Source organism: Marinoscillum sp. (assembly GCF_040222955.1).
Lineage (GTDB): Bacteria > Bacteroidota > Bacteroidia > Cytophagales > Cyclobacteriaceae > Marinoscillum.
The window spans coordinates 114,825-171,575 of the sequence record NZ_JAVKCA010000013.1 but is presented as its reverse complement, the minus strand read 5'-3'; the positions used below and the strand labels follow the sequence as shown (position 1 = coordinate 171,575).

Annotated in this window: 61 protein-coding genes (2 of these 61 running past the window's edge); 44 read left to right on the top strand and 17 right to left on the bottom strand. The window is 47.7% G+C overall.

Annotated features, from left to right (window positions below; translation table 11 throughout):
* Window positions 1-3,567, bottom strand: the 5' portion of a protein-coding gene (locus tag RIH33_RS13205; protein WP_406651283.1) for an Ig-like domain-containing protein. It extends 1,053 nt beyond the left edge of the window; the window shows 3,567 of its 4,620 coding nt (coding positions 1-3,567); the start codon lies at window positions 3,565-3,567; its stop codon lies beyond the left edge, outside the window.
* A 125-nt stretch (window positions 3,568-3,692) separates the two neighbouring features.
* Window positions 3,693-4,595: a hypothetical protein gene (locus RIH33_RS13200; RefSeq protein ID WP_406651282.1), complete on the bottom strand. Its 903-nt coding sequence runs from the start codon at window positions 4,593-4,595 to the stop codon at window positions 3,693-3,695.
* A 444-nt stretch (window positions 4,596-5,039) separates the two neighbouring features.
* Between RIH33_RS13200 and RIH33_RS13195 the strand changes: the two genes are divergently transcribed.
* Entirely contained in the window at window positions 5,040-6,896 is a 1,857-nt protein-coding gene (locus tag RIH33_RS13195; protein WP_406651281.1) for a hypothetical protein, read from the top strand.
* 70 nt (window positions 6,897-6,966) lie between these two features.
* Here the strand turns inward: RIH33_RS13195 and RIH33_RS13190 are convergent, their stop codons facing one another.
* The 3 genes from RIH33_RS13190 to RIH33_RS13180 form a co-directional block, all read right to left on the bottom strand.
* The gene (locus RIH33_RS13190; RefSeq protein ID WP_406651280.1) at window positions 6,967-10,290 is read right to left on the bottom strand and encodes a BspA family leucine-rich repeat surface protein; all 3,324 of its coding nucleotides are present in this window, start codon (window positions 10,288-10,290) and stop codon (window positions 6,967-6,969) included.
* A gap of 754 nt (window positions 10,291-11,044) precedes the next feature.
* A complete protein-coding gene (locus RIH33_RS13185; protein ID WP_406651278.1) occupies window positions 11,045-11,608 on the bottom strand; it encodes a hypothetical protein in 564 nt (187 codons plus the stop codon).
* Entirely contained in the window at window positions 11,605-12,426 is an 822-nt protein-coding gene (locus RIH33_RS13180; RefSeq protein ID WP_406651277.1) for a helix-turn-helix transcriptional regulator, read from the bottom strand. The genes RIH33_RS13185 and RIH33_RS13180 overlap by 4 nt, the downstream gene beginning before the upstream one ends.
* Window positions 12,427-12,510: 84 nt before the next feature.
* Here RIH33_RS13180 and RIH33_RS13175 point away from each other — a divergent pair, with 84 nt between their 5' ends.
* The 23 genes from RIH33_RS13175 (at window position 12,511) to RIH33_RS13065 (ending at window position 25,428) form a co-directional block, all read left to right on the top strand.
* Window positions 12,511-12,783: a hypothetical protein gene (locus RIH33_RS13175; protein WP_406651276.1), complete on the top strand. Its 273-nt coding sequence runs from the start codon at window positions 12,511-12,513 to the stop codon at window positions 12,781-12,783.
* A gap of 89 nt (window positions 12,784-12,872) precedes the next feature.
* Window positions 12,873-13,103 (top strand): hypothetical protein, encoded by a 231-nt coding sequence (locus RIH33_RS13170; protein ID WP_406651275.1) that lies wholly within the window; start codon window positions 12,873-12,875, stop codon window positions 13,101-13,103.
* On the top strand, window positions 13,100-15,430 hold the full coding sequence (locus RIH33_RS13165) for a transposase family protein (protein ID WP_406651274.1): 2,331 nt from the start codon (window positions 13,100-13,102) through the stop codon (window positions 15,428-15,430). Before RIH33_RS13170 ends, RIH33_RS13165 begins: the two co-directional genes overlap by 4 nt.
* Before the next feature lie 19 nt (window positions 15,431-15,449).
* Window positions 15,450-16,385, top strand: coding sequence for an AAA family ATPase (locus RIH33_RS13160; protein WP_406651273.1), 936 nt, complete (start codon window positions 15,450-15,452; stop codon window positions 16,383-16,385).
* Window positions 16,386-16,398: 13 nt separating this feature from the next.
* Window positions 16,399-17,043, top strand: coding sequence for a hypothetical protein (locus RIH33_RS13155; RefSeq protein ID WP_406651271.1), 645 nt, complete (start codon window positions 16,399-16,401; stop codon window positions 17,041-17,043).
* 88 nt (window positions 17,044-17,131) lie between these two features.
* Window positions 17,132-17,599 (top strand): hypothetical protein, encoded by a 468-nt coding sequence (locus RIH33_RS13150; protein WP_406651269.1) that lies wholly within the window; start codon window positions 17,132-17,134, stop codon window positions 17,597-17,599.
* A complete protein-coding gene (locus tag RIH33_RS13145) occupies window positions 17,596-17,814 on the top strand; it encodes a hypothetical protein (protein WP_406651268.1) in 219 nt (72 codons plus the stop codon). Before RIH33_RS13150 ends, RIH33_RS13145 begins: the two co-directional genes overlap by 4 nt.
* Window positions 17,802-18,194, top strand: coding sequence for a hypothetical protein (locus tag RIH33_RS13140; RefSeq protein WP_406651267.1), 393 nt, complete (start codon window positions 17,802-17,804; stop codon window positions 18,192-18,194). The genes RIH33_RS13145 and RIH33_RS13140 overlap by 13 nt, the downstream gene beginning before the upstream one ends.
* Window positions 18,195-18,205: 11 nt before the next feature.
* Entirely contained in the window at window positions 18,206-18,406 is a 201-nt protein-coding gene (locus RIH33_RS13135) for a hypothetical protein (RefSeq protein WP_406651266.1), read from the top strand.
* Window positions 18,396-19,049, top strand: coding sequence for a hypothetical protein (locus tag RIH33_RS13130; RefSeq protein ID WP_406651265.1), 654 nt, complete (start codon window positions 18,396-18,398; stop codon window positions 19,047-19,049). The genes RIH33_RS13135 and RIH33_RS13130 overlap by 11 nt, the downstream gene beginning before the upstream one ends.
* Window positions 19,046-19,528, top strand: a complete 483-nt coding sequence (locus RIH33_RS13125; RefSeq protein WP_406651264.1) for a hypothetical protein — start codon at window positions 19,046-19,048, stop codon at window positions 19,526-19,528. The genes RIH33_RS13130 and RIH33_RS13125 overlap by 4 nt, the downstream gene beginning before the upstream one ends.
* The gene (locus tag RIH33_RS13120; RefSeq protein ID WP_406651263.1) at window positions 19,528-19,965 is read left to right on the top strand and encodes a hypothetical protein; all 438 of its coding nucleotides are present in this window, start codon (window positions 19,528-19,530) and stop codon (window positions 19,963-19,965) included. The genes RIH33_RS13125 and RIH33_RS13120 overlap by 1 nt, the downstream gene beginning before the upstream one ends.
* Window positions 19,962-20,252, top strand: coding sequence for a hypothetical protein (locus tag RIH33_RS13115; protein ID WP_406651261.1), 291 nt, complete (start codon window positions 19,962-19,964; stop codon window positions 20,250-20,252). Before RIH33_RS13120 ends, RIH33_RS13115 begins: the two co-directional genes overlap by 4 nt.
* 409 nt (window positions 20,253-20,661) lie before the next feature.
* A complete protein-coding gene (locus RIH33_RS13110; RefSeq protein WP_406651259.1) occupies window positions 20,662-21,189 on the top strand; it encodes a host-nuclease inhibitor Gam family protein in 528 nt (175 codons plus the stop codon).
* On the top strand, window positions 21,186-21,605 hold the full coding sequence (locus RIH33_RS13105; protein ID WP_406651257.1) for a hypothetical protein: 420 nt from the start codon (window positions 21,186-21,188) through the stop codon (window positions 21,603-21,605). The genes RIH33_RS13110 and RIH33_RS13105 overlap by 4 nt, the downstream gene beginning before the upstream one ends.
* On the top strand, window positions 21,602-21,961 hold the full coding sequence (locus tag RIH33_RS13100; protein ID WP_406651256.1) for a hypothetical protein: 360 nt from the start codon (window positions 21,602-21,604) through the stop codon (window positions 21,959-21,961). Before RIH33_RS13105 ends, RIH33_RS13100 begins: the two co-directional genes overlap by 4 nt.
* Entirely contained in the window at window positions 21,924-22,403 is a 480-nt protein-coding gene (locus RIH33_RS13095; protein ID WP_406651255.1) for a hypothetical protein, read from the top strand. The genes RIH33_RS13100 and RIH33_RS13095 overlap by 38 nt, the downstream gene beginning before the upstream one ends.
* On the top strand, window positions 22,396-22,662 hold the full coding sequence (locus tag RIH33_RS13090; RefSeq protein ID WP_406651254.1) for a hypothetical protein: 267 nt from the start codon (window positions 22,396-22,398) through the stop codon (window positions 22,660-22,662). The genes RIH33_RS13095 and RIH33_RS13090 overlap by 8 nt, the downstream gene beginning before the upstream one ends.
* A gap of 12 nt (window positions 22,663-22,674) precedes the next feature.
* Window positions 22,675-23,301, top strand: coding sequence for a hypothetical protein (locus RIH33_RS13085; RefSeq protein ID WP_406651253.1), 627 nt, complete (start codon window positions 22,675-22,677; stop codon window positions 23,299-23,301).
* Window positions 23,294-23,803, top strand: coding sequence for a hypothetical protein (locus tag RIH33_RS13080; protein ID WP_406651252.1), 510 nt, complete (start codon window positions 23,294-23,296; stop codon window positions 23,801-23,803). Before RIH33_RS13085 ends, RIH33_RS13080 begins: the two co-directional genes overlap by 8 nt.
* 203 nt (window positions 23,804-24,006) lie before the next feature.
* Window positions 24,007-24,912, top strand: a complete 906-nt coding sequence (locus RIH33_RS13075) for a DNA cytosine methyltransferase (protein ID WP_406651250.1) — start codon at window positions 24,007-24,009, stop codon at window positions 24,910-24,912.
* Entirely contained in the window at window positions 24,905-25,066 is a 162-nt protein-coding gene (locus RIH33_RS13070) for a hypothetical protein (RefSeq protein ID WP_406651249.1), read from the top strand. Before RIH33_RS13075 ends, RIH33_RS13070 begins: the two co-directional genes overlap by 8 nt.
* 134 nt (window positions 25,067-25,200) lie before the next feature.
* On the top strand, window positions 25,201-25,428 hold the full coding sequence (locus tag RIH33_RS13065) for a hypothetical protein (protein WP_406651247.1): 228 nt from the start codon (window positions 25,201-25,203) through the stop codon (window positions 25,426-25,428).
* A 27-nt stretch (window positions 25,429-25,455) separates the two neighbouring features.
* Here RIH33_RS13065 and RIH33_RS13060 read toward each other — a convergent pair whose 3' ends face one another.
* From RIH33_RS13060 to RIH33_RS13035, 6 genes are all read right to left on the bottom strand, one after another.
* Complete coding sequence (locus RIH33_RS13060; protein ID WP_406651246.1) at window positions 25,456-25,881, bottom strand: hypothetical protein; 426 nt, start codon at window positions 25,879-25,881, stop codon at window positions 25,456-25,458.
* Between the two features lie 50 nt (window positions 25,882-25,931).
* Window positions 25,932-26,459, bottom strand: a complete 528-nt coding sequence (locus RIH33_RS13055; RefSeq protein WP_406651245.1) for a phage virion morphogenesis protein — start codon at window positions 26,457-26,459, stop codon at window positions 25,932-25,934.
* Between the two features lie 8 nt (window positions 26,460-26,467).
* Complete coding sequence (locus RIH33_RS13050; protein WP_406651244.1) at window positions 26,468-28,624, bottom strand: DUF935 family protein; 2,157 nt, start codon at window positions 28,622-28,624, stop codon at window positions 26,468-26,470.
* A 119-nt stretch (window positions 28,625-28,743) separates the two neighbouring features.
* Complete coding sequence (locus tag RIH33_RS13045) at window positions 28,744-29,364, bottom strand: hypothetical protein (protein ID WP_406651243.1); 621 nt, start codon at window positions 29,362-29,364, stop codon at window positions 28,744-28,746.
* A gap of 3 nt (window positions 29,365-29,367) precedes the next feature.
* Window positions 29,368-30,897, bottom strand: a complete 1,530-nt coding sequence (locus RIH33_RS13040; protein ID WP_406651242.1) for a hypothetical protein — start codon at window positions 30,895-30,897, stop codon at window positions 29,368-29,370.
* Window positions 30,897-31,334, bottom strand: coding sequence for a hypothetical protein (locus RIH33_RS13035; RefSeq protein WP_406651241.1), 438 nt, complete (start codon window positions 31,332-31,334; stop codon window positions 30,897-30,899). Before RIH33_RS13035 ends, RIH33_RS13040 begins: the two co-directional genes overlap by 1 nt.
* 142 nt (window positions 31,335-31,476) lie before the next feature.
* Here RIH33_RS13035 and RIH33_RS13030 point away from each other — a divergent pair, with 142 nt between their 5' ends.
* The 15 genes from RIH33_RS13030 to RIH33_RS12960 all read left to right on the top strand — a co-directional run bounded on the left by RIH33_RS13030 (window position 31,477) and on the right by RIH33_RS12960 (window position 46,071).
* The gene (locus tag RIH33_RS13030; protein WP_406651240.1) at window positions 31,477-32,655 is read left to right on the top strand and encodes a Clp protease ClpP; all 1,179 of its coding nucleotides are present in this window, start codon (window positions 31,477-31,479) and stop codon (window positions 32,653-32,655) included.
* Between the two features lie 102 nt (window positions 32,656-32,757).
* Complete coding sequence (locus tag RIH33_RS13025) at window positions 32,758-33,873, top strand: hypothetical protein (protein WP_406651239.1); 1,116 nt, start codon at window positions 32,758-32,760, stop codon at window positions 33,871-33,873.
* Window positions 33,874-33,937: 64 nt separating this feature from the next.
* On the top strand, window positions 33,938-34,537 hold the full coding sequence (locus RIH33_RS13020; protein WP_406651238.1) for a hypothetical protein: 600 nt from the start codon (window positions 33,938-33,940) through the stop codon (window positions 34,535-34,537).
* Between the two features lie 76 nt (window positions 34,538-34,613).
* Window positions 34,614-34,943 (top strand): hypothetical protein, encoded by a 330-nt coding sequence (locus RIH33_RS13015; RefSeq protein WP_406651237.1) that lies wholly within the window; start codon window positions 34,614-34,616, stop codon window positions 34,941-34,943.
* 2 nt (window positions 34,944-34,945) lie between these two features.
* Entirely contained in the window at window positions 34,946-35,347 is a 402-nt protein-coding gene (locus RIH33_RS13010; RefSeq protein WP_406651236.1) for a hypothetical protein, read from the top strand.
* Between the two features lie 92 nt (window positions 35,348-35,439).
* Complete coding sequence (locus tag RIH33_RS13005) at window positions 35,440-35,922, top strand: hypothetical protein (protein WP_406651234.1); 483 nt, start codon at window positions 35,440-35,442, stop codon at window positions 35,920-35,922.
* 3 nt (window positions 35,923-35,925) lie between these two features.
* Window positions 35,926-36,309: a hypothetical protein gene (locus RIH33_RS13000; RefSeq protein WP_406651233.1), complete on the top strand. Its 384-nt coding sequence runs from the start codon at window positions 35,926-35,928 to the stop codon at window positions 36,307-36,309.
* A gap of 158 nt (window positions 36,310-36,467) precedes the next feature.
* The gene (locus RIH33_RS12995) at window positions 36,468-37,085 is read left to right on the top strand and encodes a hypothetical protein (RefSeq protein WP_406651232.1); all 618 of its coding nucleotides are present in this window, start codon (window positions 36,468-36,470) and stop codon (window positions 37,083-37,085) included.
* A 133-nt stretch (window positions 37,086-37,218) separates the two neighbouring features.
* Window positions 37,219-39,462 carry a hypothetical protein gene (locus RIH33_RS12990; RefSeq protein WP_406651231.1) on the top strand — a complete coding sequence of 748 codons (2,244 nt, stop codon included), beginning with the start codon at window positions 37,219-37,221 and terminating at the stop codon, window positions 39,460-39,462.
* A complete protein-coding gene (locus RIH33_RS12985; RefSeq protein ID WP_406651230.1) occupies window positions 39,459-41,567 on the top strand; it encodes a hypothetical protein in 2,109 nt (702 codons plus the stop codon). Before RIH33_RS12990 ends, RIH33_RS12985 begins: the two co-directional genes overlap by 4 nt.
* Before the next feature lie 10 nt (window positions 41,568-41,577).
* On the top strand, window positions 41,578-42,120 hold the full coding sequence (locus RIH33_RS12980) for a hypothetical protein (RefSeq protein WP_406651228.1): 543 nt from the start codon (window positions 41,578-41,580) through the stop codon (window positions 42,118-42,120).
* Window positions 42,121-42,122: 2 nt separating this feature from the next.
* The gene (locus tag RIH33_RS12975; RefSeq protein WP_406651226.1) at window positions 42,123-43,394 is read left to right on the top strand and encodes a hypothetical protein; all 1,272 of its coding nucleotides are present in this window, start codon (window positions 42,123-42,125) and stop codon (window positions 43,392-43,394) included.
* Window positions 43,394-44,548 carry a hypothetical protein gene (locus RIH33_RS12970; RefSeq protein ID WP_406651225.1) on the top strand — a complete coding sequence of 385 codons (1,155 nt, stop codon included), beginning with the start codon at window positions 43,394-43,396 and terminating at the stop codon, window positions 44,546-44,548. Before RIH33_RS12975 ends, RIH33_RS12970 begins: the two co-directional genes overlap by 1 nt.
* Window positions 44,549-44,581: 33 nt before the next feature.
* A complete protein-coding gene (locus RIH33_RS12965) occupies window positions 44,582-45,193 on the top strand; it encodes a hypothetical protein (protein ID WP_406651224.1) in 612 nt (203 codons plus the stop codon).
* Window positions 45,194-45,279: 86 nt separating this feature from the next.
* Complete coding sequence (locus tag RIH33_RS12960; protein ID WP_406651223.1) at window positions 45,280-46,071, top strand: DNA adenine methylase; 792 nt, start codon at window positions 45,280-45,282, stop codon at window positions 46,069-46,071.
* Window positions 46,072-46,375: 304 nt separating this feature from the next.
* On the opposite strand, the gene murF is transcribed toward RIH33_RS12960, so the two are convergent.
* Window positions 46,376-47,650: a UDP-N-acetylmuramoyl-tripeptide--D-alanyl-D-alanine ligase gene (gene murF, locus RIH33_RS12955; RefSeq protein ID WP_406651221.1), complete on the bottom strand. Its 1,275-nt coding sequence runs from the start codon at window positions 47,648-47,650 to the stop codon at window positions 46,376-46,378.
* A gap of 24 nt (window positions 47,651-47,674) precedes the next feature.
* On the opposite strand from murF, the gene RIH33_RS12950 reads away from it, so the two are divergent.
* A complete protein-coding gene (locus RIH33_RS12950; protein ID WP_406651220.1) occupies window positions 47,675-48,064 on the top strand; it encodes a hypothetical protein in 390 nt (129 codons plus the stop codon).
* Here the strand turns inward: RIH33_RS12950 and RIH33_RS12945 are convergent.
* From RIH33_RS12945 to RIH33_RS12930, 4 genes are read right to left on the bottom strand one after another with little or no spacing between them, the layout of a single operon-like run.
* Entirely contained in the window at window positions 48,053-48,844 is a 792-nt protein-coding gene (locus RIH33_RS12945) for an amidohydrolase (RefSeq protein ID WP_406651219.1), read from the bottom strand. The two genes, RIH33_RS12950 and RIH33_RS12945, sit on opposite strands and share 12 nt — an antisense overlap.
* A complete protein-coding gene (gene def, locus RIH33_RS12940; RefSeq protein ID WP_406651218.1) occupies window positions 48,841-49,392 on the bottom strand; it encodes a peptide deformylase in 552 nt (183 codons plus the stop codon). The genes RIH33_RS12945 and def overlap by 4 nt, the downstream gene beginning before the upstream one ends.
* Complete coding sequence (gene ruvX, locus RIH33_RS12935) at window positions 49,389-49,802, bottom strand: Holliday junction resolvase RuvX (RefSeq protein WP_406651216.1); 414 nt, start codon at window positions 49,800-49,802, stop codon at window positions 49,389-49,391. The genes def and ruvX overlap by 4 nt, the downstream gene beginning before the upstream one ends.
* A complete protein-coding gene (locus tag RIH33_RS12930) occupies window positions 49,802-50,518 on the bottom strand; it encodes an iron-sulfur cluster repair di-iron protein (protein ID WP_406651214.1) in 717 nt (238 codons plus the stop codon). Before RIH33_RS12930 ends, ruvX begins: the two co-directional genes overlap by 1 nt.
* Window positions 50,519-50,649: 131 nt before the next feature.
* Here RIH33_RS12930 and RIH33_RS12925 point away from each other — a divergent pair, with 131 nt between their 5' ends.
* From RIH33_RS12925 to RIH33_RS12915, 3 genes are all read left to right on the top strand, one after another.
* The gene (locus RIH33_RS12925; protein WP_406651213.1) at window positions 50,650-52,278 is read left to right on the top strand and encodes a S41 family peptidase; all 1,629 of its coding nucleotides are present in this window, start codon (window positions 50,650-50,652) and stop codon (window positions 52,276-52,278) included.
* Window positions 52,279-52,290: 12 nt separating this feature from the next.
* The gene (locus RIH33_RS12920) at window positions 52,291-53,451 is read left to right on the top strand and encodes a homogentisate 1,2-dioxygenase (protein ID WP_406651211.1); all 1,161 of its coding nucleotides are present in this window, start codon (window positions 52,291-52,293) and stop codon (window positions 53,449-53,451) included.
* An 87-nt stretch (window positions 53,452-53,538) separates the two neighbouring features.
* On the top strand, window positions 53,539-54,645 hold the full coding sequence (locus RIH33_RS12915; RefSeq protein ID WP_406651210.1) for an MBL fold metallo-hydrolase: 1,107 nt from the start codon (window positions 53,539-53,541) through the stop codon (window positions 54,643-54,645).
* Here the strand turns inward: RIH33_RS12915 and RIH33_RS12910 are convergent, their stop codons facing one another.
* The gene (locus RIH33_RS12910; RefSeq protein WP_406651209.1) at window positions 54,646-56,496 is read right to left on the bottom strand and encodes a glycosyltransferase; all 1,851 of its coding nucleotides are present in this window, start codon (window positions 56,494-56,496) and stop codon (window positions 54,646-54,648) included. It lies immediately after the preceding gene.
* A gap of 160 nt (window positions 56,497-56,656) precedes the next feature.
* On the opposite strand from RIH33_RS12910, the gene RIH33_RS12905 reads away from it, so the two are divergent.
* Window positions 56,657-56,751 carry the 5' portion of a hypothetical protein gene (locus tag RIH33_RS12905; RefSeq protein ID WP_406651208.1) on the top strand. The gene runs 40 nt beyond the window's last position, so 95 of the gene's 135 nt are visible here — the first part of the coding sequence; it begins with the start codon at window positions 56,657-56,659; the stop codon falls past the right edge of the window.

Genomic DNA, 56,751 nt, shown 5'->3' with positions numbered 1-56,751 from the left:
CGGAATATTATCCGGCGCCTCGCCGGTGGTGAATGTGATGTTCTGAGACTCAGTCAGTGGCTGACCATCGGCACTCGCTACCTGCCAGGTGCCTCCTTTGAACTCCTTAAACGACGAAGACACTGTGAGCGTGAGTTGGGTTTTGGAAGGCAGAATATCCGAGGGTTTTAAAACAGCCGTCATTTTATCTTCTGACCATTGGATATCCGCAGCAATCACCGTCCCGCCTTGCTTGAGCTCTACTTTGTCGGCAGTGATTTTGAAGCGAACCTGCTCCCCTCCATCATTCAATTTAAACTCTTTATCAATCTCGTAGTTAAAAACTACCTGCGGAAGCGTGAACACATCCACATCCGTGGATCCACTACCGGGATTGAGCTGTGCAATGACCTGCATGCCCTCCACGGCCGAATCCGAGTCACGTTCCTGACGCTGCATGTCGCACTGATTGCCAATCTCCACCTCAAACTTGCATTCTCCTTTCACCAATCCACCGAGCACACTGAAACGACCGCCCACAATTCCTTTCATCCAAACGGGATTGGGGAGCTGCGCCTGCATTACCACGGCTGCTGCTATGCTGAGAATGTCTATTTTTTTGGACTTCCCGAATACCTTGACTTTGATGCCTATCAGTCCATCAAAATAGGCATAAGCCTGCCCATTGGCATACCAGCCATTCACCCCAATCTGGCCGGATCCCGAGCAGGTGGTATTGCCATAGTCCTTGAGCATCACATCAAAGCCCACGCCTACTTTGAAGTGGCCATAAAAAATCAGAAAGGTCTTGTCTCCCGTATCAATGCCGAAACTGGCACCAAACCCTATCCCGGCGCCATCAGCCAGCTGGTTGAGATTTTGCATATAATCCAGGTCCATGCCCCCAAGAATACTTGACACCTCGGCTGGTGGGGGTGGCGAATCCGGAATGACTGACCCCATGACGAAATACGCATCGGCCCGCATCAGGCCAAGAAATTCCATGGCAAAGCGGTTTTCCCGCTCTGGCCGCCCAATATAAATGTACCACTGCCCCGGTTCGAAATGCATTACGGCATTACCACCTCCTGTGATGAGTCCGGCAGCCACATTCACATCCAGCATCAGATTGGCATGCAGAGAGTTGTTATCAAAGTTCAACTCCATGTTGAGTTCCCCATAGATAGCCGCCCCGTTTCGGGAGTCCCCAAAAATCTGTTTCGCTATCTGGTTGTTGCCGCTGATCTCCTGCTTGTCTTTGGCCTTTTCGGCCAAAGCTTTCACTTTGTCCTGCAAACCGGCAATATCGAGCCCAGCCGGATTGGAGAGCAGGGTGGCATTCCCTATGAACCGGATGTACTTCAGTCCACCACTGCTTCGGAAGGCCATTTCGTAAGTAGCTTCTCCCGCAAAAACGGTCTCCTTCGCTCCCATGACACCCACAATGGCCTTCAGCCCCAAGCCCATGCTCTGATTGGGCACATAGGTCATTCCTGAAGTGGTAGTTCCCAACTGTGAGCCGACCCTTTTGGAATCGATGCTCATATGATAATAGGCCCCGCCGCCAAACCGATTGATGAAAAAGCCCGGGAAAACAGGCGCTGTGGTCCCCAGAGTGGCCATGGCATCTACATACCAATACTTATAACCGTCCACATTCCCGAAAATGGCATTGGCGGTAAGGCCTATGCTGCCGAACGTGGCATCTACATACCCACTGATCCCATTGCCATAGACCTGGTCTTCCCTGAAGAAATTGAGCTTGCCCTCAAATTTGAAAGTGCCTTTATCAATATTGATTCCGAGTTGTGAGATCTCGATCCGGTCATACTTGTAGGAAAGATCCGATCCCCGCTCCACGGCTTTTGAAATTACCCTGAACCCGCCCGTAGCTCCAAAGGCCCCGCCCTCGTTGCCAGTGAGCTGAAGGGTCATGTCCACCCCCAAAAAGAGCTCATTGCTGTTTTGTCCACCGTAGATGTTGTTGATGGTAAACCCAAATCCACCGATTCCCGATTCGGAACCCAGGGAAAAGGATCCAATGGTCACGTAAGGTTTCACCGATTGCACCTGCAGGTCCTGAAAGGTGACCTGGGCCATTTTGAGGTTTTTCTTTTCATTGTCAGAAGGCGCCCCGTCCTCCCCATTCATTCCAATGTTGATGTCCATTTTGCCATTGAGGTTGGCACGGGGCAGAAACTTGCCATTTTTGACTTCAATCTCTACATAAGAAGAGGACTCCAGGGTCACCTCGGCAGCTTTCCACAGGTCAAAATTCAGCTCATTGGGATTGCTGACATTGAAGAGATAATTGCCCCCGGGGCGCATCATAGCCGTGTAAGCAAACAAGCGGGAATCCACAGAAGTACCGCCCTCTTTGCTGTTGATGGGAATATCTATTTTCCCTCTAAACCCTGCGGATTTAAGCTCATTGGAAACAATGCTCACCTCAAACGCTTCGAGCGAAAAATTCCAGTTGCCCAACTTCCCCCGATCAATGGGGATCAGGTTTTCGGCTGCCAGCCCGCCACTGAAACCCTCATCATCAATGACCAGGTCATAGCCCGCAAAGCTTACCCGGGAGGGGGTTCCTGTTTGGTCCGGTGTATTGAACTCAGGGGGCAGATTGATCCGCATGGTACGTATGTATACCCCACGCCAGAGATTTGAATTACCCGATAGAAAAACAGGGGACTCCTGCACATAGTCAACGGGGAAATTGACTCCCGGAACATTGCGGGTATCGCTCCAATCCAGTAAAGCGCCCTCCACTTCGAAGGAAACCCCATTGACTCCCTTCACCCTGAATGGAGGGATAGACACTTCTACCAACAGATCGTTCCAGTCCCCTACACTGGTGGTAAAGTCTACGGAAACATTTTCGTTTTCGAGGAGCTGCCCATTTTCATCTTCTCTTTGTAAAAGGTCTCTGGAAAACAGCAGGCTGGCATCTATGCTAAACTGCCTGAATCCGTTGCAATCAAACTCCACAAAAGTCTTTTCGCCATGGATGATAAATTGCGTTTTGGCTTCTTCTTTGGTGAATGGATAATCCCCCACCAATTGGAGTATTCCTCCATCTACAATTCCTCCTTCCTTGGAAAACTTAATACCCACCCCGCGGAAGTGAATGTTACCCAACCGGGGTGCCTCAAACATCATGGAAGCATACAGTAAAGAGTGCGATGGGTATGCCTGCACACTATCGATCAGGATGGTGTAGGAAAGTGCCCCGATATCGCTTTTGATGCCCACCGGCAAATCCATCAGGGCGTGCTCATCCAGAAACTTGATGAATTTGTTTTGGGTAAGCACCTTATTATAAGTGGCCTCTATTTCCGCCCGAATCTGCTCATCTTCGCTGCTCACCTGCTCATAGAGGTGCTCAGAGAAAAAGGCTGGCCCTGACATTTCTGCTGCGGCAAGGTCAGCAAAAGGGTCGACTGAGGTGAAGGATCTTTTTTGGTGTATTTTGTACACCTGTTCGTTGGGAGTTTCTTTTGTCTCAGCTGTGTTGATGGCACAGACCGCTCTTACAAAATAGCCACACAGGGCTACAACTAGGAATGTCCTTCTGGGAAAGGTCATGGTTGGCTGGGTCTTAACGTTAAACTTGCGCTTAACTAATCTGCCAATTAAAGCAAACTAACCAAACGATGCAAGCGTGAAGTGGCATATTATTCGAAAAAAAATCTCAGTTTTGAACCCTCTCATCACAAAAACCCCCAGATTATCATATACTCGACGGCCTTTCCGATCACTTCCTGTCGGGGCATTTCGCGATTATACTTAATAAGGGTTGGCACTTCTCCGGTCTCAAACAAAAACAACACAATGTCTCTCTTGGTAAAATCAATCTCCCCGGCAGGGAAAAACTCGAGCTCTTTACCATCCCTGACCACAGGGTTTTTAAGCTTCTTATAAATCACCACCAGGTCTTTGGTGGGTTCATATACCACCGAATATGGATTATTGGTCTCGTGAACCACCTTCCCTACCACCAAAGGCTTGGAACCGGAATAAATCCTCCCTAAGCCTTCCACATCCTGCGTGACCAGCGATACCTTTTCAGCCGGGTTTTTGCTCACCAAGGGCACCAGTGCATGCGGCCGGGAACGGTCTCGCTCAATGCTATTGTCCTCCAGGCTTTCCCGCATGAAAGCAACCTCTTCTAAGATGGCGAGGGTATCCTCATTCAGCCGCAGGCTGATGTCTTTCTCATACAGGCCTTCCAGATCCTCAGGGTTTATCCCGCTCTCCGAAATTTGCAGGCCCTGATCTACCACCTCATTGCGAATCACAGAAATCTTACTCCCCCAATCCGTATCCCGGGCCAGGGTAAAAGTTTTGTTGAACTCAGGGAAGGTAAGGATGGTCCAGCGCACCTCCTCCAACATGGGGTAGGAGGTCTTGAAACCTCTGGTCACAATCTCACAAAACACCTCTCCCTCTAAAGTTTCCAGGGCCATATCAGCCCCACGTACCCAATTCAATGTACCGGTTACCCGGGCCACGGGCACTTTATCTTTCAGCAATACCTCCTTCTTGATTTTGTAAGTCTGACCAAAAAGTGCCGTGGTGAAGGACATCAGACATGCGAACAGTAAGGACCTCATCGCTTGATGATTTTGTGGTCCACGAATGTATCAAAGCAGCCTTTCAGTACGGATTTTGGGTGTGGCACATAGCAACAGCTACCTCCGGGGGAGAAATGGTTGGTTGGTTCCATAGGTTAGGTTCATTAGGCACAAACTGCACGCCACCCTCTTGCTAATAAAGAGCTCCGAAAAGCCCTGATAGTGAGTCGGATAAAGGTGGCACACAGCTAACTTATCAGCTAAGAAATGAAAAATATTTTTATCCACAAAAAAAAATCAACAAACTTGGGCAAACATAAAGAGGCAAATAGGCTGTCGGGTTGAAACTGTTCATAAGCGGCTAGAGGTTCTGGCTTCATACTGGTTCTTCAAATCCAAAATTTATTGCCACGTGAAGTGTGGACTTTTTAAAAAAATATTTTATTTAGGGGCTTGTTCCAATGACAACCAACTGTTACGATCATGAAAGAATCACTCGCCAACTGTCTTCACCATTCCACCTTAACACTGGTAGCTTTTATATTTCTGCTTGTTTGCTGTGAAGAGAAAGATGAAACCCCGGCAAAGGAACCAGAAAAACCAGATACTACAGAGATTGAAGAACCGGAGAAAGTGGCCCTACACGAATTAGGTTTGATTTTCAAGGGGAGCGGCTCAGAAAATCTAAATCAATTTGACCTGCCACTCATCAAATTCAATTATCCTATTGACTCAGTATTTCAGAAAGTAACTTCTAAGGGAATAGCGCTGCATAAAATTTCAATTGTACAGTTTGATGTTTTATTGGGTGGAATAGCTATTCCCTTCGACACATTGATAAATAAGTCGTCAGACTCTCTTTTCATTATACCTAAACAACTAACTAACAATAAGGTGTATTGGGAAATTAACCTGGAAATCATGGTTCAAAAACTCATTGAGAATGAATGGCAAGAGGTCTTTAGCAGAATTACCAAAGACCGAGAGGTTATAAATTTATCTATTAGGTCATTGCCTCTGAGCCTCGAAATGTTTCCTGCGGTAGATTCTGCGCTCTTTGCCCCCAATACTCCACTCACTCCTTTCAATCCTGACTTACGGATTCAATTGAGAAAGAATACTTTCAAGGACACCAACACTCAGGAAAAAGTCTCCAAGAAATTAAGAACTGATTTTTTGATTAGCATTAAGGAAGATGGCGAACCCTTTGAATTTGATTGGGAAGTTGATTCTGTATCCAATCAGCTGACAATAACCCCAAAGTCTTATTTGTGTGACTGTCTCTATGAAATAGAAACTGCCTTTTCTTATTCGTTTTACTCTGGTAAGAAAGATATCTGGTGGCCTGCTGAAGAACTGACGGAGAGCTACTCTATTACGTTTATATCTAATGAATTTGAAAGTACGACGCTACAAGAAGACAACATAGCCTATACCTATCCCATCGACAGACAATACTTCTTTCTTCCTAAAGAGTACCCTTACGGATACCTTCAGCTACATCACGAGCAACCTGGCCTTTTGAGGTCAATTGACAATGATGATTGGCAATTGAAGTTTAGATTGAGTACGCTAGACGGATCCTTCTCGGAAATACAGGACATGAGGTATCATAACGGTTACTTTGAGTATGACATGAATGAAAATCTGAAACCAGAAACCATTTATAAGGGCGAATACTTTGAGGTCTCCAGTTCAGGAACGGAAGTGTCTCTTTATAACTTTCATTTCCGAACAAGCATACACGATACATTTATAGAGAAAATACTAGCAAATAAGCCCAGCAGCGTGTGGTTTACTAACCCTTATGAGGGGGGGCATCGGGTTGGAAATAATCTTTATATTAAAACAGAGGCCTTTGATCTGGCTGAAATAAAAGGAACAGCTAAAAGTGACCCGATGCTGATTTTAACAAATGAATTTGACTACAATACTGATTTTAAAGAAAAGTTCTACCCACTGATATATGAAGCTGTGGAGAAAGGATTCTTTACGATTGATGATAATACTGAACATGGAGTCCCTCCAGTCAACTCTGCCTTTTGGTGGCAGTACCCCTACGGCCTGAAACTAAAAGATGAACAAATACAGGCCAATGAAGCATTAAATTTTGAAGGCATTGAAGGTACTGTTTCTATTCTTGCCCATGTGTACTTTGCGAAACACTATCGTGAGTTGCTACAAAAAGCGGCGGCTCATCCTGATCAGGAGAATGAATTTGTTCAAAGGATTATGGACGGTTCTTCAGGTCTCAGAAATAAAAATTATCCATACTCAATATCCTACGTGCTCCCTGGAAACAAACAAAGCCATAGGTGGATGAAACTACCAAATCAATAGCTACTACTTTGGAGATTTTAGTTTTTAATTGATGCCCCCTAACGGCAGATAAGGGGCATCAAGTTCGCTACTATTGCTTAATGAATCTAATGTACTCCTTGCTTTGATTTGACAACAGACATATTACATACACCCCTTTTTTTAAATCCGATACATCTATCAAATGATTCCCCTCTGACAATGTCTGACTCGACAGTTTTGCTCCATTCAAAGAGAAAATTTCTAATACAGCCTCCCCATTCAGATGAATGGAAAACTCATTCTCAACCGGGTTGGGAAAAACCTCAGTCGGAATCTTTCCAGGTATCGAAAGTGGTACACCAAAAACAACAATTTCAAAGCTATCTGTCACAGACAGGCCTCCCAAGTCAGTAGACACCACCTCAACGGAATGAGTCACATCGCTGGCAGATTTGTTGAAAGGACTTTTAATTCGGAGTTTATTATCTACTATTTCGAAAAAATCCGAGGCTTTTGACAAAACATATATAAACTCATCATCCAAATCTTCATCCTGAGTATCAAGAGTCCCCACTTCTGTTCCAATTTCCGCATTGCCATCCAGTAGAACATGCGTCTCAAGTGAAATCGCCAGAGGGGGCTCATTTCTGTTGAGCAACTTAATCTCGAATGTCTTCTGACAGGCCAGTCCCACCTGATCCACAGCCTCCAATAGTACCTCAAAAGTTGACTGCTCTTCAAAATCAGGATTGAGAATACTCAATTCGTTACCCTTAATTTCAAATCGATGACTATATGAAGAACCCACCTGAGTTCTAATGGTGAATAGATGGGTATCATCGGTGTCCTCATCAGAAACAGAAATAACACCAACAAAAACCGCAGTGTCATTATCTTCCATCACCTCCAAATTTGAAAGGCTCATATCAAATGGTGGTTCCGGCGTGTCCTCAATGCTTATTTCAAACGACTGACGAAACGAAAGACCACCCAAATCGACTACCTCAATATATACCCTGTAAATTTGTTGGACTTCAAAATTGGGGTTTACTATGTTCAGCACATTTCCAACCACCTCAAAATGATCATTATCAGCATCATTCTCACCATCCCCTGAGACCAACTGAAAGGTAAATTCATCGGAAACATCCTCGTCAATCACAGTAAAACTCCCCACCTGAACAACCTCTGTATTTGACTCAGTAACCAAAGAATCTGATAGTGAAATCATCGTTGGCGCATCATTCATATCTTCTACATAAATATGAAAAAGCTCCTGATAAATCCCCCCTCTATCATCCCTTACCTGTATGGTAATAGAATATGTGTCTTGCACTTCATAATTCAGTGTCTGATTGGCAAAAAGGGAATCGTTGGAGATAAGAAAAGTATCCTTCGCAGTGCTCCTGATTAATGTATACTCGGGTTCTCCCCAGGCATTCGTATCAACTGAAGACAGCACTCCAATCAAAGTGGCTGTCGAGTTATTCTCTTCAATGGTATTTTCAGATAGCAAAACATCCGAAGGGGATACATTAGGCTCAAAATAAACCTCAAAGTCATTGGCGTATTCGGTAGGAGAAAAACCATGACGTCCCAATCCGAAGTACCCAAAGTCACCCACTGTGTAAGCTATGGGATCAGTCCGGTTAGCCCCAAGCTCAAAATAATCTCCGAGATTCTCTACCTCATTGGTTCGGGGATCATACTTAATGAGGTTGCTCTTACTTCCATAAGCAATGTACCCCTGTCCATAAAGAGAAAAGGCCGCAGCATCATTGACACTTAAGTTGAGCCCATCTGCAAATATTTTCTCTGTCCACGTTTCTGTAGCAGGATCAAACTCCTGGATATCCGATAGCTGAGACTGGAAGCCATCAAAGTAATATCCCCCTCCGACATAAGCCTTATCCCCTATCACAAACGAAAACGCGCCCTGGCGCTTATCACTCCCCCAGTCCGGGAGCTCTGTCCATACATTGGTGGCCGGGTCGTACTTCCAGAAATCAGATTGCTCACCCTGATTGTTCTTGCCTGTGCCCACGTAACCCTGCCGACCCATGGAAAAGGCCACGGAATTGGTTCGGGCACCACCTCCAAAATCGGCTATCGGGGTCCACAAATCCTGAGCAGGACTGTAGCTATAAAAGTCTGACAAATAATTACCGTCCTCATCTATACCCAACCCCACATAAGCCAAAGAATCAATCACAAAAGCAACGGCCGAGGCTCGTGCCGCACCGGGGAAATCTGCGACTGAGTCCAACCCGGATGAAATATTGAGCCAGTCCCCAAAATAAATGGAGTCATTTCTTCCCAAACCCAAAAATGCCTCTCCCCCAATTTGTAGTGCAACCGAACCACTTCTTCCTCCGAAATCGTCAAAATCACAACGCTTACTATCACCTTCTATAGTCCATCCATAAGTATCAATGAGGCTTTGGCGGGCATCTACTCCCAGACAATAACTAAGCCCATGAGGTCCCATGGTGATGTCACGCTGAAGAGTCGGCAAGCCGGACCACTTAATCAGCAATCGATCATACTTCTGAGTCGAAAAAGCTGTCTGATAGAACATGTCCGACATATCGGTCACATTGGATACGTCCCATCCACTTATATCCTGATTGAAGGAATTTGCAAACCAAAACATATAGGACATATTATCCACGTTAGAAACATCCCAGTTCCCTATGTTCTGATTGAATGCCCGAGCTCCATTAAACATACTTTGCATCTTGGTCACACTAGAGACATCCCAATTACTAATATCTTGATTAAAGTGAGTTGCTCCACTGAACATTCCAGTCATTCTAGTAACATTAGAAACATCCCAATTACTGATGTCCTGATTAAATGAACTCGCTCGATCAAACATGTTGCTCATATCAAGAGCACTCGAAACATCCCAATGGCCAATTGGGTCATTGAAAGCAGTAGCCCCTTCGAACATGAGTCTAAAATCCTGCACATTGGTCAAATCAGGAGCGTCAGTAGCTGGAATCCTCACGTTAACACAACCCATAAAACAGGTGACCATGGCGCCCCAACGGATGGTCCCCCATTGCTCTACGGTCAGCAATTTCTCAGCATCTGCATTTTTTGCGATGGGGAAATATAATTTGGGAAAATCTCCGGATATTTCTACTCTGTAGATGCCCGCAGTTGGAAAATCGATGGTTACATCTTCTGTAAGTCCTGTCAACGTGCCATTGATGCTGGCGTCACTCACGTCCTCCCAGTAAATATCAAAATTATAGGTGTAGATAGGAGTAAAGTGAGCAGGATTGGTCCGAATAGTGATCTGATTATCCTCCGAGGCTCCCGGATTATCGGTCTTCCAGGTGGTGATAAACGGACGATCCTGGGCCTGCAGACCCAGACTTATCATCAGTCCGAACAGGATCAAGGTGGCAGTGAATACCTTTTTCATAGTTTACTTTGTTTTGAATGGTCGGAAAATTCTAACCCGGTCAAGGAAATGAATCATGCCGGGGGTTCATTTTGGAAAATGGAGTTGGGAGAAATAATGCCAATTTGTGCTCACACAGAATAAAACTGTGCCAGCCCACTAAGATGCGCGGATACCAGCATCAGCCTTCGCGCAACGCTAAACAGCCTTTCAGTACGGATTTTGGGAGCGGCACATAGCAACAGCTACCTCCGGGGGAGAAATGGTTGGTTGGTTTCATAGGTTAGGTTCATTAGGCACAAACTGCACGCCGCCTCCTGCTAAATAAAGAGCTCCGAAAAGCCCTGATAGTGAGTCGGATAAAGGTGGCACACAGCTAACTTATCAGCTAAGAAATATAGGGGGTAAATAGAAAGGTACATATTATAAAATTGCGCGGATTTCTCATTTTGCGGCTTTCCTGCAAGTATAGGCCGTTTTTAGGCCATCACACAAAAAAGCGCCGAAAATTCAAATGTGAATATTGAGTAATTACACTATAATCTTATGGACGAAAATTGCTCCCTGTTTAACTAATATGTAATCGGGGCGTTGAAAGTGCGCTAAAAGCGGCTGAATTGGTTAAACTGGCGTTTAACACTTGTTGAACTGAAGGGCTACTAATTAAAATTTTGGGCTGGTACCAGTGCTGTGGGTGGCATGCACATTTGAATTTTGAGAGCGGGTTAGTAGTACACTTAGTAGTACATTTTAGTAGTACACGAATATCAGAAAATCAAAGCTGTTTGCCTATTAATGAGAAGTGGCGTTTTAATATGTCCTGACTCTTTAAATTAAGCTCAAAGTCCTTGTAATATTTATTGCCATACACCCTTATCTTGGTTATATCATGATTCATAATGTGGCTATAATTTTCCTCAATTTTTGACTGGAAATTGCTCTTATCCTCACCCTCATCTCTGCTCAGTAATAAGTATGAGGCCGTAGGTGAATCATCGCAATCGGTATCACTTAACTGATGAATCTCAATCTTAGACTTATCTTCAAAAAGAATGATAGCTTTTCCATCATACTTAGATAGGCATCCTACATCGCTCATGAGATACAAAGTAATTGTATGTAAAGTGATGCTATCCTTAATTAAACAGGAGGTATTAACCAATAGAGATTTATCGACATCAACAAAGTCACTTGGCTTGATGGTCTTCCCTCTCCAAGGACTTGTTATAATCTTCCTAGAACCTGTGAAGTCGTCTATTTCGTCAAGTTGAATTGACTGAGAAAAACATGCAATTTGAGCCAATATCAGCGAGATGGTGATGAGGGATACATTTCTCATTTTGATAAGTGGTTTAGTTTATGTTTTAGTATAGCTACATCCGCCTGCAAATCTAATACGGATTTGTAAACATCACTTGGAGGGGGAATATGGCGGCTAATTGACGCCTTAAACTCCCATACCTCCATTATATTTTCCAGATGTAGCAATATGTCTGCATACTCTCCAGACTTATTGTCACTTTGACAAATCAACACCTTAGACTCACTTGAAAGTCTGTTGATACAACGCTTAACAATGACCCCTTCATCGCAAATAATCACATAAACACGGGTGTCCTTGATCTGAAATGGATGCTCTACCCTCTCGGAAATAATCCAATCCCCTGGAGTAAGACCTGATCTGGTTTGAAATTGATACATGCTGTCTCCTTGAACTTCAAATGCTCTAAAAGTGCCGTTATTAAATCCTGGAAGTCTATATACCGGAAGTTCTGACAGATACTCAGGATCTCCATATCCTGACAGATACCCGGCCCGTGCTTTGACGTTTACGAAAGCAATATTTTCATTACCCTGAGGATCTACTGTTATTATGTATGGGTATGGACTCTCCGGTTCATTTACTGTATTGACTCTTTCCTGAAAGCTGTATCGGCTATCTATAATCATTTCGCCTTCACCTTTCAGGAGCCACACCGGGTTTAAGTCTGAATACTTTTCGATAATTATCGAAATCCATTTAGACTGAATGTCTTTATTGTCCTTGATAGCACGACCAATAGCACCATTGGAGGCCCCAATAGCCATTTCAAAGGATCTAACACTAATACCCTTTTCATCCAAGTATTTCGCTATTCTATCGATAATAATCGACATTGTTTCGATAATTCTTTAAGATCAGTTTGCAGATATAGATAATTATCTATACAATTGCACACATACAAGCATACAAAAAATCAAATGTACATAAAGGATAGGAAATATAGCGATGAGCAGATAGCCACTGTATACAGGCACCTCAAGTACAGTGAGAAAAAGCTAGTAACTGAGCGTCTTGGATGCCATCGAAACCACGTGTATCGGGTTTTCAAAGGTGACTACTACGATGAAAAGGTCATAAATGAGTGCCTGAAGGTGATAGCTGAGCGGGTAGAATATCAGGCCAGTGTGTCAGGAGTGCTCGAAAAAGCTCTCGGGTCTATCAATGACCTTAAAATGATTGCAAGTCTTTAGAAAGTTTTTATGTCGCGCTACAATCTAACAATCTCCACGGGGATCTATCAAAGATCCCCAAAGGATTTCTCCACTAACCTACAAACCTCATGAAACACTGGATGCACTACCTGTACGATGGCGGAAGATGGGCCAGAATGATAGGCTCTGATATGGATGACCTGACCATGAAGCGCGACAGACTACTGATGGAGCTGTCGGCCATCAATGAGCGCATTGATGAAGAGGAAACGAAGGTGATGAACGAAGTGCTGAGGGAATGGACGATAGAGGAGATAGATGAAGCGAAGGCACGGGCAATAAAAGAGGATAAGCTATGAGGATAGACTCTGACGGCACTCTATGGATGCACTGGAAGGATCTGATGTCCTACGGATACACCCATAACACCTTAAATGTCGGTACAACCAGATACCGCGCCGGTGCATCCACCTCCTACGAAAACAAGCCTGACCCTGAGAACGGCCAGCTTAACCTCATCAAATACGACTCAATCCCCAACCGCGAAGAGAAGCTCCCAACGAAACAAGAGCTTATATCCGGCTACCAATCTGACCGGCTGGCCGGGATGGTGATAGAAGATCCTCTAGCCCTGAGCTATTACGCCGATTACGGGCTGGACACAGCGCGAGTGGCGCAATACACCGAACAGGCCGCATGGATGATGCTCTCGGCCCCTATGAACCGCTCACAGGCGCGTTTGCTTGGGTATAACAGTGTAGATGACTTCTACAATGATGTGATCAAATACACGAATAAGCATGAGATACTTGTCATTGCTAATCTGGCCTCCTTCAAACGGAAGCTCAAGCCCTTCAACCAACTAGCCAAAGCCGAACCCAACCTTTTTAACCCAGACTCCAAGGAGTACTTCCTGAAACAAGACACCAGATCAGAGCTATATGAAGCCGCTCTGAACCACCTCATATCAAAGAAACTAGGCAAGCGAAACGCCGCTAAGCTGGTGATCAACGAAGATGCACCACGGACTAAAGATCAGGCTCAGCTGTGCCAGGACTACATAGTAGAAAAGGCAGCGGAGGGCATCAAAACGGGTGGTAAAATGAGCGAAACACAAGTGTATGGCCAGTATATGGGCCGTGCCACCCGCGAGTTTAGCAAATGGAAAACCGCCGTGGATCTATGGGCCAAAGATCAGGACGAAACTACCCGCCAGATCATTGCGGCGTTTTGGAAGAATCAAAGTGGTGACCATATAAGTGAAGTAACCGGGCTTGCCGTGAAGGACATCAGGCCGGTGCTCTATCACATCCGCGAGGAGATCAAAACCGGATGGAATGACAAGTGCCTGTTCACCCTGGAAACGATCCAGAACCTACTGAAACGAACCGAAGTGCAAAAGGAGATCTATCCCCTTCGGCACGGCAAAAAGGAGGCCCACAACAAACACTCGCGCATCATCACCCGCCGCCCGGCATCATTTGCCAACGCCAAATGGGTGATAGACGGTACACCCTGGCACCGGTATTATGTCCATGACGGATACACCTACCATCGCCTGAATGTATTTGTGGTGCTGGACGCGCACAGCTGGGCCGTGATAGGCTTCTATGTGAGCAAATCGGAGAATGTGGATCAGGTGATAGGCGCACTAAGATCCGCCTGTATGATTACCGGGTTTATCCCCTACGAGCTTCAGAGTGATAACTCCAGCGCCATCAAATCTTACCGCTCACAATATGCCATCAACCAACTGGCCAAATGGAACATCCCCGCGCGCGTAGGCAACGCCAGAGCGAAGATGATCGAGCCATTCTTTGCCCACTTTAATGAGCACGTGGGCAAATTCAGAGAAGGCTACTCCGGTAACCCATTCGCCAAGGACATTGACCGACGGCCAAACCTGGACATGCTTCACCAGCTACGCAAAACCGGAGGGCTATCCACCGAGCGGGACGTGATCAGGGAGCTAAAAGAAGACTTCAATACGTGGAATAACCACCTGTTTAACGGTGCAAAACCGATAGAAAAGTACAAGCAATCCACCGACGAGACTGCTCACCTTCAGCGCAAATTCAATGAAGCCATTGACCGGGAGGCCTTCTGGTACATCCCCGGAGAGGCCAAAAAGATCAAAGAGACTGGCCAAAAGCTATTTGTACCTAAGGAAGTGCGATTTGACGGTGACGGCCTCAAGTTCAAACGCGAGGAGGATGAAAAGCCTACCGTATTTGACCTCCCCTCTGGCGAACTATCTGACCGGTACATGGGCGAACGCTTCACCATGAGGGTACACCCTGACAACTATAACGAGGAGGGCCGAAGCGAGAACAGAATAGCCTACCTGTACCAAAACAATAAGCTGGTAATGCACAATGGAGAGCCGCTGGTGGCCGTGCCGAAGAAAACCTTCGCCAATGCCCTGGTGGACAGGCTCCCCAACGAAGGCACGGAATGGGCTGAGGAAATGCAGCTGGAGGAGGACAGGAAAAGTACCGCAAACAACCGGTACCAGGAGCGCATAGAGCGCCTGAAAAAGGCCAATCTACTGGGTGATCCGGTGACGGCTCAGACTGTGGAGGAGGGAAAAGAACGGGCTACCCTGGCAAAAAACCGGATGTATGAAGGACTGCTGGAAGGGCCTCAGGAGGCCGAAGGCAAAAGCATCTATGACCTAAAAGAGTAACTGATAAACTATAATAAATATGCTAACGAACAAACAAAAGAAAGAAGTAAGCAAGGCCGCAAATATGTGGGTGGCCAAATCAAAGGATCGCTCACAGGCGAAGCTGAGTGATGCCGTGGGTATCAATAAGGCCTACATGAGTAACATCTGCAAGGAGGTGTTTCAGATCAACCACGCGGAACGAGCGCCCAGCCCGATCAGCGATAAGGTGTTTTACCGGATAGCGGCTGAGATCGGCCTCCAGCTGGAGTTTCGGCCACACTTCAACAGTGAGCCACACCGGCGCATCCTTAAGGCCTGTGCCTTCACCCAAAAGATGCACCGCCGCTTCATCATAGACAGCAAGGCCAGCGGTATGACGAAGACATACACCCTTGAAAAGTACGCCGCTGAGAATGAAAACGTGGTGTATGTGAAGTGTACCAGCCTGATGAAAGGTAAGGATCTGATACAGCTCCTATTGGATAAGCTCCATATCAGCTTTGAAAAGCGGGTGAGCAATACCGTGAAGCTCAACGCCATCACCAAGAAGATACTGGAGACTCCCGGAATCCTCATCATCATCGACGAGTTTGAGAACCCGAGCATGGACATGCTACTGGTGGTCAAGGACATTGAAGACGCTACCTACCAGCAGGCCGGGTTTATACTGTGCGGCATGGGGCTAATAGCCTACCTGAAAGCCGCCAGCCAGAATAACCGCAAGCTAGGGCCTCAGCTCTGGAGGCGCTTCCGCAACTACACACTGCGACTGGGATCTTACTCCCCGGACTATACCATCAACGGGCTGATAGAGCACGGCATTGAGAATGACGAAGTGATTGCCTGGATCACCGATCGGGTGCAGGACTTTGGCCGCCTCAGTGAGTACGTGAAGGACATTCATGACCACCTGATCATACAGGATAAGGAAGTGACTGTGAAAGAAGTAGAATCATTATTCAAACCCCTTTAAACGACTGTTAAACATGGAAAAAGTAATCAGTAAATCAGTAATCAGTGATCAGCGGGAAGTGGTTGACTTCCCTACACTGGATGCCAGGATACATATAGACTATGCAGTAGCATTTAAACTGGCTTGTCAATTAAATAGTCAGCGACCAATCGGATCGGACGACTTGTATAAAGTCTGTGACTTTGGTTCTTTCAGCAAGCCACATGCCAGGTATGTGGTGGCCACTCAACCTGAGTGGAAACACTTGTATGGTCAACTCATTAATAATTTGAGACTTCCTACACCTGAGGAACTTGAAAAAAATAAAATGACCCGGTTAAAGGCTTTGGCAGAAGCCTCTAAAGTAGGCGAAATTACCTGGGCATCCGAGGCAGGCTTTGTAAAGACTCCAGAGCAAATGGAGCTGATAGAGCAGCAAGCTTTTGAGAACGGCCACCGGGAAACCCTCCGGGATGCTAAGGCCGGGCTATACGCCAAATCTGAGGAGCTATACAACGCCACTCAGGTAAAAATGCTGATCAATGAAGCTCTGCGCAAGCATGATCAGACCACCATCATAGTACTGAAAAAGCTACAGGGCATGTACAAACTGCCTGACGCAGTGGACGCACTCATCAGAGATCTGGAGCTAAACAAGGAGGAGGTGAATTGTGGATAGATCATTACACCCTGTACACTCGGTTTACGATGGGTATTTTAATACCCATTCTGGTATAAAGGTATCAATTCATAATCCTACACCGGATATGATCACCATTGAGGATATAGCTCACTCACTTGGTATGATCTGCCGATTTGGAGGCCATACACCGCATTTATACTCAGTTGGTCAGCATTCCTTGTTTGTGTCCAATCTGATCAAGTCGAATGGCGGCAGTAACCTATTCAGACTTCATGGTCTGATGCATGATGCCTCGGAGGCATACATCCAGGATATAATCAAACCCCTGAAAGTAATCCTTGGTGATGCCTATGGTGAGATTGAAGGTCGATTTATGGCCGTGATTTGCGAAAAGTTTGGGCTGGATCTGGCTTTGATGGAAAGGGTAAAACCATTTGATAGGGAAGCCCTGGAAGTAGAGCACCGATTCTTTTTCAGTACTAGCACTAAAGGCTGTAATGTGGATTATGGCCCTCAAATGTCTATGCAGCCTGATGTTTGCTTTGACTGTTTTATTGCCGTTTTCATAGAGTTAAAAGGAGGTGAATCATGATCTGGCTATTCTTAGATGCGGTCTACTTCTTTGGTATGGGTCTGGTGATCATGCACGGCCTCAAGGGTAACTCCGCTCCCAGGCAGGGAGATGACCCTGCCGAAATATACATCTGGCACTTCATGAATCTGCTGATGGGGATACTGTGGCCGCTACTGCTCATAGTGAGCATACTACTGATGATCAAAACCGAGGCAGGAAAATGGGCAAAGTAACTATCACTCAGAACAAGGAGCTGAAGGTATGCCTGAAGCTTGACCACAGCGCAATGGATGACTTCTGTGTGGCGCTGAGGTACATCGTGGATCAGTACTGCGTGATGGGTGCTGATAAGTCACTGGGCAAAGTCACCAACCAGAGTGGTGTAATGACCCTGCTCTATGAGGCCATACTGCTGGATCTGTACAACCGCCTGATCAAGCAGGGTGACAGCCCACTGAGGTCTTTGTATACGCCCAGCGCTAAGTACAGCGTGAAGCTCACCAAGGCAGAGGCCCTGGTCTACTGGGCCGCTCTGAATCCACTGCAAATGGTGAAGGATCACCGGCCCGCACTGGCGGTGATCCTCAACCAGATACACAAACTGCTGACTTAAACGAAACGACAATGAAGGACATTTTAAACCTAATACTGGCAATAATACTCACCTGGATCAGCGTGGCCATGGCGGTCACTACCGCGCCACTGTGGCTGATCTACACGGCCATGATGGCCTATGAAGAATTTATGGAGGGGCTTTTCCCCGGGCTACAGTCGGACTATATGGCCGATATGTGGGTAGAGAAAGGAGGAGCCAATGGCTACTAAATCACCTAAAGGCGCAGGGGTAAATGAAATCCTCAACTGGAAATTTGACCTGGCTGAGGGCATCCCTCAGGCGTGGCGTGATCACCTGGGTGAGTTTCCCCAGAAGCAATGGTACATGTATGTAGACGGTGAAGCCGGACACGGCAAAACTGACTACATCATGCAGCTCACCAAGATGCTGGCCACCCATATAGGCAAGGTAAGCCTGAACGGTGTGGAGCAGGGTAAGCACACTCAGATCCGCGAGAGCGCTGTCCGGCACCGCTTTGATGAGCTGGAGCCTGGCAAATTTATATACGAAAAGAAGCTACGCGACTGGGATCTGTACAAGGCAAAGATGAAAAACAGCCGTCCCCGGGTGATGATCATAGACAGCATCAGCATGTGGCCACTGACGGTGAAGGAGGTACAAGAACTCCTCCAGGAGTTTGAGGCGAAGATCATCATACTGGTGGCCTATGCTGCACACTTCAACCAAAACAAGCCTATCCGCCACCTGTGCGACATCAAAGTGAGGGTGGAAAATTTTCAGGCTATCACCAGCTCCAGCCGCTTCGGCGGCAGCAAGCCCTTCACCATCTGGGAGGAGGGATACCGAAAAGCCACAGGCAAGAAATCTAACGGACAAATGAGACTGCTATGACACTAGGATTCCTACTATACTTTGATAAGGCAAAAAAGGTGCCTACTCACTTTCCTGAGAAGATATTGGCTTCCATGCCATACATGACTTATGTAGTTCAACGTCAGATTTTCTTTGAGACTTTTCCTAATTACCCATGGTTCTGTGCGATGGAAAAACCAAAGTATCATACTATCAGAGAAGATAAAAAAGATCGATGGAGGGCAGGCATGGACATCCACTTTGTGGTGGGTAACCGCACACCACACCGCTACCAGTTTGCTCCGATCACTACTTGTAAATCCAAGCAGGAAATTGAAATAACGCCCGGATTCTACCTTGGCGAGACTGTTGTTAAAATAGATGGTCGAAAGCTCTCATTTGCAGAAATGCAAAAACTTGCATGGAACGATGGTTTTTCAAATTTCGCTGAGTTCGCCATCTATTTTAATGAAGGTTTCTCAGGCTATATCATTCACTGGACTAACCTAAAATACTGATGAGCAAAACGAAAACACTGACCCAGATAGAGGCGGCCATTTTGCGAATGGACGCTGAGATCTGCGCCCTTACCGGCCTGAGCTGGGAGGAGCTGAACACCATCAGGTTTGAGACGGCCTATGAGTTTCTGGAGAAAGTCATGGGCGTGGATGCCTACGGCCTGGAGGTGATGCCTAAGACCTCACAGTTTTGGAACTGGTGGAGTAACCAATGGCTACGGGTGGATGAGCTCTATGTGAGCAATCTCCGGTTTGATGTGCGCCAGTCTACGCACTATCTGGAGATGCGCGATCGTGTACAGGTGAACGCCGAATCCGAAGAGCGCAGACTCGCCTACTGGAAGGACTACCACGAGGCCTCCAGGGAGAACTACTACATAGATGAACAGCTCGTGCATCTGACTTATCACCAACTCATAAAAACCCTTGTAAAATGAATCTATCCGCAAAAATCTGGTTTCGCGCTCAGGGGCGCAGAGTAGTGGCACTCTTCATCGTGCTGTTTAGCCGAAAGTTTGCCGTGGTGGCATGGTGGAACTCTCCAGAGAAGATCATGCAGAGCCAGCACATCCCGGGGCATATCGCCTTTGTGGTGAGCCTCACTAATGTACACAAGCTGGATAAGCTGATCAGGCACCTGGAGCATATCCGCCGTGATATGGTGCATAAGAGTAAACACCACGATGGGGTGACTGTGAGGAATAACAAAAAGCAAATAAGGTGAAGCATTACCACCGGGCGAGTGCATGGCGGGGTTTTAGCATTTTTCCCCTGCTACGGGACACTCTAAGGCCATGGCCACATCATACCAATTTAAAACTATGAGAGATCTAAAATACATTATTGTAAAGCCGCCAAACTTGGAGCCTCGCGCAATCCTGTTTAATGGGCTGTTTAATCATTCAGATATATGGCTAGGGGCATCCAAATCGATACCCGGAAGCCTTCTTCTTTCCGCCGGATTTTGTGATCTGGTTGGTGATAAAAGCGAAATAGCGGTATGGGGCGAATCAGAAAGCCTTACCAGTCTTTTGAAACGGAAGGTTACCTCGGATCAAGTCATTGACCCCATTTGCATTTTCCGAACTCTAAAGCATCAACACATTTTGTAACCAATTATCAATATTCTAATTATGGCACAAAGAGCTAAAAAACTAGTAACAGTCGCGCCCTCAGAAGCTGAGGCGCACGAATCAATGAAGGCTTTTGCTGAGGCCTCCAGCAGACTGAAGGGCATAGAAGCCGAAATGGAGCTGGAGGTGCAGAAAATCCGCGAGAAGTTTACTCTCAGGATAGAGAAAACCAGAGTGGACTATGACCATAACCTGGAACTGCTGAAGCGCTACGCTGAGGAGAACAGATCCACGCTATTCGAAAAGAAGAAAAGCCTTAACTGGACGCATGGCATCATTGGATTTCGCACAGGCACTCCCAAAGTATCCAAGCCCTCAAAGGTCACCTGGGACACCATCCTGAAAACGCTGAAGGACGAAGGGCTCAAGGCCTTTATCCGCGTGAAGGTGGAGATCAATAAGGACAAGATCATTGAGAGCCGTGAAGACAAAGTGATCATGAACCAACTGAAGGATCTGGCCGGGATAGAAGTGATCCAGCAGGAAACCTTTTTTGTGGAACCAAAGGAAGAGGAGGTGCGATCATGAAGCTGAAAGCCTATAACAAAGAAAACCTGATGGTAGCCAGCAAGGGCCTAAAGCCGTCCATTCGCTTCACAGCGAAGGGCGGTAAGATCCTTTTAAGCGCCGGGGCTGTCCGTGAGCTGAAGCTGAAGCCGGGTGTTCACCGGGTGGTACTGCTACAGGATGAGGATAAGCCTGAAAACTGGTATTTGAAAATCACCGACAAGAGTGACGCGAATGCCTTTGACCTGTCTGAGTCCAACGGAGCTAAGAGATCCATCGTGAAGTCTGTGTACTTCAACAATACTGACCTGAGTGTGAAAGTGATGAAATCACTAGGTAAACTATCCGAAAGCTCAGTGTCCGTGAAGCTGGGCATCGAGCCTGAGGAGCTAGAAGGAATGACCCTTTACCCAATCGTAACCAAAGTAATATTATGAGAAAAGGAACCTTTGAATTCAAAACACCATCAGCCGAGGAGTACGCACTCCTCGAGGCTGGTATTATGCGCATCCTCTTCATTCCCCTGACCAAGATAGACCGGGCGGATCTGTACGAAGAGGACAAAGCACGGAAGTTTGAAACCGTGATAGTGAAGTCACCCTCCGGCAGGAAGCACCTGGAGTGTGATCACCTGCTCACTGACATAGCTAAGCCGGGGTTTTCCAAAGCCTACGAGCGCAATGGCAAGGAGCCATACCGCATAGATGCTGTACAGCATATGTACCGGGTACATGTAAAACTAAAAACCACTACCGATGAACCAGGAGCTGATAACACACAAGATGCTGACTGACCCTGAGGTACTTATCAAGCCCGGCCAGCTGAGGCGCATTCACATGCTCCTTGGCCGCCTTGGGCTGAATGATAAGGAGACACGGGCGGACATTTGCAGCGCCTTCAGTGCGCGCGGCTTTACCAGCTCCAGGCAGCTCCTGGATGAGGAGGCCGCCCGGATGATAGAGCACCTGGAGAGCAAAACAGAGGAGGACTCCCTACAGCTTATGCGCCGGGCGCTGCTGTCTCAGGGCTATCGCCTGGGCTGGCACCGAAACGCCCGCAAGAACTGTGACCTCTCCGGCAGGCACCCCTCAGTGATCAATAAGCACAATGTGAACGAGTGGTGTATGAGCCATAGGTGCAAAGTGCGCAAGCCCATGGAGGAGATGGATAAGAACGAACTCAGAATCACACTGTCGCAGCTAAAACTCATCACTAAAAAGGAAACCGGTGGCTAATCAATACAAGGAACGAAGCGCATCAACCTGGGATAACGAAACGCTCCTCAGGCGCAATCAGGAAATCATGCTGGTGTGGAACTACCTCCGCAAGGAGAAAAGCCATACGGCTGATTGGTGCCGCAAGTTTATTCACACCAACTACTTTATATCACCCAACTATATCTATAAGATACTGGTGGCTACGGATCTGCATCTGGAGGCCTTTGACGCTGATCAGGCCTCTGTGATCTACCACCACGTGATTGACAACTACTGATAACAAAAAATTATGACTGATCTGAACACTTACAAACTATCATTTGTCGGGTATCATGTATACCTGGCCTTTAGGGATCATGCCCTGTGGATGATCCAGCTACCCGATAAGGGTGTCCCCGGCTATATCCAGTCGAAGTTTCTGGAGGGGCTCCCCTCTGAGGAAAAGAAGCTGAAGGATTACAACTGCTTTTTCGTACGCCACCAGATGCATGAGGTGAGCAGGAAGGAGCTGGAGGAGGCCAAAACCCAGCAGGATAAGATTATCCTTTTCGGCATGGCATTTAAGCATTACCGGGGTATGGCCTACAATTCGTCAGACAAAGAGAAGGCGAATATTAAAAACGTGCCGGTAAACAAGAAGCTGCTGGCCACCTTCTTTGAGTCTCCTGGTGTGTACGTATTCACGATAGAAAACTACATCCAGCGGATAAATGTCACCAAGGACTTTGCCATGAACGGCTTCCCGGATCAGCGCGCGCCTAAGTTTCCCCAGGGCTGGGATCGTGATTTTTGGATGAGCCTGGATGATAAGACCCGCCCGGTCTATGAAAAGCACCTGATGGGGCTGGGCTTTGAAAAGAAACAGTCCGGTGCGGGTTACATCTATTTTGCAGAAAAGGAGGTACATCATGGTTGAGCTGGACTTTGTTATTCGGTTGCTGGTGGTGAGTGTGTTTGTGGCGGCGCTGGGCATGGTGGCTATTTATGAGGCCTTCAGGGCAGTGATGGCTGCTAAGGACAGTCAGATAGTCAAGCTGATAAATGAGCGAAACGCCTACTGGGACAAACGCTTTGATCAGAAGGTGGAACCTTTGAATCTTGAGTCGAATATGCTTAAAGTATCCAGAATGGAGATTGAGCATAGGGGTTTTGAGTTCATCAGTACTCACGTAAAAAAAAGCATTTCCCATGCGTTTGCTGAGGAAATACAGCGGCATCTTTTCTTTGAAGTATTTAATCATGAAGGGGTTTTACCCCTCTTTGGGATAAAGTCGAGACTGAAGATACTACCTATGAGCAAAAAGGAGATGCAGAACCGTATACAGGAGGGTAAATACATGAACCCTGATTATCCGCTGGATGCGTGGATGACTGAGCGTATCAATGCTGATCTACTGAAGGAGGTGCATCATGGTTGAGCGAAGTATGGAGTTAGAACACGAACCGGGTTGCTGTTGTCAGTTCAATCCCTCAGTTGAGGATTCACCGGAAATAGGTGTTAGACTGGTATCAGAGTGTTGTCCTGTGCATAACTACAATCCAACGGATAGAAGCGATTGTGGCTGCTTTGCGCATGTATGCCCTTACGAAAGTAGAGGTAAGGCACTGAAGGAGGTGCATCATGAATGATTACACCTACAAGCCCACGGCTAAATCATACTTCTCGGGAATGGGTGGAATGGATCTGGGATTATCTTATGCCGGGATTGATGTACGCCAGTCGTTAGAAATTGATAACGCGGCCTGCATCACCCTGACAAGGAATTTCTCCCATAGAATACTGAAAGTTGACATCTGTAATCAGACTGTGCTGGATCAGGAAAGAACGGATATTTCTGTCTTTACTTACCCATGCACCAAATACTCGACCATCGCTGATATACACGGCACCAGAACTGGTGATGAGCTGTTTTTACATGCGCTCAGGCATTTGGCTTTGGAGCAGCCTGAGGCTTACGTGGTGGAGAATGTGCCAGGCATGCGTAAGTTTCCTGTGGTGATGGAGGCAATGTCCCAACTGCCTGACTATTATATTACCGTGTTTTGCCCAATCAACAGCCTTACGTGGCTCCCACAGGTCAGGAAACGCTTGATCATCATAGGAACGAAGAGAAGGTTTCATATTACGCCTCCAGATGGACATAGCAGAGTAAAGCTTAGTGACCTGATAGAAGGAGATCCCAGATACACCATTCCAAAATATTTGGTTAAGCGACTCAACGGAGGCTACAGGGATAGGCCAATTATTGTAGATCCTAAAGATCCAGACGCTGTGGCTCCGACCTGTGTGTCGCATTACGCTAAAGATCTTTCTACACGATTGATTAAAGATGATGCTTCACCGATTGGTGTGAGGCCATTTACACCGAGGGAATATGCACGTCTTCAGGGATTCCCGGACTCATTTATCCTTCCAGACTCAAGGGAGGCATATAAGCAAATAGGCAATGCCGTATCAGTGCCGGTGGGCGAATGGACGGGTAATCAATTGATGAAATACTTTAACAAAGGAGGTACCAATGACTGACAAGGAGTTTTGCGATATGTATAGTGCCTTTTACGGGGATAGTGGCAAGGATAAGATGACCAAGCCTGAGCAGCTGACCTTCCAGCGGTTTAATGGCCGTGACCTGAAGGAGTTTGCAGATCATGTGCAAAAGTGGTTTCGCGGTTCTAAATGATTTGGGATGCAAGTCCGGGAGTGGTTTACCGGAATATGCACCGGGGGCTTCCAGACGGGAAGCCCTTTTTTTACTAACGTTTTAAATAAAATACGTGCCCCGACCATGATGCACTAACCTTTAAAAAGTTGACGATGGGACAATATGCTTACTTGATAAACAAAGAAAAAAGAATTTGCTGCGAATCACATAAAATTAGTGGTGGTGGCGAAAGCCTAACAAGAATAGAAGATGGCGAAACCCTTGGTAGATTCTTAGAATATTGCAGAGAAAATCAATTACAAATTGAGTGTGTAAGTGAACACTGGTTTGAGCAAAATGTAGATTTCGAAACCGATGAACCATACACCGATTTTGTGTGATCCTGGCCAGCTATATCGCCGCCATGCCTACCTCCGCGCCAGAATCATAAACCGCTCCTTCTTCACAAAGTAGTGGCGGCTGTCATGATCCGGGTCACTCTCTTGATGCTCCAGTACGTCCCCGCTGATGGCCAGCTCATCCAGCACACTTACCACCAGCTCCGGGTACTGGAGTAGATCCTCCTGTTTTTCTTCAAAGCTGATCACATCCTGCACCACGTGTACAATGACCGGGATATCGGCTTGTTTCACCCCGTCCTCATGCGCCCACTCATGCCGGTCGAACTGTATGCTCAGGTATGGCCGGGGGGGCATGTGATCGGCCTCCTCCTCTTCATACTCACGGTTGTAAACAATGACACGCTCGGGCGGTGTGAGCCCTTCAGCAATGAATAGATCCTTGGTGTCCTGATCTGCAAATAGTGCCTCTATGGCGTTGAATATTGTGGTCATGGTTCTTTGGTTCTAGGTTTTAGGTTTTAGGTTCTGGGTTTTAAGGTTTCTTAGGTGAAACACTTCTGTAGCTCGCGCTCTATGAGTTTGATGATCCTGCGCTCCAGTGCTTTGGAGTTTCCGAGAAACCGCCGCTCGGGCATCTTGATGGTCATCATTTTCTTTTTGGTCAGTGCCATCCATTTCCAGTAAACCTCCCCGGTCTGGTAGTACATAGCCCAAAAGAACCGGCGGCTCCTGGGAGTCACCGTTACTGTGATCCTGCCGCCTTCATTGTGTATGCCTGCGTAAGGCTCGTCAGATCCTACAGTCACACTGGACTTGGTGGTGCGTGTACGCCGGATGCTACGGCGCAGCCTGCCGCCCTGCTTGCCTACGAGGATCTTACCCCCGGGGCGTGGATCTATGTTACTCCGTCCGCCGCGTTCATCCCACTTGCGCACCCCTGATCCGGTATCAAATCCCTGCTTCTCGAAGTTGTCGAGCGCGAAGTTGACCACCTCGTTACCGATGAGGATCGGGAGGCGGTCATTGAGCTGCTGGAGCTTCCGGGCTATGGAGTCATAGTTGTTGGGCACCTTGGGTTTTAGGTTTTGGGTTCTGGGAACTTTGGTATTTTAAGTCCGAATAGATCCTTGGCGCGGTTTTCCTCTTTGCCGGACACCTTATAATAAGGGTGTGACTTAGGGAAGATGGTGCGCTCCTTGCCTGGGTTAAACTGAAACTCCTCCTTCAGGAGTGATTTCAGATCCGGGAGGTTCTTCTTAGGTGTCACCTTGCTGTCGCTGAGTTGGCGTACCGTGCACCTACATCCCCAATCGTAAGGTGGAAGGCCTCCGGCATCCCAAAACGGATCGTCTACCCGGCGCGTGATGCCGTTCCACTTTTCGTGGCGTGTGCGCTCATCCAGTACCACGTCCACCTGAAGGTATGGAAGCACTTCTTTGTCGGTCTGGATCTCCAGCCACTTGCTGGCCATTTGCGCCTGTGCGTGTGCGTTTTGGTACTCTGCAAACAGGTAGTTGATGTTGTACTCCTGGTTGATCTTCAGAGCTTCCAGAGCAAACTCGTTAAACGTGCGTTTAACACCAGAGGCATCCACCAGCAGTTCACTGGCTGCCCGGAGTGTCTTCTCGTTTTTGAAGCCAGAGAAGAGGTACACGTTTTCGCGGAGCTCTGCCAGCAACTGATAATCCGGGGTGGCTTCATCCAGTGTGGTCAGGCTGGCCCCGAAACCTTTCTCCACCTCTGCGAAGATCTCCCCGGCGATTAGCTCGAACAGTTCCTGATCCACATCACCGGGTTTGATAGACCCGTTCCAGATGCCGTTCATGATCCGTGTCCAGATCCGGGATAGGTTATCCTCGTATGAGGCGGAAATTGTACCCCTTTCACGGGGGGAGAGATGGGTAGAGAAATAAAGCTTGTTAAGGGTTGCACTCAAACCTCCCTCTGCGCGTGATTTACTCTTTTTTTTTTGAGGCTCTGGATCTGGAGGGGTGTCCTCCGTTTCCTCTTCTTGTTCATCCTCTTCGATCTTTTCAGGCTGTGGTTTTAGTTTGACGCTCTTCAGATCCTCGCGCCACTGTGCCAGCTCTGCGTCCGTAGGTGGGTCAATACCAAACTCCTCATACCAGACCTCCGGTGGGATGAGTGTGTACTGTGCCACAATCGCAAATACCTGGGCCTGCTGCTTTTTGCTCATTCGCTCGGTCCGCTTGAAGTGGCCTTTGGACCCCTCGGGAATGTTGTAGCCCATGGCGCGGAGGATGGGGATGGCTTCATAGTTCACCAGGAACTCCGTCATCATCATATCCTCGAGGTTTACCGCTTCCTCTACGGCCTGATGCACCCGCCCCAGGGCGTTAGATCCTACACCGTCATTGCTGGTGGTCAGGGTCTGACCGAGCACACAGATAGACATTTCGTCGTTCATGATACCATGAAAGTCCTTGAAGCTGGTGGACGCTCCAGCACGGTTGGTCTCTACTACCTCCACGGACTTACCACTAGAAATGCGTGGGAGTACCAGGTATGAGGCCGCTCCCTGTACTGCCGCCTGCTGTTCTATCTCCCTGCGCTGTGTAAGGTTTCCCGGTTCATAGTAGTAGATCTTCATCGGGATGCCCTCGAGCTGGTTGTGGTAAGCATAGAACACCAGGTTGTCCTTCTTCATCAGCACGTATGGCCCGATGCGGGAAAATATTCCCAACTCCTCCTGACGGCCTACTTCCATGATGCTTTTCGGATATCGGCCTTCGCGATAAGCTAAACCGGTATCGCCGTACATCTCCTTGGTGATGAGGCCGAGCTCAGGGTTGACGTTTTGGCGCGGAACCACCTCAGTGATGATCTTGTCATTCTTCTGTTTGAAGTAGATCAGGGTGTAACCCTTTGTGACCTTAGACATGATCTGACCGAAGAGTTCGTATAGCCAGGGGCCGGATAGTTTCTCCCGGATGTCTTCCGGGATCTCTTCGTCCCAAACCCACTCGGATACTTTCACGGCCCGGGTGCGCTTTTCAGTGATCGATCCCAAGTGCGGATCTTTCTCTATGTTATTATACAGGTCATAGAGGGGCTTGCGCCTTGGGTTATAAACAGACTCGGCGGCTTGCACGGCATTGCTCCAGCTCTGTATGGTCTGGAGTCCCCATTGAAGCTGACCCACGTGGATCTTGGTGCCTGCAATCATGCGCTCATCGCGCCTGTACTGTTTGCCTACTTTTGAGTTTGAAGCCATAGGTTTCTAAGGTTTTGATATTTTAGCCTCACAGCCTTGGGGCTTGTTTTTTCACCCAAGTACCCGTGAGGTGGTTAGATAATCGATTCTCGCGCCTGTTAAACGGCGTTAAACGGCGCTTAGGAGCTACCATGCCCGTCAGTGTCTGTGTGGTGGTCGGTATCATCTGCCAGTCCGCCACCATACATATAGTTCTGTCGGCTGAGTGATCCCCCGCCGATCACGCTCACATCATCCAGTCCGTCACCATCTGCATCGAGCTTTGGCAGCTTAGGATTGAGCTGTCCTTTGGCCACTCTCAGGAGCCAGTCCTTAGCCAGGTCATACTCCTCGCGGATGTGGGTGGGGACATTCTTGCCATGAAGTGAATGATACACCTGGTACAGGCTGATGACTACCATGTAGCGCACGATCATCGGGTTGCGTGGATCATCCACTTCCCAATCATCCGTATTGGCGGCAGGTGGTTTGTTGTTGTTATCCGTTTTGGCCTGGTAGAATATCCCCAGATGAGCGGCGCGCTGATCAGTGGTGAATGGGGTGGTTGCATCCCATGCATAGATGGTGGGGAATACCTGATCCATATCAAATCGGTCTGAGAGATAGGAATATATCTCCTCTTCAGCGGCGCGCTCGGCTCGCGTGAGTCTGGAGCTGTCCAGCCCTTTCAGATCTGTGAGGGTAGTGGTGCGTGCGTAGGTGGCGTAATCTTCCTCCACCAGGATTAGTGTTTGTGCCATAGTTTAGAATCGTTGAATAATGTTTGATCGTGGGCTGCCGTATGTTGCCGGGACTGATGCAAAGCTCATTTCATTGAGTTTCCATATACCACCCTCACCCGCATCGGGGCCATCCTTCTTTGATTTGCTGCCCACTCTGAATTTTAAGTACTGGTCGACGAGGCGGGTCATGTGCGGGTCATCTTTTAGTCGGTCATCAAACCACACCTGTCCGCGCTTCCAGTATCCGAGGGTACTGGAGATCCTCAGATCCTTATCCGGCTTCTTTCGTTTGTCCCCCTGAATGGGTATAGCATGACCTCTAACCTCAGCCTCCTCGGCAAAGTCTTTGTATAACAGATCCAGGAGAAACACCTCCTCCATCCACCATTGGCAAGCCGCATCCCTACCACTGACAAACTCATAGACTTCATAATGCCAGCCGACCATTTCCTGAACGGTCACATTGTCCACATAGACTTTGTGCACATGGTACTCGCTGCCCATTTTGCCGATTAACCAAAGTGACTTGGTGTCGGAGGTGGCTGTCTTCTTAAATCCTCCATCGAGGTATGTCAGTAGGTACTTGTATTTGCTAAGTGCCGGTAGCTTTTTAAACCTGAAAAGATCCCGAGTCCATAGTTTCCCTTTTCTGGCTGGCCGGTTGAATAGTTCGGTGTCCGCCTCTTCACCCATCTCAAGGATTATTTCTTTGGCTTCAGCAAGGGTAAGCGCTTCGGGCCATGATGGCTCTCCGTCATCATTGAGGATATTAATGGTCAGTACTAAGCCGTGCCGGCTTTGCTTTGCCATCTGTGCGGCCCGTTCTACTATACAGTCCTCATCGATCTTATTGTTGAGAAACACTTTGCGCCTGGGCATACCGCCCAGGGTGGAGAATGCACCAAAGCAATCACCCTGTACAAACTTCCAGTTTTTATCCAGGCGGTCAGGATTGAGGCAAACTTCCGCATCGTCATAGTCATCAAACACCTCACAGTCCAAACGGATGTCTTCGTCGGTCTTTTCACCGCGGGGCGACTGACCGGCACCAAATGCCGTGAAGGTGCAACCCATTTTTGTGGTAAACCTGTTCTCTTTCCATTTGCTGGATTCCTGGGCCCCGTAGTCTGCCCTGATTCGGGGGTTCTTTTCAAAGATCGTTTTCACTGATGCCAGGAGTTTGACGGCTTTGTCCTCTGATCTGGAGAAATATCCCACGTTTTTTACCCACCCATTGAAGTGGGCGAATATCAGAAGCTTTGCCACCAGTGAGGATTTAGAAAATCCCCGGTAGCACATGGCTACGATAAAGCACTTGGAATCATTACAAAACTTACGAATGATCTTCTTGTGTGCCTTTGAGTAAGGCTTCTTTCCTGGAAATCCAAAGTAGTAGTCATCGAATTTCAGGAAGTCGCTGAGTAGTTCATCCTTTCGCTTTTGCCGCTCGCCGTAAGACTCCTGGCTATTGACTGCCCCGACCTTCTCCAGATCCAGAACATGGCGATCATAGGCATCGAGTAATTTGAGGATCTTGGGTGTGGCTTGCATTAGGATTGGCTTGCTTTCATGTGGATAAACTTCTGATGGATCTTAGCATACAGGAGCGCGTACTCAGGGGCCTCTGTAGCCACGAACTTGTCAAGCTCCATGATGACAGATATAATTATCTGTACACCGATTTGCTTGTCTATCTTCTGGAGGCTTGCGGCCATTTGAGAAAGTGCGTTGGTATCGATGCTAGGCTTCTCACCTTCAGCCACCTCGAGCATTGCTTTCAAAACCAGTTCTTTGATCTTGTGAGGAGCGGATAGGTGTTCGGCTTTTCTGGTGTCCCACTCTTTCTCTCCTGGTCTACCTTTTTTCCATCGGGACACAGTGGCCTCTGTGACCTCCAGATATTCAGCAATCCACTTGCCGGACTTGCCTTCATTGATATAGTAGCGCTCGGCCAGAAAACGCTTCTTGTCATTTGTAAGCTTACTCATGTTGCAATTATCACTATAAAAAGGCGCGTCTGGAACGTGCTAAATTTCAATTACTAATGTTTTTAGTTGTGTTGGCTAATTTCATTATCAATTGAAAAAATGCCCCTTTGATACTGCATAAAGGCCGCTTTTCTTTGGTGCCATGAAGCGATTCGAACTCAAAGCTCTAAGCGACAACTCAGCAGAGATTTACCTGTATGGAACCTTTGGTGTCGAGATACTTGCCAGTGAAGTGGTACAGAAGATTGTGGAAGCTGCCGGGAAGTATCAAAACATCCTACTTCGTATCCATTCCCGTGGAGGTGATCCGCTGGATGGTCTGGGAATCTTACAAGCCATTAAGGATGCCCGGGAGAAAGTAACGGTTAACACCCGATGTGATGGGATAGCTGCAAGTTTTGCATCTGTCATTTTCGCGTGTGGTACCAGACGTGAGATTGCGCAGTTTGGTCGGGTAATGATCCATCAGGCAAGCGGCAGTTCTTACGGACAGGTGGAGGAGCTGAAGCAAATGGCCGCACTCATGGAAACCATCAATGATGATATGGCCAGTGTGTATGCCGAAGCTTCCGGTAAAGAAAAGAAGTGGGTATTAAAAAACTGGATGCAATCAGGAAAGGACACTTGGTTTAGGGCTGATGAGGCTAAGACCGCAGGACTGGCTACAGATATTGTAGAAGGGATCGTGAAGGATACTACAGAGAGTGACCCGATCAAGCTGGTTGCTTTTTTCGACGAAGCATTATTCAACTCAAATCAATACGACATGAAATTATCAATGTATATCCCCGGGCTGAATAAGGTGCCGGGGATCAAACTAGGCGTGGATGCTTCAGAGACGGAGATCCACGCGGCTATGGATCAGGCGCTCACCAAGACAGTGGCCATAGCTGCTGAGCTGGAGACCAAAACGGCGGAGCTCAACACGAAGAACGCTGAGATAGCGGCTCTAAAAACCTCTACCCTGAAGGAAAAGGCTGAGGTGATGGTGGAAGCTCAGGTGGGTGTAAGGATCACCGCTGAGGAAAAGGGCTATTTCATTACTATGGCTTCTAAGGATGATGAGGCTTTTGAGGCTACCAAGAAGCAACTGGGCGGGATGCCGGTGATTCAAGATCCTATGGCGATCATCGCTCAGGGGAAAACCAATCTGTCTGGTAGAAAGGACGCGAATGGAAAAGCCCTGATAGAGCTTGGATACAAGGAGCTATTTAAAGACCACGGGAAGTTCCTGGCTCAGCTGAGAGCGGAACAGCCGGAGGTAGCGGCTCAGAAGTATGAGGATGCATACGGTTCAAAACCATCCTGGGCTACGGCCTAACACTCAGATAACTCAACTCTGGAACAAATAGCAACGGCCCCCTGGCAATGGTGCCAGGGGGCATAGCAAAGAACAAAAATTTTCAACTCAAACAAAGGACTAATGAAACTCAAACCTTTAATTTCTTTCTTTCGAACCCTGCTGATGGTGGCAATCCTCGGTATGGCAATTTCTCAGGCATCGGCCATACCCACGGGTGTGGCAAAGATGGATCCTGAAACCGCAATGGGTATAGTGCTGGCGGCTGGGGCTGCTTGCCACTTTTTCTTCTCTGACACTCTGAGACAGGCCAGCCTTTTTGCTGGAGTGAATAAGGAGATATGGCTGGACTTTATCTCGGAGAACTTTTACCGCGTAGGTTCATTTTTGCAAAATGTTGTTGATTGGTCGGCTTTTGTAGAATACAACACGCTCAACTTTGCGGATGCTGGAGGTGACCCGGATGTATTGATCAATAACACGACATATCCAATCGCTACAAATCAGAGAACGGATACCGCCAAAACAATTGCGCTAGACACCTATGACACGGAGAACACCCGGGTGAGGAATGTTGAGGAAATGGAAGCGTCTTATGATAAGCTGGCCAGCGTGACTCGAGGGCATAAGAATGCCCTCATGCAAAAGACTCACGACAAGGCCATTCATGGCTATGGTCCGGCGGCTGATTCATCTGTAACTCCCGTATTGCTTACAGGTGGAGATGCTACGGCTGCCCTTCTAGCAGATGTTGGTATTACAGGAACATTCAAGAAGTTTTCATTGAAGGATATAGCCAGAATGAAAACGAAGTTCGACTTGAATGACTGGCCTACTGAAGGCAGATGTATGGTGATACACCCACTTCATCAGATGGACTTGATCGAGGAAAACCAGAATTTGTTTAAGGCATTCGCTGACATAGCTTCAGGTCGAGTGTTGAATCTCTACGGATTCAATATCCTTCCTTACTCCAAAACTCCCATTTACACTGAGTCAACGGGTGCAAAGAAGGCCTTTGGAGCTGTTGACGCTGCTGCCGCTGACACGATCAGTACGATTGCATTCCTGGAGACAGAGGTAATGAAGGCTGAGGGTGAGCAGGAAATGTTCTACAAGCCTAAATCCATCAACACAGAACAGCGTGCTGATGAGATTGGATTCCAGAAGCGATTTATTGCTTTACCTATCAGGGGTGAAGGTATCGCTGCAATGATCTCAGATAGAACTGCTGCATAAATCTGAATAGGCCTCACACCCTTATAATGGTGTGAGGCCAATGTTCAACTTTAAAATCGCAACGATGACAAAAGAAGACAAAATCAAGGAGGCAGTTTTTGCAGAGCATAAGAATGCCAAGAGGGCGTACATAGCCAGTGATGGCGCTGTGTTTCTGGATAAAAACAAGAATGACGCACATGACCACCAGGTGAAAATCAATGGCGTAACCGGAACAGAGAAGTTAGTGGAATTGATTAACCCGGCCTTTGCCCATGAGATCCAGGAGACTGCGGATCTGGAGACTAAGGAGGCTCAGCTGAGTGAGAAGGACACGGCCCTAAACGAGCGCGAGCAGTCACTGAATGAGCGCGAGCAATCCCTCAATGACAAGGAGAAAGATCTGGAGGCTGAGGAGGCCCGGCTGGGTGATGACAAAGCGGATCTGGCTAAGGAGCGCCAGGAGCTGGCGGATAAGGAGGCAACGCTAGGTACCAGAGAGTCTTTGGTATCGGCTGCTGAGGCTGAGGTGGCTAAGGATCGTCAGGATCTGGCGGATGTCAAAGCGACTCTGGAGAAAGAGGGTGAGGATCTGGCGGCCAAAGCGGCGGAGCTGAAGGATAAGGAGGCGGATCTGGTGAAGCGTGAGAAAGCGGTAACAGCCGCTGAGAAAAAAGCAAAGTAGTTTTCTTCATATAGTTTATCAGTCAGGAAAGGCCGGGTCTTAGGCCCGGCTTTTTTTAAAAACCCCCTCTTCCCGAATGGATACATTTCAAATTGTTGCCCTGGTACTTGGTAGTAATGTGGTCACGGCTGTGATCACCATTTTGGCTAACAAGCAACTAAGAAAATCAGAGACCAAATCAAACGAAGCTCAGGCGGCGGATCTTCTCTCCAGGACCTATGCCAACCTGATCAAGGATCTGAACACACAGATAGAAAATCTGAAGGGGATCAATAAGGAGCTGGAGGTGCATAAGAACAAACTGGTGAAGGAAATCAATGAGCTGGAGAGTGAGGTGGAAAGCCTAAGAAAACAAGTGGTGAAGCTGACAAACCGGCTGAAGAAGTACGAAACTAAAGAACCTTGACTATGGAAAATTTTGAATTTGGAACATCTAGTAAAGCCCGTCTGGCTGGGGTGAACCCAGTGCTGGTAAGCCTTATGGAGCGGGCTCTGGCTAATAGCCCAATTGACTTTGGTATACCAAAGTATGGTGGGGTAAGGACTGATGAGGAGCAATATGATTTGTATATGGCAAAGAAGTCGAAGTGTGATGGGTATAAGATCCGGGGTAAGCACCAGGATGGTAATGCCGTGGATGTATATGCCTGGGTGGACGGAAAGGCCTCGTGGGATGATGTGCACCTGGCGATAATCGCCGGGGTGGTATTGGCCACTGCTCATGAAATGGGTATAAAAGTACGGTGGGGCGGCACCTTTGGGAGCCGTGAATTTAAGGGATGGGATAAACCACACTTTGAGTTGGTATGACTTCCCTGAAGCATTTTAACTGGAGAGCCATCAAGAAGGCTTTGGCCTTTCTGATCCTGTGCCTCCTCTTTATTTCACTTATAAGTTAAGCCATGAGCGACAATAAATTTAAACTACTCGATTGGGCGAAACGCAACGCCCCCAAAGCCCTGGATATTGTGGGGGACATCACGGGTATCAAAGCCCTGAACAGGTTGAGCGATGTGATAGATAAGGAGAATCCTGACCAACTAAGCCCGGAGGCATTGGGTATGGCCAGAGAGTTGAAAGCCCTGGATCTGGAGGAGCTGTCCATGAGGTTGGCGGATGTGGCCAATGCCCGTAACAGGGAAATAGAAATAGCCAAATCCGGAAAGTCAGATGCTATGATGTATGTGGCCGGATCTGTGGCTCTTGGTACTTTCCTGCTAATGGTAATCTCTATCATTTTCGTGGAAGGGACTGCCGCTAACCCGATGGTTCACCAGCTGATGGGCATCATTGAGGGTGTAGCACTGACCATCTTCCAGTATTACTTCGGTAGCTCAAAAGGCTCCAGTGATAAAACCAAAATCCTAACTAACCAAAAACCATAAATCATGGCAATAAATACTAAAAACGTCTATCTGGACAGAAACCTTGACCCGGGCTCAGTGCCTTCGGGCCATACCGTAGGGAGTACGGCTGCCGCTATTGGGACAGCTAAGATTACTGAAACGGTGACTTTTGGAATAGCCTGCTCGGCCTCTGTAAACGCCAATAAAGCAACGGCCTTTGATGACCTGGTGAAGACAGAGCTGGTGGCTGCTATAGATGCTTACATCACTGCCGCCTCTGGGCTCAATATGAACCCGGCTAATACCATAGACTATAATGCCCGGGTGGTAAGTATAGCTCTTGGGACTGCTGATACAGACATGTATTTACCTGATGCCACAAAGCAGTTTATGGTAACTGTGGTATTAAGTGTGGCAAGCGCATAAGAATATCATGGGGCTCTCCGCTGTCTGTACCAAATCCAAGTGCAAGGAGGAGCGTGCATCCCCCATAGATTTTACTGATGACTGCACCAGGGGAAAAATAGAAGGACTGAAGTGTGGATGTGGCCTGATTTTACAACAACGAATAATCCGTTAAACGCATGTTAAAAAGACTGATAACAAAACTCATCAACTGGCTGGAGCGGCTCACCTACGAGCCGCTTACTGTGGATAATGCCAATAAGAAACTCATAGTACCTGTGCGCGGCATAATGATAGAGGGCCGCCAGCTGTACCGGTACAAGAATGACCTGGACATACCGATCAAGCGGAAGGTGGCCATTAGCGGGGCTCACAAATGGTTTGGTGCCAGTATAAGCGTGGATAAGGTGGTGGAGTTTCTCAACCAGATCCTTGCCGCTAATAATGACCATGATGCCAGCCGTGTGGGACTCCTGGCCTACGGGCTGAAGGATATGATCACCACATGCACGGATGATGAAGCACTGTACCGGATGGGCGGGGTGATGTACTTCTTTAAAGATGAAGATCACGCACAGTTTGATAATGATATCCTGCTGGAAAAGGTGCGGGCATTTAAACAACTACCCGACCATCAGCGCGATTTTTTTTTCAGTACCCTCTTGAAGCATATGGGCGTATCCAACGACACCTCTACAAAAGCCATCCTGAGCAATTTGAGCAAGTCGAAGGTGAAGCTGATGGCCTACAGGCAACTGCTTTCAGAGGGTTTGTCGCGGAAGAACTCAACCGACTAGATCGGGAACTTGACATCTTTTGTAAGGGTGTCCCCAGCGAGGTGGAGCGTGCTGGTAAAATGACCACCGAGGAGTATTATCTGTGGAGAGGTAAAAGGATGCTCGAGATAGAGCGGAACAGACCAAAAAACCGATGACAGCAAAGGCAAATTTTGAAGTAAAACTCCCTAAGGGGGATCTGGATAAGCTCATCAAGTATCTACGTGAGGCGGCTCGTGAGGCCGGACACGCGGAAGATGCCATTGATGACATGATGGATGAGGTGAAAACCGGATCTAGGAGTGCTTCAAAAGAGCTTAATGACTTAAACTCCAAGATGGATCGACTTGGTAGAATAGGCGGCAATGCCATCAAAGGTTTGAGCCTCGCCTATCTAGCCGATAAGCTGGTAGAAATACAAGGCAAGATCATAGACGTAACTGCTGAGTTTGAAAAAATGGAGGCAGTACTTACCACCGCCCTGGGTAGCCGGTCAGCTGCACAGGTGGCCATGGCTCAGATCGTAAACTTTGCTTCTAAGACCCCCTTCCAGGTGGGGCAGCTTACGGACTCATTTGTGAAGCTGGTAAACCGTGGGCTACAGCCTACGAATAAAACGCTCACGGCTCTGGGTGACTTCACGGCGGCAGCTGGAAAAGATATGGATCAGCTCGTCGAGGCGATCCTTGATGTGAATAATACTGAGCGATGGACGGAGCTTGGTATCAAAGTGAAAACCGAGGGCAATAAGATCTCAGCAACATTCAAAGGCATCACTGTAGAGGCCGACCGTACTGAGAAAGGAGCCTTGGAAATGATTAAGGCATTCGGGGAGATGGAAGGTATCGCCGGATCTATGTCCGGGATCAGTGAGACGCTGGGCGGCAAGATCTCAAACCTCGATGATGCACTTGACCGACTGTTTAAAACAATCGGTGACGCTGAGTCCGGGCCTATGAAAGCCTTTGTTACCTGGTTGATAGACTCAGTGGATGCCGTATCGGATTTCTTAGAGACGGACGGCCAGAAGTCAATCCGTGAAGTGGCTCAGATATTTGATGAGATCCGCCAAACCTTTGAGAATTCTCTGGATAGTGCCGATGACTATATCCAGAAGATAGATGACCTGAAAAAGTCACATACGGCCAGTGCTGAGAGTGCCAAAGCCCTGAAGGATAGATTAAGAGAGGTGGAGGATGGAATCACTCAAATGAGTATTGCAGAGTTTGAGGAGTTACGGGCACATTTCGAAACCGCCAAAAATACCAGTGAGGCACTGGCCATGGCTATTACCTACCTTGAAAAGCAACTGGAAAGTCTCAACAAAGTGGCGGAAGAAGGGAAGCTTGTGTGGGATGACTTTATTATCTCTACCTCTGGTGCCGAACTGGCGGCTTTGCGCCTGGCTGTGACGCTCGAGAATGCGGCACGTGAGGCTTTTGACGCTATGAAAAAAAGCGGCACGGGATGGCTGGATGAGTTGGAGAACTTCCTGGTCCAGGGAGTGAATGAGATAGAGAAAGCTGATAAGGACATCATTGACGCGAATGATAAGGTAGTTGAAGAGTATAAGAAAGGCCTTGATGCTATGAAGGCTGAGAGTGAGCGGGTGAAGGAATACATGAAAGAGGAATTCTGGTTTGATTTAGGACTCTATGCTGTTCAATACTTTAATAATATCACTCAGGCTCAAAACAACGCCAGTGAAAAACAGATCCAGGCGGTGGAGCGTCAGCGTGATTACGAGCTGAAGATGGCTGGTGACAATAAAACTGCGCAAGCTGAGATCAACGAAGAGTATGACAGGAAAGTGGCTGTTCTCCAGGCCCGTCAGGCCCGGCGGGAACAGCAAGCGGCACTTTTTGAAATAGCCGTGAACACGGCAATCAATGCGGTAAAGTTATTTGCTCAAACCAAACCACCGGGTATTCTCTCAGCTTTGGCCATTGGGCTAGGAGCTACACAGGCAGGAGTGGTACTCTCTGAGCCTATCCCGGCCTTCTTCAAAGGCGTGGTGGGATTCAATGGCAAAGGCACGGACACCAGTGATGATAACCTGGTGAAGATCTCTAATAATGAATCAATCATGACAGCCCTGAGCACCAGGCGCTTCAGGCGCTACCTGGAGGCTATGAATGATCCGCAATTTAACGAGAAGGATCTGCACCGGATGGTACTGAAGCAACTGCCCGAGGGGGTGGTAATGAACAGCGCCCCCGCGCCGGATCACTCAGCGCTGAGGGGTGAAATGAAGCAAATGACCCGCGAGATTGTGGGCGCTGTGAAGTCTAAGTCTGGGGTGAATATCACCCTGGATGGCCATACGTACAGCGCTGAAATGATCGATGGTCTGAATAAGAAAAAGTACCTATCAAAGAAATTTGGATTTAAGCTATGAGCCAGTATCTATTCAAAACAACGCTGAATGATCAGGTATTCTATGGCAACATCAGGAACTGGAGGGACTTCTTTCCGGCTATCCGACTGAATGAGCGGTACCGGACTAGATGGCCTCTATTTACTTATGATGAAATCAGGTTTGTGAAGGCCGCGAAAACGTACATCGATGAGCAGCGCGCACTTTACGGAGTTTTGGCTCAGGTATCTGTTCAGATAGATTTATACAATTTCTCTACCAACTCCTGGGATAGCTACATCACAGGCAAACTGGCATTTGACAGGTATTCGAAAAAAAACGTGGAGACTCTTGTGGGGATAGATCCCGAGGACTTTGTGATGAATGTACTGAACAATGATGAGCAGGATCTGGAGCTGACTACCACCGTGGACATACACGGGAATGCGATCACGGCATTTGGTACTGAGCTGGAGGAGGTAACGCTGGAGGCCCAGCTGATCACACGGATATGGAAGGCTGAGGGTATGCCAATGTTCACGGACATAGCCGATGGTAACCCACAGACACTGCCGGAGCTGATGTACTATCAGTATACGCCACCGAAGGTTATCTCTGATGACCTGAAGATCACTAACTATAATTTACCTACGGGATTCAATGAAAATACTCCGGTGGCAAATTACCGACTGGAGGAGGATGGCCAGGTAACTATCACCTTTCATGGTACGCTGACGGTGGGTCTATATACCGGGTGGGATCTGGACTCGGTGCCATACTTCAAGCTGCATTTCATACTGAATGATGAAGCGCCGCATCAGCTTTATAACCACAACTTTTCACAGGTAAGTGCTGATACTGAGACTGTGGATATTGACACAATCACGGGGTACTCCTTCATGGGCTCCAAGGGGGATGAAATAGGGATCTACATGACCTGGTTTCGTGATAGTGGCAGTGACCGCCCGCGCCCTCAGGTGGAGCATGATGACTGGGGCTATACGATCACACAAGACACTACATTTGAGGACACCCCTTGCAAGGGCATGCTGATTTATGAGGCGGTGCTCCGGTGCCTCCAGAAGCTTACGGGGCGCAATGATCCTCTGATATCCCCACTCCTGGGCCGCACAGATAGTGAGGTGCGCACATACGCTGAGGATGGTGCCTTTAGCCTGGTGATGTATACCAGTGGTATGTATGTCCGGCAGTTTCCCGAGAGTAGCTATCCGCTTAAAGCGACTTTCTACGATCTGATAAAAGCGATAAACGCTGAGCGGAATATAGGTGTGGGGGTGATCGTAGAGGCCGGGGTGAGCTATATAGTGGTGGAGGATATAGAGTACTTCTGGGATAATTCAAAGGTGGCCTTTTCTATCACAGATCCCAAAGATCTGGAGGAGACTACGGCCCTGGATTATATATTCAATGCGCTAAAGTTTGGCCCCGAGAAATATGAGAAAGAAGACAACGGGACGCTCGGAGCCCCGCACACGCCGAGGAGCTATACCACTGGACTGGGCGCGGTGGTTAAAAATCCCTATGAATTCACACAGCCAGCGGTGACGAGCAGCCCGGTGATAGAGCTGGTGAGGAGAGATCCATATAAACCTCAGGACGTGAAGGATAACCGCTATGACACGGCGATGGTGCTACTGGCGCTGAAGAGAAGCGGGGGTGGATATGCCCCGGAGAAAGGCTCCGACTTCACCTCCATCAGTAATCTGACCAACTCGGACACATACTTCAATATGAGTTTTACACCCCGGCGCGCACTGTCCCGACACATGAACTGGATAAAGGCCGGTGGTATACAGGCCCATGATCAGGGAGAGGTTGTGATGTTTCGCTTTCAGAGCGGTGAGGGTAACGTGATGGTGGAGAGCACCAAACCGGGAGACCCGGTAGGTGGATACATAGAGAATGAGAATGTGGGCTATGATGAGGGCGATGACCCCCTGTTCATAGCTAATAGGATAAAATTCAAACACCCGCTGACCAATGCGCAAATGATCTCTCTTAAGTCAGATCCTAATCAGGTTGTGGAGGTTACCTGGAAGGGGAGAACGTTTGAGGCTTTTGTGGAGGTGGACATTGAGAATTTTGAGAGTAAGCTGGCAAGCTTTAAACTATTGGAAGCGTACTAAAAACAATACTATGGAACAAATAATCACATGGCCGGAAATACCGGAGTATAAACTCGGAGTGAATGAGCCGCTGGTACTTAGTGCAAAGGCGGACACCGGTCGGAGAATCGTTTACAGTGTATTAAGTGGGGATGCGACACTATCAGGGATAGAGCTCACCCCGCTATCCGTCGGGGACATCACGATCAGGGCAACGGCCCCAGCTCACGACGAATATACAGAGGCTACTATGGATCAGGTGGTAAGTGTGGTGGACGGCAGTTGGTATGAGCGCGCCGAGGAGATTGCGCGAATAAGGAGAAGGCTGGATGCCGACATCTCCCAGCTCAATGAGCTGGCAAAGATTTCTGTGCGGGATATTCAATCAATCAAATTTGAAATACTAACGAACTCGGCGCTGGTAGAAATCAATGGTGAGCGCTATGAGATAAGCCACAAGAGGTTTGTTCAGCTCTTCATCAATGGAGCTACCCTGTTTTGGGAGAGCCAGATTGCCTCAGAGGTTAACAGGCTCTCGGATTTGATTGGTATACTAAAAAGTAAGGAGGTTTAATCATGGCTGAATTCAAAGAAAGTGGTGCCTACTATGTAAGTAAAAGCGGGGACAATGCAAACGCGGGAACCTCAAAGGCACTTCCAAAACTAACTATCAACAACTACGGCGGGAGTGGTGATGTCACGGTGGTTGGCACCGGGGTATATAGTATAGGTGGGTTAACCTATGGCACGGGAAGCCAGAAACTGAAGGCTGACGGGCATGTTATTTTTGATGGGGTAACCGGCGCTGCTACAGGGTTTGTAGGGGTGCGTGGAGATATAGACGGATGCACCTGGGTTAATTTTGGATCGAACATTGGCAGCTCTACCAATAACTCTGTGGATGGAGATGTCACAAACTCCATGTTTATCGGAGGCACCACTTATCTATACTGGCGCATCGACCAAAAACACAAGTTTAACAGGTTCATTAATTCTACTCTGACGCTTGGTATGAACAGCGCAAGCGCACCAGGCGGGTGCAGTTATGAAAGTGCTGTTCACATCAATTCGCAGTTCAATCTAAGTAAGTCAACTTACGCAGGATCTCTCGCTTCTGGGCTCTCTATAAAGTCCTGTTACTTCGACGAGAATAGTCTTGTAATCCTACCAGATGCGGACGCAGCGGCATTGACTTTTAACTGTTGTATCAGAGGTCAGGTAAGAGTGGACGGAGTAACCTACGCAAGCCTAGAACTAGCTCGAGCTGCTGTAGGTGGTTTCCCTGGTTGTATTAGCGATGACCCTCTATTCATAGGTGACCCATCAAAGGGTGAGTTTACCGTGAAGCTGAACAGTCCGCTAATAGGAAATGGGGTACTAGGGGTCAACATCGGGAACGTGAAATCGGGGAACCTGCAAAACTCGGACTCTCTCGAGTGGGGACTATCGCCTTCATCAAACTTAAACACGAATTTCAGCGCTACTAAAACGCTGAAAATTACTGATGGGGGAACCTTTGGTACCAGGATCTCCAAGGAGATAGATCTGGGACAGGTAGTACGCAGCCCTATAATAATTGCCAACGGGCTCATTGATATGATCAACAATGTCCCGGACTCCAACAATACTCTTGTAAACCCAAACCATTTGTGTGCTGACGTATCATACGCCGGTATAGATAAGGTGTACAGCGCTTTCAAGTCGTTTCGGCTTGGAGAGAAAATGCAACTGGACACAGGAGGCAAAAGTACCGGCCAAACGGGCTTTGACTGGAATAACCTTGTGGACATTGAAATGAGGTATTTGAAAATAAGTGTGACTGTCAGAAATAACTATTCGGTGAGCTGATGATATACGGTGACTTTTACGGAATTTCAATTGAAACGGAAAACACTACGAGCCTTTTCCGGGGCTTTAGTGTGGAGTACGACATTAACCTAATCATAACCGTACTCTCATCCACAGGCGATTTGATTGATGATAGCTGCACTATAGAAATATATGATGCGAGCGATGACAGCCTGTTATCCTCTGGCAATACTTCTGATTCTTCGTTTGGCTTTTCCGTACAAGATCCTACTTCGCTAAAGATTATAGCGAGACACTCATCCGAGGGCCAGAAAAGCGCCACACTGGTACATGATGGGGAGACGGTGACCAGGATTACTATATCGTTTGTTCCGTCCATTCTCGACTTCCCAGAGGCTAACGAGCTACGCGTGGTAATGACGGATAGTCCCCTCCTCAATCCTTTACTTGTGAGGGATAGGTTCTTTAAGGATATGGGTGCGCCATTTTTTGACACCCCGGAAGTGCTTCAGTATGCACTCAAAACCAGGCCATCAGTCATTCAGTTTAAAAGTTCTTATGAGCAGAATACGGCCCAGGTTTATGAGATGTACAGCGATGCTATTGTGGGAGCGGAAATAACGGCCAAACTCGTGGTGGATAACTCCGGGGTATATAAGTACAATGAGTATCAGATGATCATTGATTGGTCAGAAATACCGAGTGGGCGTTACTACGTGGTATTTAGTGGATCAGATGAAACGCAGGGAACGTATACCGCCGAAACTGAGCCGGTGGAGGTGATTGTAAGCCTTGCAGGCAAAGTCCAGATACTATACACAAACTATGATGACACAGCCGATATCAGCTATGGCACGGGGATCATTCATAATCTTATTGTTCCCGGCAGGTTTATTAAGCCGGGGACATCTTACACCACTGAGGTAATGGATGATGATAGTGGGGCCATAGATAAGCTCAGTGACGAGGCACAAAAGGCAGTAATCCTCGAGTTATTCAGGATTCCTTTTTACCAGGTGGTAAAAATCAATATAGCCCTTGCTTTTGATGACCTTGAAATCAATGGGGTGAAGTGTATAGGAGTTGATAAAATCGGACATGAGTACTCAGAATTTCAGCTTATATCGAGCCCCAAGGTGCGGGTGCCTCTGAAATTCACTAATCTCAAAAACCGGCACGATAACGGGCAATGATGAGAATTATTTATAAACCAAAAAATAGATACTATGAATGTAATTAATGGAGCTATACCGCAGCTTAAAAGAATGGCGGTCACAGAACATGACCCCACTGGGGATCTGACTACGTTTGATCCAATTGCAGCTGGAGAAAAGCAGCACGGGAGGATTGTAACAATCGTTGCGGTGAAAACCGGCACCGATATAAGCGGCTGGGATGCGCTGGATGAAGCGGGCTGGGAGGCTCTTATCCTCGCGAAGGACATACACGTGATAGGGCCAATCCAAGGGGAATTACCTGATCCTTCTGAAACCACGTCCCCCGGTGATGGTCACCAGGAAGAAGTAAGTGACGGAGAGGTCTATGATATCCCGTTTGATTGCTTCAACCCGGATGACAACATGCTCCTGGCTGAGAAGCTGAACAAGCAGAGCCAGCAGAATTTGTGGAGTATCATGATCGTGTTTTATGATATGACGGGCTATGTCTACACTTCGAACGGTATCGAACTGGTGCCGGTAAAGTACAGGCTTAGACCGGTATCCAACGGGCGTGAGATCCGCTCTAATCGTAAGATGATGAGTAATGTAAAATTCAGTGTGAACACCCTACCAAAGGTGCTTCCGGCGCTTCCAGTGTCGGTGTTCAAGAAGAACTAATGGAAGCCCCGAAAGGGGCTTTCTTATTCCCCCTCAGTTTCGTCGCGCTAAAACCAATGTTAAACACTCGTTAAAATCAGGACTACATGAAAGCGCGAATCAACGCACCTATTACTTATTATGGAGGCAAGAAGCAAATGGTACCACATATTCTGCCTTTGATACCAATTCATAAAACCTATACCGAATCATTTTTAGGAGGAGGGGCTGTATTCTTTGCAAAGGAGCCTTCTGAGCTGGAGATCATCAACGATGTTAATAAATCGGTGATCAACTTCTACAGGGAGATTAAAAGCAATTTTGACGGCCTCAAACGAATGATTGATGGATCGTTACACTCCAGGCAGGCATATAATGAAGCGAAAGTGATCTATGAGCTGCCTGATCTGTTTGAGCCTAAAGTTAGAGCCTGGGCCTTCTGGATACTCACCAATCAAGGCTTTGCAGGGAAGATTGGGAGTTGGGGCTATGACAAAAAGCCTCCTGGCAAAGTAAGTAGAACGATTAACAATAAGAAACTCAGTTTTGATCAGTCGTTGGTGTCCAGATTGGAGCGCACACAGATAGAGTGTACAGATGCACTCAAAGTGATCACCAATAGGGATTCACCGGATACTTTTCACTACATCGATCCTCCTTATGTAGGCACCAATTTAGGCCACTATGGCGGATACAACGAACAGCATTATGAGGAGCTTTTGACACTATGCTCGAGGCTGGAAGGCAAGTTCATGTTGAGTAACTTCCCAGGGGATCAATTGAGTGATCATATATCAAAGAATAAGTGGGAAGTGAAGTCGTTTGATAAGCCTTTATCAGCATCTCCTAAAAAAGAGAAAAAAGCTCGTAAGGTTGAGATGTTAGTGATGAACTATTAAGGGGGCAGAAATAGCCCGGATGCGTTTCGTCGCGCTAACAACTTAACAAGCGAGAGCAGAGCTCTCCATCCGGGCATTTTGCCTTGATGTTGTTCTGAAACTTGTTAAGAAATGAATGTTAGCGCGTCGAGCCGCTAAGATAGGATAATTGATTGAAAAGTTGAACTGGTGTTAAACGCTAATTGGATTGATGTGCTTTGTGTACATTTGGAATTCCATTTCATGCACATTTGAATTTTCGGATTATAGAAATGAAAAATATTTGTATCGGCAAAAATAAAAAACCGTTTTGCCAAAAAAACCACTACTGCAGCGACTCCACCACCTGATCCAATCCCATGCTTCGGGAGGCTTTGATCAGGACGGTGTGATCTGCAAAGGACCTGGTTTCCAGAAAGGCCTTCGCCATGGCTACCGTTTCGAATCGGAATGAGCCCTCCACCAGCATGTTGGCAGCCATCATGTATCGCCCGATGAGGATCACCTGATCAAACCCAACCTCCTTCAGCCATCTGCCCACATCCAGGTGCCGGTCTACCGCGTCCTGCACTTCTTTCATGTCGCCAAGAACCACGGCCTTTTTGCCGGGCATGGCGGCCAGGTTGTCTAAGGCCGCTTTCATAGAAGTGGGGTTGGCATTGTAGCTGTCATTGATGATGGTAACGGCGCCTTTTTTGATGACCTGCGAGCGCTGATTGGAAGGCGTATAATTGGAAATCGCTTTCAAAATTTTCTCGTCCGGCACATCAAATGCCCTGCCCACCGCCACGGCCGCAGCGATGTTGCCATAGTTGTACCGGCCGATCAGGTTGGTCTGTGTCTCTATTCCTCCAAGCCTGATTTTGATATAAGGGTTTGCTTCGATCAACACAAGGTCACTCGCCGGAAAAAGTACCGGATCAGAGAACCGCTTGGCCATGTTTTCCAAACGGAAATCATCCAGGTTGATAAAGGCTGTGCCGCCAGATGTTCTCAGGTGATCAAACAATTCGCTTTTGCCACGCAGCACCCCTTCTATCCCACCAAACAGTTCGGTATGGGCCTCGCCGATATTGGTGATGAGGCCGTGCGTTGGATTGGCCATCCGGCATAAATCGGCGATCTCCCCCACATGGTTAGCACCCATCTCTATCACGGCCACTTCCACCTGTGGATGAATGTGCAACAGTGTGAGCGGTACACCCAGGTGGTTATTGTAATTGCCTACGGTTGCATGGGTGATGTATTTCTCCTGAAGCACCCGGTTGATCAGCTCCTTGGTGGTGGTTTTACCATTGGAGCCGGTGATAGCCAGCAGCCTGCGTTTGTACCTACTCCTGTGGAAAATGGCCAGGTCCTGCAGCGCTTTTTGGCTGTCCTCCGCCAGAATGATCCTGGAATCGGTGGCATAGGCCGGATCATCCACCACGGCATAGGCTGCCCCGAGCTCCAGGGCCTTTGCGGCAAACTTATTGGCGTTGAAGTTGGGGCCGCTCAGCGCAAAAAACAGGTTATCCTTTTCAATGGTGCGGGTATCGATAGAAACCCCATCGCTTTGTAGAAACTTCGAGTAGAGATATTCAATAAAATTTTCCATCATTACAAATATATTCGGATCTCCTGCATGAACGACCAAAACCGTACGATCATCTTTATTCACTTCCTTACCGACCCTGCTGGTTTTGATTTTGACAACCTGCTGGAGCAGCGGGTGAAAATGGAGAAAAATGAAGGCGATGTGCTGTATTCACTGGATAACTTCTCGGACAGTCTCACGCTTCATTATGCTAAAAAACTGATCACTGACCATGACAAAATAACCGTGATCTGTCAAATCCAGGAAGAGCAGGTGCCATCAGGAGGTGCTTTTTCGTTACTGAATCAGCTCATCAGGAAGAAGGATTCACAGCTCTTCTGCAACATGGAGTATCCTGCATTGAAACCCATGATGATCCGGCTCGGAGGAAAGGTGTTCGCCTCCGAAGATGAATTAATCAAGATGCTATTCGAATGAAAATCGATCGGCATCCTGCTGAAAAGGAAATCGATCCCTAAAAGCCTGCAGCTCCGAGGCGGACAAAGTAGTGGTGAGGTTTTCTTCTTTTTCGGAAAAAGCCATTACCTCTCCTTTAAAATTGTAAATGGCCGAATGCCCCACATACCTGGCCCCTACGCCATCGGTACCCAGTCGATTGACCCCTACACAGTAAGCGATGTTTTCTATGGCGCGGGCTGCCAGCAGCGTATCCCAGGCATGAATGCGCGGTTCGGGCCAGTTGGCCACATAGACGAGTGCATCATATTCGTAGAGAGAACTTTCTGTGGCTCTTGACCGGGCCCATACCGGAAATCGCAGGTCGTAGCAAATGAGTGGCATGAGTTTCCATCCTTTGACCTCCACGATCAAACGTTCGGTGCCTGCCGTGTATCCGGCATCTTCACCTGCCAGTCCAAACAGATGTTTCTTGTCATAGTATTGACTCGATCCATCCGGGTAAACGACATACAGCCGATTGTAAAACGACTCCCCGTCCCGGAGGATATAGCTGCCCATGATCACCGCTTTAGTTTGGGCGGCTTGTTGCTTCATCCAACGAAAGGTCTTGGTGTGTGCCACTTCAGCCAGCGCTACTGCCTGCATGGAAAACCCGGTGGTAAACATTTCCGGGAGTACGATGAGGTCTGGTTCAGACTCCAGCTGCCAGATCTTTTCCTCAAACATCCCCAGGTTTGCTTCGGTATTCTCCCAGTGAATATCAGACTGGATCAGCGCTATTTTCAGCTCATCGATCATCGTTTGGCGGGCACCTTCACACGATAGTCGGCATCCACCTTGCCTTTGCTGATGTTGGCCAGCTTGCCTTTCAGTAATCTCTTTTTGAATGAGGAAATATGATCCGTAAACAGCACTCCTTCGATGTGATCATACTCATGCTGGATAACCCGCGCATGGATGTCGTCATACTCCTCCTCATGTTCATTCCAGTCTTCATCAAAGTACCTGATCTTCACCACCGACTTGCGGAACACATCCTCGCGGATGCCGGGTATGCTCAGGCAGCCCTCTTCAAAGGCCCACTCTTCACCGTGCTCATCAATGATCTGCGGGTTGATAAAAGCTTTTCGTACACCTTCTTCACCTTCATCCATCATGGGGTAGTCATCCACCACAAAAAGGCGAATGGACTTACCTATCTGTGGAGCAGCCAGACCAACGCCAGATGCTGAATACATGGTCTCAAACATGTCGGCGATCAGCTCTTTCACACTGGCTCCTTTTGGGATGTCTGCTGCTTTTTTCTTCAGTACCGGATCTCCGAAGAGTACGATCGGATATATCATAAACGTGATGCTAAATAAGATTGTAAAATGATAGTTGCGCTTATTCTATCAATGTTTTCCTTTTTCTGGCGGTCCTTCTTTTTTGTTCCTCCTGCAATCATGGCATCCAGTGCCATTTTGGAAGTGAACCGCTCATCATGCAAAAATAGTTTCTTATCTGGAAATAGTTTCCTAAATCTGTTTACTGCTGCTTCCACCAGCGGGGTAGCATTGGTAGGCTGTCCATCCGTATTCATCGGCATCCCCATGACCACTTCGGATACGTCTTCCTTTTCAAAATAAGCTTTCAGGAAATCCATCAGATCATGAGAACGAACAGTCTCCAATGGTGTGGCGATGATCCCCAATGGATCGGTAACGGCGATACCGGTACGCTTGGCACCATAGTCTAAGGCCAAAATTCGAGGCATTAATTAAGCGGGGTAAGATTATTAACTTTTTCGCGAACAATCGCTTCCAGGGCCACGGCGCGGGGGAAAAGGATTTTATTTTCTATTTCGGCATGATACCACATCTCCCGGTCAAAGGCCTTGATCTCCTGAGCAATGACCTGCCAATGCAAATCCCTCATATCAGCCTCGTCCACCAGGTTGCGAATACCTGCCAGCTCATCTTCTTCACTGTGGTCTTCATGGATTTGCTTCAGCGAAAGTCTGCGGTGCTTCCAAAGCGCCAATTGAGGATTAGAAACCTCTCCTTTTTGAATTTTTAGAAGCAAGTTGATATAAGAAAAAAGAGTGTCCTCCTCCTCATATATGTGGCTGATAAACTCCTCTACGAAATCAGGAAAGATCAACTTGAGGTCATTCAAAGTCTCGTATTGATGAATGAGGTTTGCTATATAAGGGAGCTTCTCTTTGATAAAAAGGTGATGGGCATACTTGAGGTATTCAATAACGATTTCCAGTGGATATTTACCCAGCTCCTGGAAGGAGAACCGATGCGACCGATCAAACAAGTAGAAAGCTTTGAGTACCTGTCCTTTTTGCAAACCCATCTGACTACACACTTCCCTGAGTGTACGATCGGGGTGGCGATAGAAATCTATCCCCAGGTAACTCAGCGCCCGGGCGTAGATGTAATTTTCATCTACCAGTGATCGTATGGTCAAATCAAATACTCTCATCCACCCTCAAAGATACCAATATGATTGAAAACGATGGGTTGATTTTGGTCAGAAACGTTTTTGATCCGCCACACGTTTAATTTTGACCTCATAAGGCTGTAATTTTAAACGCACAATAAATTCTGAATCCATTGGAGACTCCAAAAAATAGTAAAAGCGCCATTAGACTTCCATTATACATTGCCCTGGGAATAGCCCTGGGGATCTTCATCGGAGCCAATATGGCCGGCGGCAGCGGTGCCGCTGACAGCTTGTACGAAAGCATCTACAAGTTTAGGCAGGTGATCACCCACATTCAGAATGACTATGTGGATGAAGTGGATACTGAAGAGCTGGCCGAAACGGCCATTACTGAGATGTTGGCCAAACTGGATCCGCATTCGGTCTATATCCCCGCCAAGGAGTTGGAAATCTCTCAATCTCAACTGGAAGGAAACTTTGAGGGGATCGGGATTGAATTCAACATTTTCAAAGACACCATACATGTGGTCAGCCCATTGAGTGGCGGCCCTTCTGAACGCCTGGGCATCATGCCCGGTGATAAAATCATTAAGGTAGATAACAAAACTGTAGCTGGTACCGGCATCAACAACCGGGGGGTGATAGACCTGCTCCGCGGGGAGCGAGGCTCCAAAGTGAAGGTGGAAATCCTGCGAAAAGGAAATAGCGACCTACTGGAATACATTATCGTGAGAGATGTAATTCCCCAGTATTCGGTAGATGTCTCTTACATGGTAGATGATAAAATTGGCTACATCAAAGTGAGTCGTTTTGCAGCCACCACCTTCATGGAATTCAAAGAGGCCATGAATAAACTCACTCAGGCCGGCATGCAACAATTGATTTTGGACCTGACTGGCAACCCAGGAGGCTACATGGATCCGGCCATTAAAATTGCGGACGATTTACTGGCAGGTACTCAGATGATCGTCTACACCAAGGGCAAAGACCCACGCCATGATGCGGAGTACTTCTCCAAAACCAAGGGGGATTTTGAATCGGGCTCAGTAATCGTGCTGATCGATGAGGGCTCGGCCTCCGCCTCTGAGATTGTATCCGGTGCGCTGCAGGACCACGACCGGGCACTTATTGTAGGTAGACGGTCTTTTGGAAAAGGGCTGGTACAAATGCCCATTCAACTGAAAGATGGTTCCGCCCTTCGCCTGACCATTTCCAGGTATTACACACCCAGTGGTCGCTCCATTCAGAAGCCTTACGATGGTTCGCTGGAAGACTATCATCTGGAGTTTTATGAGCGTTTTCAGAATGGAGAAATCTACTCTCAGGACAGCATCAAATTTGCCGACTCCCTGATTTACCAGACTGACAAGGGTCGCACTGTGTATGGAGGTGGTGGCATCATGCCTGATTATTTTGTACCCCTGGATACTTCTGCCAACAGCAGCTACATGACCAAACTGTTCAACACCAACAGTATAGCAGAGTTTAGCCTTATCTATGCAGATGAAAACCGAGCAAAGCTGGAGAAAATGTCACTGGCAGATTTTAAGTCTTCTTTCAGAATGACAGACAAAATCTGGGCAGACCTCCAAAACACAGGCACCCAAAACGGTGTGAAGTTTAACCCCAAAGAATTTGAAAAATCAAAGCAGCTACTGGAAGTCTATGTGAAGGCCTTCATTGCCAGAAACATCTGGAAAAACGATGGGTTCTATCCCATCTTCAACGAGCAGAATGAGGTCTTCCAGCAAGCATTAACCCTAATAGATGAAGCCAACAAGTTGGCAGAAAACCAATAACCCCAAAACAACATGACCTTTTATCATCGACTCGGAGAGATACCCCCCAAGAGACATACCCAGTTTAGACAGCCGGACGGAAGTCTTTATGCTGAAGAGCTGGTATCCTCCAGAGGATTTTCAGGGATCTATTCCAATCTTTATCACATCACACCTCCCACCAGGATCAAGGCCGTGAAACAGTCTGTGCCGTACGACACGAAAATCGTGAAGGAACATGGACTGAAGCAGACACACCTGAAAACCAGTGGTGTGGGCGAAACGGGGGAGGACTATCTGGGTGCCCGCGAAGTGGTGCTCATGAATAGCGATGTAAAGATGGCCCTGTGCAACCCCAGGAGCCGAAGCATGGACTATTATTATAAAAATGCTGAGGCCGACGAGGTAGTATTCATCCATGATGGCAACGGATATCTCCTCTCGCAGTTTGGTAAGCTACGGGTAAAGCAGGGAGATTATGTGGTGATCCCGCGTACCACGATCTGCAAATTTGAATGGGATGAAGGTCCGTTAAGACTCCTTGTCATAGAGTCAGCCTCACCTGTGGAAACAGTGAAGCGCTACCGAAATGAATTGGGTCAGCTCATGGAGCACTCCCCTTATTGCGAGCGCGACATCAGGCCTCCCAGTGAGCTGATTACCGAAAAAGAAAGGGGTAGTTTTCTGATGAAGATCAAGAAGGACGGCATGCTGCACCACTATGAGTATGACCAGTCACCTTTTGACCTGGTGGGATGGGACGGGTACCTTTTCCCATATGCACTTTCTATCCATGATTTTGAGCCTATTACCGGACGCATCCATCAGCCACCGCCGGCCCATCAGACTTTCCAAAGTCAGGGCTATGTCATCTGCTCTTTTGTACCCAGACTATTTGATTATCATCCGCTGGCCATCCCTGCCCCTTATAACCACTCCAACATTGACAGTGATGAGGTGCTGTACTACGTGGACGGGGATTTTATGAGCCGCAAGGGCATAGACAGAGGTTCCTTTACTCTGCATCCGGGTGGATTGCCACACGGCCCACACCCGGGCACAGTGGAAAAAAGCATCGGAGCCAAAGAGACAAAAGAGCTGGCAGTGATGCTGGACACCTTCCGTCCGCTCTATGTGACAGAGCAGGGAATGAAGTATGTGGACAAAAAATATCCCATGAGCTGGACAGAGTAAACTCTCAAAAAAAGGCATAACCAAATGAACAGTGGTGACGTTATTCATCACTGTTCATTGTTTTTTATGCCCAAAACAAAAAGTGTGTTGTTAAGATTCTCCGCCCTTCTTCTGGGCGCTATCCTTCTCTTTTTTCTATCAGTTATGGCCTTCATTCACTTTGCTCCCCAGTTTGGTGCCAAACCTTCCGGCGAACACCTGGAGACCATTGCTCAGTCTACCAACTACGACGGTAAGCAATTCATCAATCTCATCGAGACCAAACTGGACAACAGCCTAAGCAATATGTGGGGGATGATCCAGGAGTATGCATCAGCCAAAAACACTGCGCCCTCTGCAACTATCGAAACACAATTTGGACAGGGAAACACGAATACCTCAGACACCACAGTACGTGTCACCTGGTTTGGTCACTCCACCATATTACTGGAGATCGGAGGCCAACGCATCTTTCTGGATCCAATGCTGGGGCCTGCGGCCTCTCCGGTACCTTTCTTTGCCAAACGGTTCAAAAATAACCCCGCATTCGATCTGAACACCATCGGGAAGCTGGACGCGGTGATTTTTTCTCATGATCATTATGACCACCTGGATTACCCTACTATCAAGGCCATTCAGGATCAGGTGGGGCATTTCTACACCCCCCTTGGACTAGGTTCTCATCTACAGAAATGGGGCGTCCCAAAAAACAAAATTACTGAGCTGGACTGGTGGCAAAGTGCCCAACTGGATAAACTCACCTTTGTGGCTACTCCGGCCAGACACTTCTCCGGTCGGGGCACAGGAGATGCCAACAAGACCCTTTGGGCCTCATGGGTCATTCAGAGTTCCGAGCACAATATTTACTTCAGCGGTGACAGTGGCTATGGCCCTCATTTTAAGGAAATAGGAGATCAATACGGTCCGTTTGACTTTGCTATGATGGAATGTGGTCAATACAACGAGCGCTGGAAAGCCATTCATATGATGCCCGAGCAAACAATTCAGGCGAGCCTGGACCTCAAAGCAAAAGCGGTTATGCCCATCCACTGGGGGGCCTTCACCCTGGCGCCTCATGAGTGGATTGAACCCGCAGAACGCGTAGTAGCTGCCGCGCAGGAAGCAGGAGTAAACCTGGTCACTCCCCGCATCGGTAACACTTTCACTCTGGAGGAAACCCTCCCCAAAACCAACTGGTGGCTGGAAGTTCAGTAATTATTCCATTTCAAGGGCTCTGAGATACGCCTGGTCGTAGTATCGAATGAGGTTTGACCAGTCAAAAAGCGAGGAAGAACTCTCCGTTCTGTTTCTCAGGTCTATCCGGTCTCTTCTGCTCAGCCGCACGTAGTTGTACATTTTGTTGGCCAGGTTACCCGCTGCTTCGTCAAACGACTTTTTGTTCCTTTTCACCAGATAAATCCCCCTCCGATCATGGTCGGGCACATTGTCCTGCACATAGTCCCCGAACCCAGCCAGATCACTGGTGACTGTGGGCACTCCGGAGGCTATACACTCCAGTGGAGTGTACCCCCAGGGCTCATAGTAGCTGGGGAATACTCCCAGGTGGCAGCCCCGGACAAACTGGCCATATTCCATAGAAAACAGCGGATTCGTATAATTAATGAAATCCGGATGATAAACCACTTTCACCCTGTCGTATTCATTGTTAATGAGGTTGGAGGTGCGTAAAAAGTTGAGAATCTCATCATTGGCATCATCGTGGAGGTTGTGCGTAATGATGGGGGGTAAGGAAGTTGACTTCCAGGTTTGCAGGGTTCTTCTGAACCTTAGGCGCCAGTAGTCATCCACAAACTCATTGAGTTCAGGAAGTTTGGTGTCCTTTCTGCTCACCGCATCGAAGAGCAGCCGCTCACCTACCTGCTTTTTAATAGAGTCAATAACATGTCTGAATTCTTCCAGCAGCGCTCTGCTCTCGAGTATGTCCGGATTGATGCTGTAGTATGGCCTTTTAGTAATGAAAAACATCACCACGGTCACGTCCGACTTCTCAGTTTGCAGTCGGTGGTTCAGCCGAGCCAAGGCCTCCAATGTAAGATCATAACCTTTGTTGAGGTATTCGTATCGCCCTGAGGTAAAAAAGTAAAGGGTCTTATCCAGGTCAAAGGTGTAGTTGGAAAAGAAGTGAGTCATCGTAAACGAGTGAATCTTATTCTTATTCTCCAGGTGCAAATTTTGGAATTCATGCAGTGCTTCAAAGCGCTGATTGTTGATCCCGTTGGGCAAAATCACATCAGGGTTTCTTCCAAGCAGCTGGCGGCATTCTGTAGCAGTCACCTCACTCACCGTGCTGAAAACATGTGACCCATGTGCGGCGGCACGCTCTATCATCACATTGGCCTCTATGTTGAAGTGCTTTGCTTCTTTCTGCCAGTCCATGAAGGAGAGGTGATCGTAAAACTGCGGATCATTCATGGCCAGGTACCTACCCAAAAGCGTAGCGTGGGTGGTAAAGATGGTCTTTACGTTCACGCGGTCCTTTCTCAGACCCGGGATGCCCGAAGCAGCCATCCATTCATGAAAGTGCGCAATGATTTGTTTATTACTATCCTTTGTTTCCTCCGCCAGCTCAGTAAGAAAGAGCTTCACCAACTCGCCAAATGCCAGGACGTCATTCAGTAAATGATCATCGCTCGGAGTGGAGATCCCATGATTTTCCCAAAGCAGGTATTTGATCTCTCCCAGCTTATGCATCACGCTTCCCAGATCAAAAAGAACTGCCTTTGGCCGTCCAGAAACCAGCCAAACACCATAGTGTACTCCATAGCCCTTTTCACGCATCCGGCGCACCGCCCTTCCAATCGGATCATTGTTGAGGGGTTCTTCTGGCTCAAACTCGGCAGCTACATTGGCAGAGATATATGGGCCCAGCAGGCAGTAACTACTTCCCCACTTGGGGATCACGGTGGGTACCTTGGAGCGGATCACAGTGTATATGCCCCCCACCTGATTAAGCACTTCCCAGGCTATCTCCAGCAATAGGGTGTTGGAGGTATGGGTTTTTGTAAGTCGCTTTGCCTTCACCTTTGTTTTGCCCTGCTTTGCCATATTAAGTTAACGTTTTCACTTTACTCTAAAGAAAAACAATTATTGTGGCTTTTCTCATAGCAGGGTAAGTATTTGGTGCTAAAATGTAACGATCCGAAAAAACGTGAGTATTTTTTGAAAAGATGCAACCTTATTGGTCAAAACATCATCAATACTTTGAATGAAGTGGACTAAGCTCATAACGCTCTTAATGATCATCTCCCTGCTGACTTACCTGATGGAAATGGAAAGACGGCTGAGGGACATCATGTCTCC

Excerpts from the sequence above, each read along its gene's own strand:
- RIH33_RS13010 (WP_406651236.1), top strand. The coding sequence starts at position 34,946 with ATGGAAAATTTTGAATTTGGAACATCTAGTAAAGCCCGTCTGGCTGGG.
- RIH33_RS12945 (WP_406651219.1), bottom strand. The coding sequence starts at position 48,844 with ATGATCGATGAGCTGAAAATAGCGCTGATCCAGTCTGATATTCACTGG.
- RIH33_RS13180 (WP_406651277.1), bottom strand. The coding sequence starts at position 12,426 with ATGTCGATTATTATCGATAGAATAGCGAAATACTTGGATGAAAAGGGT.
- RIH33_RS12990 (WP_406651231.1), top strand. The coding sequence starts at position 37,219 with ATGACAGCAAAGGCAAATTTTGAAGTAAAACTCCCTAAGGGGGATCTG.
- RIH33_RS12920 (WP_406651211.1), top strand. The coding sequence starts at position 52,291 with ATGACCTTTTATCATCGACTCGGAGAGATACCCCCCAAGAGACATACC.
- murF (WP_406651221.1), bottom strand. The coding sequence starts at position 47,650 with ATGATGGAAAATTTTATTGAATATCTCTACTCGAAGTTTCTACAAAGC.
- RIH33_RS13125 (WP_406651264.1), top strand. The coding sequence starts at position 19,046 with ATGACACTAGGATTCCTACTATACTTTGATAAGGCAAAAAAGGTGCCT.
- RIH33_RS13170 (WP_406651275.1), top strand. The coding sequence starts at position 12,873 with ATGAAACACTGGATGCACTACCTGTACGATGGCGGAAGATGGGCCAGA.
- RIH33_RS12980 (WP_406651228.1), top strand. The coding sequence starts at position 41,578 with ATGGAACAAATAATCACATGGCCGGAAATACCGGAGTATAAACTCGGA.
- RIH33_RS13080 (WP_406651252.1), top strand. The coding sequence starts at position 23,294 with ATGGTTGAGCTGGACTTTGTTATTCGGTTGCTGGTGGTGAGTGTGTTT.
- RIH33_RS13105 (WP_406651257.1), top strand. The coding sequence starts at position 21,186 with ATGAAGCTGAAAGCCTATAACAAAGAAAACCTGATGGTAGCCAGCAAG.
- RIH33_RS12960 (WP_406651223.1), top strand. The coding sequence starts at position 45,280 with ATGAAAGCGCGAATCAACGCACCTATTACTTATTATGGAGGCAAGAAG.
- RIH33_RS13035 (WP_406651241.1), bottom strand. The coding sequence starts at position 31,334 with ATGAGTAAGCTTACAAATGACAAGAAGCGTTTTCTGGCCGAGCGCTAC.
- RIH33_RS12910 (WP_406651209.1), bottom strand. The coding sequence starts at position 56,496 with ATGGCAAAGCAGGGCAAAACAAAGGTGAAGGCAAAGCGACTTACAAAA.
- RIH33_RS12930 (WP_406651214.1), bottom strand. The coding sequence starts at position 50,518 with ATGAGAGTATTTGATTTGACCATACGATCACTGGTAGATGAAAATTAC.
- RIH33_RS13175 (WP_406651276.1), top strand. The coding sequence starts at position 12,511 with ATGTACATAAAGGATAGGAAATATAGCGATGAGCAGATAGCCACTGTA.
- ruvX (WP_406651216.1), bottom strand. The coding sequence starts at position 49,802 with ATGCCTCGAATTTTGGCCTTAGACTATGGTGCCAAGCGTACCGGTATC.
- RIH33_RS13130 (WP_406651265.1), top strand. The coding sequence starts at position 18,396 with ATGGCTACTAAATCACCTAAAGGCGCAGGGGTAAATGAAATCCTCAAC.
- RIH33_RS13160 (WP_406651273.1), top strand. The coding sequence starts at position 15,450 with ATGCTAACGAACAAACAAAAGAAAGAAGTAAGCAAGGCCGCAAATATG.
- RIH33_RS12995 (WP_406651232.1), top strand. The coding sequence starts at position 36,468 with ATGTTAAAAAGACTGATAACAAAACTCATCAACTGGCTGGAGCGGCTC.
- RIH33_RS13020 (WP_406651238.1), top strand. The coding sequence starts at position 33,938 with ATGACAAAAGAAGACAAAATCAAGGAGGCAGTTTTTGCAGAGCATAAG.
- RIH33_RS13085 (WP_406651253.1), top strand. The coding sequence starts at position 22,675 with ATGACTGATCTGAACACTTACAAACTATCATTTGTCGGGTATCATGTA.
- RIH33_RS13120 (WP_406651263.1), top strand. The coding sequence starts at position 19,528 with ATGAGCAAAACGAAAACACTGACCCAGATAGAGGCGGCCATTTTGCGA.
- RIH33_RS13165 (WP_406651274.1), top strand. The coding sequence starts at position 13,100 with ATGAGGATAGACTCTGACGGCACTCTATGGATGCACTGGAAGGATCTG.
- RIH33_RS13030 (WP_406651240.1), top strand. The coding sequence starts at position 31,477 with ATGAAGCGATTCGAACTCAAAGCTCTAAGCGACAACTCAGCAGAGATT.
- RIH33_RS13005 (WP_406651234.1), top strand. The coding sequence starts at position 35,440 with ATGAGCGACAATAAATTTAAACTACTCGATTGGGCGAAACGCAACGCC.
- RIH33_RS13115 (WP_406651261.1), top strand. The coding sequence starts at position 19,962 with ATGAATCTATCCGCAAAAATCTGGTTTCGCGCTCAGGGGCGCAGAGTA.
- RIH33_RS12970 (WP_406651225.1), top strand. The coding sequence starts at position 43,394 with ATGATATACGGTGACTTTTACGGAATTTCAATTGAAACGGAAAACACT.
- RIH33_RS13195 (WP_406651281.1), top strand. The coding sequence starts at position 5,040 with ATGAAAGAATCACTCGCCAACTGTCTTCACCATTCCACCTTAACACTG.
- RIH33_RS12985 (WP_406651230.1), top strand. The coding sequence starts at position 39,459 with ATGAGCCAGTATCTATTCAAAACAACGCTGAATGATCAGGTATTCTAT.
- RIH33_RS13000 (WP_406651233.1), top strand. The coding sequence starts at position 35,926 with ATGGCAATAAATACTAAAAACGTCTATCTGGACAGAAACCTTGACCCG.
- RIH33_RS12950 (WP_406651220.1), top strand. The coding sequence starts at position 47,675 with ATGAACGACCAAAACCGTACGATCATCTTTATTCACTTCCTTACCGAC.
- RIH33_RS13155 (WP_406651271.1), top strand. The coding sequence starts at position 16,399 with ATGGAAAAAGTAATCAGTAAATCAGTAATCAGTGATCAGCGGGAAGTG.
- RIH33_RS13045 (WP_406651243.1), bottom strand. The coding sequence starts at position 29,364 with ATGGCACAAACACTAATCCTGGTGGAGGAAGATTACGCCACCTACGCA.
- RIH33_RS13135 (WP_406651266.1), top strand. The coding sequence starts at position 18,206 with ATGAAGGACATTTTAAACCTAATACTGGCAATAATACTCACCTGGATC.
- RIH33_RS13150 (WP_406651269.1), top strand. The coding sequence starts at position 17,132 with ATGATCACCATTGAGGATATAGCTCACTCACTTGGTATGATCTGCCGA.
- RIH33_RS13065 (WP_406651247.1), top strand. The coding sequence starts at position 25,201 with ATGGGACAATATGCTTACTTGATAAACAAAGAAAAAAGAATTTGCTGC.
- RIH33_RS13070 (WP_406651249.1), top strand. The coding sequence starts at position 24,905 with ATGACTGACAAGGAGTTTTGCGATATGTATAGTGCCTTTTACGGGGAT.
- RIH33_RS13050 (WP_406651244.1), bottom strand. The coding sequence starts at position 28,624 with ATGGCTTCAAACTCAAAAGTAGGCAAACAGTACAGGCGCGATGAGCGC.
- RIH33_RS13025 (WP_406651239.1), top strand. The coding sequence starts at position 32,758 with ATGAAACTCAAACCTTTAATTTCTTTCTTTCGAACCCTGCTGATGGTG.
- def (WP_406651218.1), bottom strand. The coding sequence starts at position 49,392 with ATGATATATCCGATCGTACTCTTCGGAGATCCGGTACTGAAGAAAAAA.
- RIH33_RS13140 (WP_406651267.1), top strand. The coding sequence starts at position 17,802 with ATGGGCAAAGTAACTATCACTCAGAACAAGGAGCTGAAGGTATGCCTG.
- RIH33_RS13060 (WP_406651246.1), bottom strand. The coding sequence starts at position 25,881 with ATGACCACAATATTCAACGCCATAGAGGCACTATTTGCAGATCAGGAC.
- RIH33_RS12975 (WP_406651226.1), top strand. The coding sequence starts at position 42,123 with ATGGCTGAATTCAAAGAAAGTGGTGCCTACTATGTAAGTAAAAGCGGG.
- RIH33_RS13190 (WP_406651280.1), bottom strand. The coding sequence starts at position 10,290 with ATGAAAAAGGTATTCACTGCCACCTTGATCCTGTTCGGACTGATGATA.
- RIH33_RS13040 (WP_406651242.1), bottom strand. The coding sequence starts at position 30,897 with ATGCAAGCCACACCCAAGATCCTCAAATTACTCGATGCCTATGATCGC.
- RIH33_RS13095 (WP_406651255.1), top strand. The coding sequence starts at position 21,924 with ATGAACCAGGAGCTGATAACACACAAGATGCTGACTGACCCTGAGGTA.
- RIH33_RS13200 (WP_406651282.1), bottom strand. The coding sequence starts at position 4,595 with ATGAGGTCCTTACTGTTCGCATGTCTGATGTCCTTCACCACGGCACTT.
- RIH33_RS13185 (WP_406651278.1), bottom strand. The coding sequence starts at position 11,608 with ATGAGAAATGTATCCCTCATCACCATCTCGCTGATATTGGCTCAAATT.
- RIH33_RS13145 (WP_406651268.1), top strand. The coding sequence starts at position 17,596 with ATGATCTGGCTATTCTTAGATGCGGTCTACTTCTTTGGTATGGGTCTG.
- RIH33_RS13075 (WP_406651250.1), top strand. The coding sequence starts at position 24,007 with ATGAATGATTACACCTACAAGCCCACGGCTAAATCATACTTCTCGGGA.
- RIH33_RS13100 (WP_406651256.1), top strand. The coding sequence starts at position 21,602 with ATGAGAAAAGGAACCTTTGAATTCAAAACACCATCAGCCGAGGAGTAC.
- RIH33_RS12965 (WP_406651224.1), top strand. The coding sequence starts at position 44,582 with ATGAATGTAATTAATGGAGCTATACCGCAGCTTAAAAGAATGGCGGTC.
- RIH33_RS13110 (WP_406651259.1), top strand. The coding sequence starts at position 20,662 with ATGGCACAAAGAGCTAAAAAACTAGTAACAGTCGCGCCCTCAGAAGCT.
- RIH33_RS13015 (WP_406651237.1), top strand. The coding sequence starts at position 34,614 with ATGGATACATTTCAAATTGTTGCCCTGGTACTTGGTAGTAATGTGGTC.